Source organism: Pseudomonas sp. 05N36 (genome assembly GCF_056397385.1).
In genome coordinates this window covers 1-56,148 of sequence record NZ_JBFTNH010000007.1, presented here as the reverse complement: position 1 = coordinate 56,148, position 56,148 = coordinate 1, and the positions used below count along the sequence as shown (strand labels likewise).

The window sequence follows — 56,148 nt, the reverse complement described above, 5'->3', positions numbered from 1 at the left end:
CCCTACTCCGTCAAAGAGGATGAATCATGAGTGACAAGGATAAACAGCCGTTGGCTGCGTCGGCTTCCGCCCTCCCTGTGGCTGAAAGCGCCGATGCAGCGCTGCAGCACATCGTTGATGGTTTCTTACACTTCCACCACGAGGTCTTCCCGCAACAGGAAGAACTCTTCAAGAAACTCGCCACGGCTCAACGGCCCCGAGCGATGTTCATTGCGTGCGCGGATTCTCGCATTGTTCCCGAGTTGATTACCCAAAGCGCCCCAGGCGATCTGTTTGTCACCCGCAACGTTGGCAACGTTGTGCCACCCTATGGCCAGATGAACGGCGGCGTTTCCACGGCCATCGAATATGCGGTGCTGGCCCTTGGTGTGCAGCACATCATCATTTGCGGGCACTCCGATTGCGGCGCCATGCGAGCTGTACTCAATCCGCAAAGCCTGGAAAAAATGCCCACGGTCAAAGCCTGGCTGCGTCACGCCGAAGTGGCAAAAACCATGGTCCAGGAAAACTGCCATTGCGCTGACGAAAACGAAAGCATGCAGGTGCTTACCGAAGAAAACGTCATCGCCCAGTTGCAGCATTTGCGCACTCACCCTTCAGTGGCCTCGCGCATGGCCAACGGTCAGCTGTTTATCCATGGCTGGGTCTACAGCATCGAAACCAGCGAAATCAAAGCCTACGATGCGGACAAGGGCTGCTTCCTGCCTCTGGATGGCAGTCATCCGATTCCCGTGGCGACGCCCAAAGCGCGTTTCTAAATCCTCCTAAACACCTTGTCTGGTCTGGCCAAGGCTGCTGAAAAAGYGGTCGGGCTTCGCCACGCCTGAAGAATCTCAGGAGAACGCTCATGCGTGCTGCGCAATTGAAAGCTGTTTTGCCACGGGAGCTGCTGGCTTCGGTGGTGGTGTTTCTGGTCGCCCTGCCCTTGTGCATGGGCATTGCAATCGCTTCCGGCATGCCGCCGGCCAAGGGCCTGATCACCGGGATTATCGGTGGCCTGGTGGTCGGTTGGCTGGCAGGTTCGCCGCTGCAAGTCAGCGGTCCGGCTGCGGGGCTGGCGGTACTGGTCTTTGAACTGGTACGCCAGCATGGTGTGGCGATGCTCGGACCAATTCTGTTGCTGGCCGGGTTTCTGCAACTGGTGGCCGGGCGTTTGCGGCTGGGCTGCTGGTTCCGCGTGACGGCGCCAGCGGTGGTCTACGGCATGCTGGCAGGCATCGGGGTGCTGATCGTGCTGTCGCAGATACATGTGATGCTCGACGGTGTTCCCAAGCCTTCAGGCCTGGACAACCTCAGCGGGTTTCCGGCGGCCGTTGCCCAAGCCTTGCCGACGCTGGGTGGCGGGCTGGGTTGGCAAGCCGGTCTGCTTGGGCTGTCGACGATTCTGGTCATGGGACTGTGGGAGAAGTTTCGCCCGCAAGCGCTGCGTTTCATTCCTGGCGCGTTGCTCGGCGTTGGTTTGGCGACCCTTGCCAGTCTGGCGCTGGCGTTGAACGTCAAACGGGTCGAAGTCCCGGCTAATCTCGCCGAGGCAATTGACTGGCTGAAGCCGGCCGACCTGTTGAATCTGGCCGACCCCAACCTGCTGATCGCCGCCTTCGCCGTGGCTTTCATTGCCAGCGCCGAAACCCTGCTCTCGGCCGCCGCGGTGGATCGCATGCACAGCGGCGAGCGTTCGGACTTCGACCGCGAACTGTCTGCCCAAGGTGTCGGTAACATGCTCTGCGGTCTGGTCGGCGCGTTGCCGATGACGGGCGTGATCGTGCGCAGTTCAGCCAACGTACAGGCCGGCGCCAAAACGCGGTTGTCGGCGATTTTCCACGGTGTCTGGCTGCTGGCGTTTGTATTGCTGTTGTCCAGCGTGCTGCAAAGCATCCCGATCGCCAGCCTGGCGGGCGTGCTGGTGTATACCGGGGTGAAACTGGTGGATTTGAAGGCGTTTCGCAGACTGGGACGCTATGGCCGGATGCCAATGTTTACCTATGCGGTGACTGCGCTGGCGATCATCTTCAGCGACTTGCTGACCGGTGTGCTGATCGGTTTTGGCTTGACCCTGGCGAAGCTGGCCTGGAAGGCCTCGCGCCTTAAAATCAGCCTCATCGACCTTCCGGCAGAGGGCGAAATGGAGTTGCGACTGATGGGGGCTGCGACTTTTCTCAAGGTGCCGGCGTTGACCCGGGTGCTGGGGGCTATTCCGGCGGGTGCGACAGTGCATGTGCCGCTCAATAACCTGAGTTACATCGACCACTCATGTCTGGAGTTGCTTGAGGAATGGGGGCGGGCCAATGCCAGCAAAGGCTCGAGACTGCTGATCGAGGCGCGCGGACTGAAGCGCCGGCTGGAGGGGCGATTGCGGACGACCGTGGGGGTGGGTTCCGCCGGATAGATAACAGTGTGGGAGCGAGCAAGCTCGCTCCCACAGGTGTTCGGTTTTTACAGTTGGATCAAGCCGCCGGCTGATCCAGTTCCAGCTCTACTCCCAGCTGGCGCGACAGGCATGGCCAGCGCTTCCAGGCGGCGCCGGTGTCCGGGCTGTTGAGTTTTTCCCGGTAGGCTTCGACGGACTCCAGCGCGAAGCTTTCTTCGTTCAGCATCTCATCAACGGCGTGATGTACAGCCTCATCCAGTTGATTGGCGAAGTCCTCGCCGATCAGTTGGTGGGCAATCAGGTTGGCGACAGTCATGTCCAATGGGATCAGTGGCTGGCCGAAGTGTTTGATGTAGAGGTCGTTAACCTCTTCTACCAGGCGATGTGCCAGGTAGGCTTCGTCCAGCAGGCTATCCAGGCCTTCGTGACCGGCCATGATCGCCGGAGGCTGGAGGAAGAACTGCTCGGCGATTGTCAGCACCGGTTTGATCTGCGACTCGATCCCCGCTTCGCGAGCTACGTCGTTGGCAGCGTCGAGCAGGTCCGGCACTTGTTCTATATAAGCGGTGACAAAACGGGTCATCACGCCTTTCGCGTCAACGTCAGGCAGTTGGATAGCGGAATGCAGGTGCGGCAATTGGACTTCCAGCTGACGGGTCAGCTGACCGGTTTCGGCTTCATGTTGTTGGGCACGTTGAATCTGCTCGCGCAATGCGGCGGTGTTCATGAAAACTCCAGGAAACGAATGCAAGGAAATAGGGGAAGACATAAGTTAGCCTGCTTATACAAGTGGCTAAGACGTATTTGTCATAATTATTTCACCTTTCATGCCACTGCGTTATATCGATTTGCCATCACCGATCCCACATCCTTCTCCATCCGTGGCCTGTGGCGCAAGTGCCAGGTGTTTCAGCTCATTTACGCCATCGCGTTGCGGGGTCGCACTCGCTGTCTATACTCGGTTCTGAATGGAGTTAGCTGATGACGCCCGACTGCGTAGGCAGCAAGGCCCGGCGATTCAAGTTCGTAGTCTGAAAAAGCCGCTCCCTTGCCGTCGGTGTTAGCCGGCGGGATAACAAGAACGATAAGGGGAACCCGCAATGATGCGACATCCACATGTCTGGATGGGCCTCCTGTTGTGGTCGATTTTCGGTCAGGCGCAAGCGGCCTGGACTGTGAATATGGCGCCTGGAGCGACTGAAGTCAGTCACGCAGTATTTGACCTGCACATGACCATTTTCTGGATCTGTGTGGTGATCGGCATCATCGTTTTCGGCGCCATGTTCTGGTCGATGATGGTGCATCGGCGCTCCACCGGGCAGGTGGCCGCCAAGTTCCATGAAAGTACGACGGTGGAGATCCTCTGGACCGTGGTGCCTTTCATCATTCTGGTGGCCATGGCCGTTCCGGCGACCGCTACCCTGATCAAGATGTATGACACCAGTGAGCCGGATATCGATATCCAGATCACCGGTTATCAGTGGAAGTGGCACTACAAATACCTGGGTCAGGACGTCGAGTTCTTCAGCAACCTGGCCACCCCGCAAGAGCAAATCCACAACAAGAGCGCCAAAGGCGAAAACTACCTGCTGGAAGTCGATCAGCCGCTGGTGCTGCCGACCGGTGCCAAGGTGCGCTTTCTGGTGACCTCTGCCGACGTCATCCACTCGTGGTGGGTGCCGGCGTTTGCGGTCAAGCGCGATGCGATTCCCGGGTTCGTCAACGAAGCCTGGACCCGCGTCGACAAGCCCGGCATCTACCGTGGCCAGTGCGCCGAACTGTGCGGCAAGGATCATGGCTTCATGCCGATTGTGGTCGACGTCAAAACCCAGGCCGACTACGACACCTGGCTGACCGAGCGCAAAGCCGACGCCGCCAAGCTCAAGGAACTGACCAGCAAAGAGTGGACCCTCGACGAGCTGAAGGAACGCGGCGACAAGATTTATCACACCACCTGTGCTGCCTGTCACCAGCCTGAAGGCCAGGGTATGCCACCGCTGTTCCCGGCACTCAAAGGTTCGCCCATCGCGACCGGGCCAATAGAAGACCATCTGCATCGTGTGTTCTTCGGCAAACCCGGCACCGCCATGGCGGCGTTCGGCAAACAGCTGTCGGAAGTCGATATCGCCGCCGTCGTGACCTACGAACGAAATGCCTGGGGCAACAACAAAGGCGACATGGTCACCCCTAAAGACGTACTGGCCCTCAAACAGGCGGCAAGCAAATGACCCGGTCTATTGCGTGTTCCCTTGAACGCTTGGGGCTAAGCACCCCGAGCCGCCCAGCCCACCCGTTTGCAGGAGACAGGCCATGAATGCTGTGAACGATGACCACGGTCATGCAATCGTCGACAACCACGTCCATGGTCCGGCCAAGGGCCTGATGCGCTGGGTGCTGACCACCAACCACAAAGACATCGGCACGCTGTACCTGTGGTTCAGCTTCATGATGTTCCTGCTCGGCGGTTCGTTCGCCATGGTGATCCGCGCCGAGTTGTTCCAGCCCGGCCTGCAGATCGTCGAACCGGCGTTCTTCAATCAGATGACCACCATGCACGGTCTGGTGATGGTCTTCGGTGCGGTGATGCCGGCGTTTGTCGGCCTCGCCAACTGGATGATCCCGCTGATGATCGGCGCGCCGGACATGGCTCTGCCGCGGATGAACAACTTCAGCTTCTGGCTGTTGCCGGCAGCGTTCCTGCTGCTGGTGTCGACGCTGTTCATGCCGGGTGGCGGACCGAACTTCGGCTGGACCTTCTACGCCCCGCTATCGACGACCTACGCCCCGGAAAGCGTGACCTTCTTCATCTTTGCCATCCACCTGATGGGTATCAGCTCGATCATGGGCGCGATCAACGTGATCGCCACCATTCTCAACCTGCGTGCGCCGGGCATGACCCTGATGAAAATGCCGCTGTTCGTCTGGACCTGGCTGATCACCGCGTTCCTGCTGATCGCGGTAATGCCGGTGCTGGCGGGTTGCGTGACCATGATGCTGATGGACATCCACTTCGGCACCAGCTTTTTCAGCGCTGCCGGTGGTGGTGATCCGGTGCTGTTCCAGCACGTGTTCTGGTTCTTCGGTCACCCCGAGGTGTACATCATGATCCTGCCGGCGTTCGGTGCCGTCAGCTCGATCATCCCGACCTTCGCTCGCAAGCCACTGTTCGGCTACACCTCGATGGTCTACGCCACGGCGAGTATTGCCTTCCTGTCGTTCATCGTCTGGGCGCACCACATGTTCGTGGTCGGCATCCCGCTGGTGGGCGAGCTGTTCTTCATGTACGCGACGCTGCTGATCGCGGTGCCCACCGGGGTCAAGGTGTTCAACTGGGTCAGCACCATGTGGCAAGGCTCGCTGACTTTCGAGACGCCGATGCTGTTTGCCGTGGCGTTCGTGATCCTGTTCTCGATTGGCGGGTTCTCCGGGTTGATGCTGGCCATCGCCCCGGCGGACTTCCAGTACCAGGACACCTACTTCGTGGTCGCGCACTTCCACTACGTGCTGGTGCCGGGGGCGATCTTCGGGATCTTTGCTTCGGCCTACTACTGGATGCCGAAATGGACCGGCCACATGTACGACGAAACCCTCGGCAAGCTGCACTTCTGGCTGTCGTTCATCGGCATGAACATGGCCTTCTTCCCAATGCACTTCGTGGGCCTGGCAGGTATGCCGCGACGGATTCCGGACTACAACCTGCAATTCGCCGACTTCAACATGGTGTCGTCGATTGGCGCGTTCACCTTCGGGGCGACGCAGATTTTCTTCCTGTTCATCGTGATCAAGACCATTCGCGGCGGCCCGGCGGCCCCGGCGAAACCTTGGGACGGCGCGGAAGGCCTGGAGTGGAGCGTGCCGTCGCCGGCGCCGTATCACACCTTCGTCACGCCACCGGAAGTGAAATGAACGTTATAGCCGCTGAGGCCCGCCGCCATGGCTGACTCTATTTCCTTGAAGAAGCTGGTCATCCGGCTGCTGTTGGTGGTGGCCAGCATGTTTGTCTTCGGGTTTGCGCTGGTGCCGATCTACGACGTGATGTGCAAGGCATTCGGCATCAATGGCAAAACCGCCGGGCAGTACGAAGGCGAGCAGGTGGTCGATAAATCGCGGCAAATCCGCGTGCAGTTTCTGTCGACCAACGCCGTGGACATGGTCTGGGAGTTTTATCCCAAGGCCGACGACATGGTGATCAATCCGGGGGCGGTGAACGAGATGATCTTCGTCGCCCGCAACCCGACCGATCACCCGATGAGTGCGCAGGCGATACCGAGCATTTCTCCGGGCGACTCAGCGGTGTATTTCCACAAGACCGAGTGCTTTTGCTTCACCCAGCAGGTACTGCAACCCGGTGAACGGATCGAAATGCCCGTACGTTTCATCGTTGACCGTGAGATTTCCAAGGATGTGAAGCACCTGACGCTGGCTTACACGCTGTTCGATATCACCGCACGTCATCCACCGGTCGCGGCCAACACCAATGCCGGTCCTTGAGACGTACAAGCGTGCCCGATAAGGAGAACAATAAATGGCAAGTCATGAACACTATTACGTTCCCGCCCAGAGCAAATGGCCGATCATTGCCACGATCGGCATGTTCGTCACGGTGTTTGGCCTGGCCACCTGGTTCAACGACCTCAAGGCAGCGCGCCCGGAATCCCACGGCCCGCTGATCTTCTTCGTTGGCGGTCTGTTGCTGGCCTACATGCTGTTCGGCTGGTTCGGCACGGTGATCAAGGAAAGCCGGGCAGGGCTGTATAGCTCGCAGCTCGATCGCTCGTTCCGTTGGGGCATGAGCTGGTTCATTTTCTCCGAGGTGATGTTCTTCATCGCCTTCTTCGGTGCGCTGTTCTACGTGCGCAACCTGTCCGGGCCGTGGCTCGGTGGTGAGGGCGGCAAGGGTATCGCGCACATGCTCTGGCCAAATTTCCAGTTCGCCTGGCCGCTGCTGCACACCCCTGACCCGACACTCTTCCCGCCGCCCAAGGAAGTCATCAGTCCCTGGGGCTTGCCGCTGCTGAACACGGTGTTGCTGGTGAGTTCCAGCGTCACGGTGACCATCGCCCACCATGCCTTGAAAAAGGGCCATCGCGGCGCACTGAAGCTCTGGCTGGCGCTGACGGTACTGCTGGGCTGTGCGTTCCTCAGCTTCCAGGCCAAGGAATACATCCACGCCTATCACGAACTGGGGCTGACCCTGGGCTCAGGCGTGTATGGCGCGACCTTCTTCATGCTGACCGGTTTCCACGGCGCTCACGTGACCATCGGCACGATCATCCTGTTCGTGATGCTGATGCGGATCATGCGTGGGCATTTCGATGGCGATCACCAGTTCGGCTTCGAGGCGGCCAGTTGGTATTGGCACTTCGTCGATGTGGTGTGGATTGGCCTGTTTGTCTTCGTTTACGTGCTTTGAGGCGGCACTTACCAGGGGGCGCTGGACACCAGCTGGCCGCTGAAGAATCCCCAGGCAATCAAGCCGACGGTGATGGCAGCCAGGCCGACACGAACACTCAGGGCGGTGACCAGGCGTTTTGAGCTGCTGTCGTCCTTGACCAGAAAAAACAGGCCGCTGAACAGGCTGACAACCGTGGCAATCAGCATCAGGACGATGGCTGCTTTGAGCATGGTGAGACTCCGGGGGAATGCGATGTACTTGAGTATAGCTACCCTGTTTATCAACTTTTTGGCGACGCCATGAAGCGCTTTCGGCCAGGTATCGCGCCGACCCTGGTGGTGCTCGCACTGCTGCCGTTGCTGGTCTTTCTGGGCTTTTGGCAATTGAGCCGGGGCGAGCAGAAGCGCGTGTTGCTGGCGAGCTACGCCGAACGCCGCGTGGCTGAACCGATGGCCAGCGAACTACTGTCGAGCACTCAAGATCCGGCCTTCCGACGCGTTCGCCTGCATGGCCAGTTCGATGCGGCCCACAGTTACCTGCTGGACAACCGCACCCGCAACGGCCGGCCAGGGGTCGAGCTGCTGCAACCCTTTCACGACCAGGCGAGTGGTCTCTGGTTATTGCTCAATCGCGGCTGGCTGCCGTGGCCGAACCGGCGCACACCGCCCGTGTTCACCACCCCCGAGCAATCGCTGAGTCTCGACGCCTGGGTGTATGTCCCCCCGGGTGCGACCTTTCAACTGCACGCCGATCCGGCGAACGCCAACTGGCCACGGCTGGTGACGGCGATCGATCCGGCCAAGCTCTGGAGCGAGCTGGGCCGAACCGGGTTTGCTTACGAATTACGTGAAGAAGCCGGGCCGGCATCTTATGTGGTTGATTGGCCGGTGGTGGTCATGGGGCCGGAAAAACACCTCGGTTATGCCGTGCAGTGGTTCGCCATGGCGCTCGCGCTGTTCGGTCTTTATCTCTATTTCGGATGGCACAACGCAAAGGAGAAACAGCATGGGAGCGGCCATGAATCCACCCAACATGTCTGAAGCGCAGGCGCCACAGCGTCGTCGTGGGCGCTGGCAGCTGGTGCTGATCCTGCTGATGGTGATTGGTCCGATGATCCTCGCCACCGGCATGTACAAGTTGCAGTTCTGGGTGCCGGAAGGTCGCAGCTATCACGGTGAACTGATCGGCAACGGTCAGAGCCGTGCCGACCTGGGGGTACAGGCGGACGAAGACCGCTGGCAGATGCTGGTGACCACACCGCAGGACTGCTCGGTCGATTGTCAGCAGTTGGTGTATCTGGCCCGGCAGATTCAGGTCGCTCTGGGTCGCGATGCCTCGCGTGCCAGCCATGCATTGGCCGTCGCCCAACCCTTGAGCGCGGACTATGAGGCCAAGCTCAAGCGCGAATACCCGCAGTTGCAGCGGTATCCACTGGACCTTTCGACCTACACTAAAAATGTTCAGGGCAAAGGCTCGGCGCAGCTCTGGATCATCGATCCGCACGGCAATCTGGTGCTGCGCTTCGATCCCACCGTCAAAGGCAAGGACCTGCTCAACGACCTGCGCCACCTGCTGAAACTGTCGAACATCGGATAAGGGCATCGTCATGGCCAAACCTGGATTTCGCCTCGCGCTGTTTGCCACCTTGCTGGCACTGATTGTCGTCTTGCTGGGCGCCTATACCCGGCTGACCCACGCTGGCCTTGGTTGCCCGGACTGGCCGGGTTGCTACGGGTTTATCAGCGTGCCGAAGAGCGAAGCCCAACTGGCCCATGCCGAGTTGCATTTTCCAGACACGCCGGTGGTTGCCCACAAGGGCTGGAACGAGATGATTCACCGCTATTTCGCCGGCACCCTTGGTTTGCTGATTGTGTTGCTGGCGGCACGCGCCTGGACCCATCGCCATCATCTGGACCAACCCCTGAAGCTGCCGTTGTTCTTGCTGGCGGTGGTGTTTGCCCAAGCGGCCTTTGGCATGTGGACGGTCACCCTCAAGCTCTGGCCGCAGGTGGTGACGGGGCATTTGCTGGGTGGCTTTGCGACCTTGAGCCTGCTGTTTCTGCTGACCTTGCGCTTGTCCGGTGTATTGCCGGCGCTGATCGTACCGCGACGTTTGCAGTACTGGGCGACGGCCGGGTTGTTGCTGGTGATCGGGCAGATCGCTCTCGGCGGCTGGGTTAGTGCCAACTACGCGGCGGTGGCCTGTATCGACTTCCCCACTTGTCACGGTCAATGGTTGCCACCGGCTGATTTCGCCAACGGCTTTCACCTGACCCAACACATCGGCCCCAATTACCTCGGCGGGCAGCTCGACAGCGATGCGCGCACGGCGATTCACCTGACTCACCGCATTGGCGCTTTGCTGGTCACAGTGGTGCTGCTGGGGCTGGCCTGGCAGCTCAAGGTCGTCGGCATGACCCGACTCGCCGGGTTGGTGCTGGGGGCGTTGGCGGTGCAGATCACCCTGGGCATCAGCAATGTGCTGTTTCACCTGCCGTTGCCGGTGGCCGTTGCCCATAACGCGGGCGGCGCGGCGCTGCTGCTGACGATGGTGCTGGTCAACTATCACGCACGAACCAGTCTGGTTCGAGTCAGGCAGCAGGTGCCCGGGCGCTGGCGTTTCAGTCCGCGTAAACACGCGGCCGGGCCGATAACAATAAAAGGAGAAATGCCATGGCGACTCTGATCGGCGAACGTCACCGCCAAGCGATCTGGCGTGACTATCTGGAGCTGACCAAGCCGAAAGTCGTGGTGTTGATGCTGATCACGTCGCTGGTCGGTATGTTCCTTGCCACGCGTGCCGGGGTGCCGTGGACGGTGCTGGTGTTTGGCAACCTGGGGATCGGACTGTGCGCGGGCGGCGCGGCGGCGGTCAACCATGTGGTGGACCGGCGGATTGACGCGGTGATGGCGCGCACGCACAAGCGGCCATTGGCCGAAGGCCGGGTTTCACCGATTGCCGCACTGACCTTCGCGCTGCTGCTGGCGGTGGCCGGGCAAGCCTTGTTACTGGCCTTTACCAACCCGCTGACGGCGTGGCTGACCCTCGCCTCGCTGCTGGGCTATGCGGTGGTCTACACCGGTTTTCTCAAGCGGGCGACGCCGCAGAACATCGTTATCGGCGGACTGGCCGGCGCTGCCCCGCCACTGTTGGGTTGGGTCGCCGCCACCGGGCATGTCAGCGCCGAACCACTGCTGCTGGTGCTGATTATCTTTGCCTGGACCCCGCCACACTTCTGGGCGCTGGCGATTCATCGCAAGGAGGAGTACGCCAAGGCCGATATTCCCATGCTGCCGGTGACCCACGGCGAGCATTACACCAAGATCCACATCCTGCTTTACACCTTTGCCCTGCTGGCCGTGAGCTTGATGCCCTATGTCATTCACATGAGCGGCGTGCTGTACCTGGTTTGCGCCCTGGGACTGGGCGCGAGGTTTCTGCAATGGGCCGTGGTGCTGTACCGTGGCACTCAGCCGCACGCGGCGATCAGCACCTTCAAGTACTCTATTTACTACTTGTTCCTGCTGTTTATCGCCCTGCTCGTAGACCACTACTTATTGTTGAACCTATGACCCGAACCCAGAAAACCGTCTTCATTCTTGTTGCCCTGATCGCGCTGGTCCTGGGGCTTACCGTCAACAAAGTACTGTCTGGCAAAGGCCAGGGCGATCCGACTGCGCTGATCGATGCCGGGATCATCCTGTTGCCGCAAAGCCGCAACCTGCCGGACGTGCAGATGACCAATCAGGACGGCCAACCGGTGACGGTCAACGCCTTGAAAGGCAAGTGGAGCCTGTTGTTCTTTGGTTACACCTTCTGCCCGGACATCTGCCCGACCACCCTGGCGCAACTGCGGCAGATCAAGAGCGAGCTGCCAGCGGATGCGGTCGACAAGTTGCAGATCATTCTGGTCAGCGTCGACCCGAACCGCGACACCCCCAAGCAGCTCAAGCAGTACCTGGGCTACTTCGATCCGCAGTTTGTCGGCCTGACGCCGACGTCGGTCGAAGACCTGCAGAAAGTCGCCAATGCGGTGAGCATTCCGTTCATTCCGGCGGACACCAGCAAACCCAACTACACCGTCGACCACAGCGGCAACCTGGCAGTGATCGGGCCGGACGGCACACAGCGCGGGTTCATTCGTGCACCGTTGAACAACACGAAACTGGTGGCCCAGTTACCGGTGATGCTCAAGCGGCAGTGAACACCCCAAAACTAATGTGGGAGCGAGCCTGCTCGCGATAGCGGACTGACATTCAAGATCGATGTCGGCAGTGATGGCCCCATCGCGAGTAGGCTCGCTCCCACAAGGTCAGTGTTTCAGGCATAAAAAAACGGGGACGCAGTGATTGCGTCCCCGTTTTTTTTTACATCAGCAGATCAGAACGCCGGCAGTACCGCGCCTTTGTACTTCTCCAGAATGAAGGCCTTCACTTCCGGGCTGTGCAGTGCAGCAACCAGTTTCTTCATCGCGTCGCTGTCCTTGTCGTCCGCGCGGGCGACCAGGATGTTCACGTAAGGCGAGTCCTTGCCTTCGATGAACAGCGCGTCCTTGGACGGATCGAGCTTGGCTTCCAGCGCGTAGTTGGTGTTGATCAGCGCCAGGTCGACCTGGGTCAACACGCGCGGGATGGTCGCGGCTTCCAGTTCACGGAACTTCAGGTCTTTGGTGTTCTCGGTGATGTCCTTGATGGTCGACAGGATGTTTTTCGAATCCTTCAACTTGATCAGGCCGGCCTTCTCCAGCAGCAACAGCGCGCGGCCGCCGTTGGTGGCATCGTTCGGGATCACCACGTTGGCACCGCCTGGCAGTTCGGCAAGGGTCTTGTACTTGTTGGAGTACGCGCCCAGCGGTTCGAGGTGCACACCGGCAACGCTCACCAGGTGTGTGCCCTTGGCCTTGTTGAACTCATCGAGGTACGGCTGGTGCTGGAAGAAGTTGGCGTCCAGGCGTTTCTCGGCAACCTGTACGTTTGGCTGCACGTAGTCGGTGAACACCTTGACCTTGAGGTCGACGCCTTCTTTGGCCAGTGCCGGCTTCACGAACTCGAGGATTTCCGCGTGCGGAACCGGAGTGGCGGCGACGGTCAGGGTTTCAGCGGCCTGAGCGGAGAACGCTGCAACGGCAGCGAACGCGACGAGTAGTTTTTTCATCCAGCAAACTCCTTGTGAGGCGCCCTTTCGAGCGCCTGCCGGCCGTGGCCGGCGATTGCATTTATTTTCGGGAAAAGTGCACCACCAGCTTATCGCCGACGGTTTGCAGAACCTGGACCAACACCAGCAGCAACACCACAGTCACCACCATCACGTCAGTCTGGAAGCGTTGGTAACCGAAGCGAATCGCCAGGTCACCCAAACCACCGGCACCGACCACACCGGCCATCGCCGTGTAGGACACCAGTGTAATCGCGGTCACCGTGATCGCTGCGAAAATGCCCGGGCGGGCTTCCGGCAGCAGCGCGTTGACGATGATCTGACGGGTCGTCGCGCCCATGGCCTGGGTCGCTTCGATGATGCCGCGATCGACTTCACGCAGGGCGGTTTCCACCAGGCGGGCGAAGAACGGCGTAGCGCCGACTACCAGCGGCGGAATCGCACCGCCGACGCCCAGCGAGGTGCCGGTGATCAGTACGGTGAACGGGATCATCACGATCAGCAAAATGATGAACGGCAGCGAACGCAGGATATTCACGATCAGCGACAGCAGCGCGTAAACGCCTTTGGCTTCGAGCAACTGGCGCGGGCTGCAGAGGAACAGCAACACACCCAGCGGCAGGCCGAGCAGTACGGTGAACAACAGCGAACCGCCAAGCATCAGCAAGGTGTCGCCGGTGGCCTGCCAGATTTCGAGCCAGTCGATATTGGAGAAGAAACTCATCAGGACTTCCATTAGCGCAGCACCTCCATGTGGACGTCGGCTGCGGTGAAGCGGGCGAAGGCCGCTTCCATGTCACCGCCGGTGACCGCCAGGGTCAGTTGCCCGTAGGGAACGTCTTTGATGCGGTCGATACGACCGGCGAGGATGCTGTAGTCCACGCCCGTTTCACGGGCGACGGTGCCCAGCAACGGCGCGTAGGTCGCGTCGCCCTGGAAGGTCAGGCGCACGATACGGCCCGGCACGTGAGCGAAATCGTCGCGCTGTTCGCTTTCGTCGATCTGCTCGTCTTCCTGCACGAAACGCTTGGTGGTCGGGTGCTTGGGGTGCAAGAACACGTCGGCCACCGGACCTTGCTCGACGATCACGCCAGCGTCCATCACGGCGACCTGGTCGCAGACCCGGCGAATCACGTCCATTTCATGGGTGATCAGCACAATGGTCAGGTTCAGCTCACGGTTGATCTCGGCCAACAGTTGCAGGACCGACGCGGTGGTTTGCGGGTCGAGGGCGCTGGTGGCTTCGTCACACAGCAGGATTTTTGGCTTGGTCGCCAGGGCGCGGGCGATGCCGACGCGCTGCTTCTGGCCACCGGACAGCTGCGCCGGGTACTTCTTTGCGTGGTCGGCCAGGCCGACACGCGCCAGCAACTCGGCCACTCGCAGGTCGATCTCGCTGCGCGACAGTTCACCGGCCAGGGTCAACGGCAGCGCGACGTTGTCGGCAACCGTCTTGGAGGCCAGCAGGTTGAAGTGCTGGAAGATCATCCCGACTTGCTGACGGAAGCGGCGCAGCGCATTGGCGTCCAGCGCGGTGACTTCTTCGCCATCGACGATGATCTTGCCGCCGCTGGAGTTTTCCAGGCGGTTGATCAGGCGCAACAGGGTACTTTTTCCCGCACCGGAGTGACCGATCAGGCCAAACACCTGACCGTTCTCAATCGACAGATTGGTGGGGTGCAGTGCAGGAATATCCTTACCGGCGACGCGGTAAGTTTTATGGACGTTTTGAAACTCGATCACGTAGCGAACCTTGTGGGGCGCGTTAGAAAAGGATCAGCGGTTAGCCGGGCGGGCATTTTAGCGTGTCCGTATAGAGGTTCTTAGCATTTATTTCGCATTCATCCAGTCATTTGGAAATAACGCGATAAGCCAAGAAGAACAAAAGATCGTCCGAACGCGGCCCTAACCTGCGGCAGCTCCTACGGACCGATGTAGAAGCTGCCGGAGGCTGCGATCTTTGTTTTTTAAGGTTTACGCGGCGTCAGAACCATCTGTGCCGGAACATTGCGCAGAATCTGTCGCTCGATCTTCAGGTCGAAGTCGGCATCCAGCTTCTTCACCCGTTTGGTCAGCAGCGTGGCCAGCCACGGGTAATCTTCGGTGCGCGGCGCCTGAATGCTGACGTCGCACTCATAACTCACCACATCGCTGGCAATCGCATCGAGTTGTCGACGCAGTTGCTTGCTATCGGCGATGTTCAGCGCAACGGTGGTGCTCTCGGCCGTTGGGTCGATGACCTTGGCGACACGCTTGGCTTCGGCGGCCTTGAGGGCGGCCTCTGCCTGGTCCAGTTCGGCCTTACGCGCGTGGCTGATGGCGTTGTTGACGCCACCGGTCAGCGCCGGGGCTTTGGGCATCAACGCACGGGCCCGGCTCAGGGCCGTGGCGGCGGCATTCACGTCGCCTTTTTGCAAAACGATCTGGCTGCGTTGCAAGTAGGCTTCGGCGAGTTGCCGTTGGTATTGCTCCAGCGACTGATCGTTGGGTGATTCGGCCTGCAAGGCGGCCAATTGATCCTCGGCGGTGGCCAGTTCACTGCTGGCCAGGCTTTGTTGCAGCTGCGCGATCGCCGTAGCCCGTGCGTCCGGGACCTCGGGGGCTGGCGGCGTGCTTTGGCAGGCGCCAAGTAGCAGCGAAAAGGCAACAAGGAGCAGATAACGGGAGGCGAACGGCTTCATTCCTGCGACTCTCTGATTGCGCAAAAAACGAGCAAGTCTACACCCCTCGACGGGGCAGGACAAAACTCAGCAGAAACAGCGCGGCCGCGGCCACCACAATCGATGGGCCGGCCGGCGTGTCCTTGAACCACGACAGCGCCAGGCCACCGCAGACCGCGAGTATACCGAGCAAACTCGCGCCCAAGGCCATTTGCTCTGGAGAGCGTGCGTGACGTTGTGCCGCAGCCGCCGGGATGATCAGCAAGGACGTAATCAGCAGCACGCCGACGATTTTCATCGCCACCGCGATCACCACCGCAATCAGCAGCATCAAGGTCATGCGCAATGCGGCTACCGGCAGGCCTTCAACGGTGGCCAATTCTTCGTGCACGGTAATCGCCAGCAACGGCCGCCATAGCGCTACCAACAGCAGCATCACCGCCGCACTGCCGCCGAGGATCCACGCCAGATCGGTCGGGCTGATCGCCAACAAGTCGCCGAACAGGTAGGCCATCAGGTCGATCCGCACTTCATGCATGAAGCTTAGTACCACCAGGCCCAGAGAGAGCGTGCTCGGCGCAAGAATCCCCAACAAGGTGTCGGAGGCCAGCGGCTGGCGCTGTTGCAAGGTCACCAGCAGTACGGCCAGCAACAGGCAGCCGACGGTCACCGCGATGGTCGGACTGACATCCAGCAGAAAACCCAACGCCACGCCGAGCAACGCCGCGTGGGACAGGGTGTCGCCGAAATAGGCCATGCGCCGCCAGACCACGAACGATCCCAGCGGACCTGCGACGGCGGCCAGGGCCAGGCCTGCGAGCAGGGCGTACAACAGAAAATCAGCCATGCTTGCAGCCATCTCCATGAACGTGGGTGTGAGCGGTCGGTGCCGCGCTGACGACCGAGCCATGCAAGTCGTGGGCGTGGTCGTGATGGTGGTGATAGACCGCCAGGCTCTGCGCGTTCTTGCCGAACAGCTCGACGAACGCCGGGTCGCCGCTGACCTGCTCGGGATGCCCGGAGCAGCAGACGTGGCGATTGAGGCAGACCACCTGGTCGGTCGTGCTCATCACCAGGTGCAGATCGTGGGAAACCATCAACACCCCGCAACCGTGGCGGTCGCGCAGGCGGGTGATCAAGCTGTAGAGCTCGGCTTGTCCGGCCACATCGACGCCTTGCACCGGCTCGTCGAGCACCAGCAGTTCGGGCTCGCGCAACAGGGCGCGTGCCAGCAGTACGCGCTGCATTTCTCCGCCGGAAACGCTCTGCACCGGGCTGTCGATCACCTGTTCGGCGCCGACTTCCTTGAGCGCTGCCAAGGCACGCGCACGATCCACGCCCGGCACCAGGCGCAAGAAGCGCAGCACCGAGAGCGGCAAGGTCGGGTCAACGTGCAGTTTCTGCGGCATATAGCCGACCCGCAGTTTCGGCTTGCGCCAGACGCTGCCGCTGTCGGGCTTGAGCAGGCCAAGCACGGCGCGGACCAGCGTGGTCTTGCCGGCGCCGTTGGGGCCGATCAGGGTAACGATCTGCCTCGGCTCGACGCTCAGTTCGATGTTGTCCAGCACGTTTTGCCCGGCGAAGGTCACCGCAACCTGATTGAGGCGGATTAACGCAGTGCTCATCAAGCCCCCTGGCAACCCGAGCAAAGACCGACCACTTCGACTGTCTGGCCTTCGACCACAAACCCGACTTCGCCGGCGCTGTGGATGATGGTGTCGCTGATGGATTTTTGCTCGAGTTCGATGGCCGCATGGCATTCGCGGCAAATCAGGAACTGGCCCTGGTGGGCGTGCCCCGGATGATTGCAGCCAACGAAGGCGTTGAGCGAGGAAATGCGGTGGACCAGGCCGTTATCCAGCAGGAAATCCAGCGCGCGATACACCGTCGGCGGCGCGGCACGGCGGCCATCCTGCTCGCTGAGTACTGCCAGAATGTCGTAGGCACCCAGCGGCTTGTGGCTTTGCCAGACCAGTTCCAGCACCCGCCGCCGCAGCGCAGTCAGGCGCAAGCCCTGACGTGTGCAAATGACATCGGCCTCGGACAATGCGCTGTGCACGCAGTGAGAGTGGTCGTGGGGACGGCTGGCTAGCGGTGTTTTAGGCATGAGCGGCGACGAGTTTTGTGAGAGACGTTATTATGTTACCCGTTCTCGCCTACTTGAGTGGTCATCGTGCCCAGACTTTTTGCCATTTTTGTCACATTTACTGCCGGTTTTTTTGCGATCAGCACCGCTCATGCCGAAGTGAACGTACTGACCAGCATCAAGCCGCTGCAACTGATTGCTGCTGCGGTGCAGGATGGCGTCGGGGTTCCCGAGGTATTGCTGCCGCCGGGGGCATCGCCGCATAACTATGCCTTGCGTCCATCCGACGTACGGAAGGTGCAGTCGGTGGAACTGCTCTACTGGATCGGCCCGGACATGGAGGGTTTCCTTCCGCGTGTGCTCAAAGGTCGTAGCCTGCCGTCGGTTGCCGTGCAGGAGCTGCCGGGTTTGAAGCTGCGGCGCTTCGCCGAAGACAGCCACTCCCATGCGGAAGAGGCCGATGAGCACGATCATGACCATCGCCCTGGCAGTCTTGATGCTCACCTCTGGTTGTCGCCGGTCAATGCGCGAGTGATCGCGGCAAAAATCGCCACCGACCTCAGCGCTGCGGACCCTGCCAATGCATCGCGCTATCAGAGCAACCTCAAGGCGTTCGATGAGCGCCTGGACGCGCTGGATCTGCGTTTGAAAGCACGCTTGGCCGGTATCGCGGGCAAGCCTTACTTCGTGTTCCATGAAGCGTTCGATTACTTCGAAGACGCCTACGGCCTCAAGCACACCGGCGTATTCAGTGTGGCCGCTGAAGTGCAGCCAGGTGCCCAGCACGTTGCAGCGATGCGCTCGCGCTTGCAGGAAGTCGGCAAGACCTGCGTGTTCAGCGAACCGCCGTTGCGCCCACGCTTGGCCGAGACGCTGGTGGCCGGTTTGCCGGTGAAACTGGCGGAGCTGGATGCGTTGGGCGGCTACACACCGGCGACGGCTCGCGGCTATGAGCAGGTGCTGGAAAAGTTGGGGAATGATTTGGCGGGGTGTCTGGAGTCGCTTTAAAGCTTTATTCGGCTGCGCCTCAATCGCGAGCAGGCTCGCTCCCACAGGTTCTCGGTGATCCATGTGGGAGCGAGCTTGCTCACGATGCTTTTAAAGGGCGAACGGCAACGGCGTGCTGACGTGCTGACGCTGGGCCAGGCGCTGCTGGAACTCCATCGGATCGTGAATCAGCACGTCCTGCCCGGCAAAGGATTCGGCGGCGATCAAGCGCGACAGCCAGAACCGCACGCAAGCTACCCTCAGCATGGTCGGCCACAACTCGGCCTCGGCGGCAGTGAACGGACGCAATGCGGCATAAGCCCCGAGCAATGCCCTCGCCCGCGGTCCGTCAATCAAGCCGTCTTCGTCCGAGCACCAGTCATTCAGGGCAATCGCCACGTCGTAGAGCATCGGGCCTGAGCAGGCGTTGTAGAAGTCGATCAGCCCGGTCAGGTGCGTGCCTTCGAACATCGCGTTATCGCGGAACAGGTCGGCGTGGATATTGGCCCGAGGCAACGCCAGAATTTTGGTTTTTTGCTCAGTGATTTCGTTCAAGGCGCGTTGCAGCATATTGCTTTGCGCTGCATTCAGGTGCGACAGCAGTTGCGTGCCTTCTTCAAGCATCCAGTCAAGACCGCGATCGGTCTTGCGCTTGATCATGTGGTCTTTGGTGGCCAGGTGCAGGTGCCCCAGCAATTCGCCGACTTGCGCGCAATGCTGTGCGTTGGCTTCCTTGATGTGCTTGCCGGCCAGCCGTGGCTGCAACAGCGCGGGCTTGCCGGCCAATTCGCGCAGGGCGATGCCGTCGGTGGTCCGCAACGCATAGGGCACCGGCAAGTTGGCGTCGTGCAGCACGTCGAGCAGCTCGATGAAGAACGGCATCTCCTGCACAGGGCCGCGCTCAACCAGGGTCAGGACAAACTCGCCCTGCTCCAGGCTGATGAAGAAATTGGTGTTTTCGCTACCCGCGGCAATCCCCTGGAAATCAAGCAGGCGGCCGAGCCCATAAGGGGCGAGAAAGGTTTCCAGCTCGGGCCGAGCCAGGGGGGTGAACACAGACATGGTTAAAAACTGCTCAGTTCGGGCGCCGCGGTTGAGCCGGCGCCGATTAAAGTTAAGAAACTACTTCCACGTAAAAATTTCCCACGCCGGAATCAGCATATTCGGCTGATCCGAGCGGATATAGTTTGCCTCCGTTCCGTCCGCACGTATCAGAAAGTACGGTTTTCCGCCCTTCGGTGTGACCTTGATCGCGTACACGAAGCCGTTCTGACGGTACTCCTGAATGACTTTGTCGCCCTCAGTGTGGATGGTGACTTCCGGTTCCGGCGTCGGTGCATCATTGGCTGCCATGACGGCCAGGGGAGTGAGTGCAAAGAAGCCCGCCAGTAACAAGCGATTGAGTGAGCGCATGATAACCTTGTCCCTTTGTCGTCAACGGTCCCGCTATTCTAGCGCCGGACCCGCCGAAAAGGTTGATCCTGCTCATGAGCCAAGCCCCCCTCGTCCTGGTGGACGGTTCTTCTTATCTGTACCGCGCCTTTCATGCGCTGCCACCGTTGACCACGTCCAAAGGCCTGCCGACCGGCGCGGTCAAGGGCGTGCTGAACATGCTCAAGAGTCTGCGCAAGCAGTACCCGGACAGCCCGTTCGCCGTGGTATTCGACGCCAAGGGTGGGACGTTTCGCGATGACCTGTACGCCGAGTACAAAGCCAATCGCCCCAGCATGCCCGACGACATGCGTGTGCAGATCGAGCCATTGCATGCAAGCGTGATCGCCCTGGGCTTTCCGTTGCTGTGCGTCGACGGCGTTGAGGCCGATGACGTGATCGGTACGCTGGCCCGCAGCAGTGCGGCCGCTGACCGCCCGGTGGTGATTTCTACCGGCGACAAAGACATGGCGCAGCTGGTCGACGGGCACATTACCTTGGTCAATACCATGACCGGTAGCGCGATGGACGTGGCTGGCGTGAAGGAGAAATTCGGCGTCGCTCCCGAGCAGATCATCGATTACCTGGCGCTGATGGGCGACTCTTCCGACAACATTCCAGGCGTGCCGGGCATTGGCCCGAAGACGGCGTCTGGTCTGCTGGTGGGTGTGAACGGCGGCCTGACCGAGCTCTATGCGCAGCTCGATATCGTCCCGACGTTGCCGATTCGTGGCGCCAAAACGCTGCCGGCCAAGCTTGAAGAGCACAAGGAGATGGCGTTTCTCTCCTATCAACTGGCGACCATCAAGGTCGACGTGCCGCTGGAGATTGGTCTTGATGACTTGCACCTGCGCGAGCCGGACCGTGAAAAGCTCGCCGAGCTCTATACCCTGCTCGAGTTCAAGAGCTGGTTCGAGGAAGTTCAGCGTGATGCCAAGCGAGCGGGCCAGGAAGTGGTCGCGGCGGTTGAAGAAGCCGTAGCCGATAGCGATGGTCCCCACTACACCACGGTCCTCACCCAGGCAGATTTCGACGTCTGGCTGAAGAAGCTGCAAAACGCCACGCTGTTCGCCTTCGACACCGAAACCACGGGCGTCGATGCGCAGCAAGCGCAACTTGTCGGGTTGTCGTTCGCTGTGCAGGCCAACGAAGCGGCCTACATCCCATTGACCCATTCCTACATGGGCGTGCCGGATCAACTGGATCGCGACACGGTGTTGCGCGCGCTGAAACCGATTCTGGAAGACCCGAGCAAACTCAAGGTCGGCCAGCACGCCAAGTTCGACATGAACATTCTGGCCAACTGCGCCATCGGTGGTGATCAGAGCTGCGGCATCATGGTGCAAGGCATCGCCTTCGACACCATGCTCGAGTCCTACGTGCTGGATTCGACCGCGACCCGTCACGACATGGACAGCCTGGCGCTCAAGTATTTGGGCTACACCACCACCAGCTTCCAGGACATCGCGGGCAAGGGCGTCAAGCAACTGACCTTCGACCAGATTTCGCTGGAGCTGGCCGGGCCATACGCCGCCGAAGACGCCGATGTGACGCTGCGCCTGCACCAGACCCTGCATGAAAAACTCGACGCCATTCCAAGTCTGAGCAAAGTCCTCAGCGAAATCGAGATGCCGCTGGTGCCGGTGTTGGCGCGTATCGAGCGCCAGGGCGCGTTGGTCGATGCCAACCTGCTGGGCATCCAGAGCGTTGAACTGGGCGATAAGCTGGTCGCGCTGGAGCGTGAGGCGTTCGCCATTGCCGGTGAGGAGTTCAACCTCGGTTCGCCGAAGCAATTGGGCGTGATCCTCTATGAAAAACTCGGGCTGCCGATTCTCAGCAAAACCGCCAAGGGCCAGGCTTCGACCGCCGAAGCGGTGCTGGCGGAACTGGCCGAGCAGGATTACCCACTGCCCAAGGTGCTGATGCAGTACCGTTCCTTGAGCAAGCTGAAAAGCACCTACACCGACCGTCTGCCCGAGCAGATCAACCCGCGTACCGGGCGGATTCATACGTCCTACCATCAAGCGGTGGCAGCGACCGGTCGCTTGTCTTCCAGCGATCCAAACCTGCAGAACATTCCGATTCGTACCGCCGAAGGTCGACGGATACGTCAGGCGTTTATCGCGCCCAAAGGCTACAAGCTGTTGGCGGCGGACTATTCGCAGATCGAACTGCGGATCATGGCCCACCTGGCCAAGGACGAAGGGCTGTTGCATGCCTTCCGCAATGATCTGGACGTGCACAAGGCCACCGCTGCCGAAGTGTTCGGGGTTGAACTGGCGGACGTCACCACCGATCAGCGGCGCAGTGCCAAGGCGATCAACTTCGGCCTGATCTACGGCATGAGCGCGTTTGGCCTGGCCAAGCAGATCGGTGTCGACCGTAAACAGTCCCAAGCCTATATCGACCGTTATTTCGCCCGCTATCCAGGTGTGCTCGAGTACATGGAGCGCACCCGCGCCCAGGCGGCCGAGCAGGGTTTCGTCGAAACCATATTCGGTCGTCGCCTCTACCTGCCGGACATCAACGCGAAAAATCCGGCCCTGCGCAAAGGCGCCGAGCGCACGGCGATCAACGCGCCGATGCAAGGCACTGCGGCGGATATCATCAAGAAGGCCATGGTGGCGGTGGATAACTGGCTGACGACCTCGGGTCTGGACGCCAAAGTGATTCTGCAGGTGCACGATGAATTGGTGCTTGAGGTTCGCGAAGACCTGGTCGACCAGGTTCGTGAGGAAGTTCGCGTTCACATGAGCGGCGCAGCGACCCTGGATGTGCCGCTTTTGGTGGAAGTCGGCGTTGGAAACAACTGGGATGAGGCGCACTAAGCCGGTGTGAGGCGCTTTCTTGGTGGATGGCGCCGCGACGTAGTGTCGCGGCACGTCACTGGCGAAGGGCTCTTAGTTCGGAAAATTCTTGGGGTTATTCCCAATAGGTTTTGAAATTAACCGGAACTAAATCCGTGAACCGCCACTCACAGTAACTGAATGGGTGGTGAAGCCCTTCGATGCTCCTATGTTGTGTTAAGTGTTGGCAGATATCTGGACCCCGCCCTAGCGGTCCGGAAACTTAGACCCCGAATTTCTCTCTCCCCATACGAAATTCGGGTTTTTTTTTGCCCAAAAACTGGCTGTGGAACGGCCATGCTGCGTTAAAAACACGGCTCGAAATGCTCATTTAGGTCCCTAAAGTCGAGCGCGACCCCGGCCGTTTCGAGCCGTGTTTTTGCCTTGCCTGACCGTCCCACAGACAGTTTTCCGTATCTCGGATATCCCCAAAAGCTTATTGAGCTTCTGTCTCGGTGCCTTTGTCGGCCAGTTCCATCCAGTTCGCCAATACGGTGTAGGCGTCTTCGAGGCCGAGGCGTTTTGGTGCGGAGAACAGCTGGATGGTCACGGTTTCGCCCCAGCCTTTACGGATTTCTGCCTGAACTTTGAGCAAGGTGTTCTTCGCCGCGCCGTAGGTCAGTTTGTCGGCCTTGGTCAGCAGAATGTGCATCGGCATGCCGCTGGCCACGGCCCAGTCGAGCATCAGCAGGTCGAAGTCGGTCATTGGATGACGGATGTCCATCATCAGAATCAGGCCCTTCAGGCTTTCGCGGCTGCCCAGATAGGCTTCCAGGTGGCGCTGCCAGTGCTGCTTCAGCGGGATGGGTACTTTTGCGTAACCGTAACCCGGCAGGTCGACCAGACGGCGTTCATCGTCTAGCTTGAAGAAGTTCAAGAGTTGCGTGCGACCTGGTGTTTTCGAGGTGCGCGCCAGGCTGGCGTGAGTCAAGGTGTTCAGGGCGCTGGATTTACCAGCGTTGGAACGCCCGGCAAAGGCCACTTCAAAGCCTTCGTCGTCAGGACATTGGTCGACTTTGGCGGCGCTGAGCATGAAGGTGGACTGTTGGCACAGGCCGAGGATGGGGTTCTTGAGTTGCATGGGATTTCCGATGTGGGCGGTGCCGAGATTGGTCGCAAAGAGCAGCGTCGTTTCCGTTTCAGTGACGCCAGTATATAATGCCGCAGATTTTGTGTGCGCTTTGTCCCGGCGTAGGATGAAGTTCACGAGAGCGATTAACCTTGATTGCGCACTAGAACGCAGCACGCTCTCAACCCTGAAAAGGTCGTTTTATGACGAAATGGCTGCTAGCTGCCGGTGTCTTGATGCCGCTTTACAGCGCTCAGGCTACACAGGATCCGGAAGCCGTGTACAACCGTGTTTGTGGAGCCTGTCATTCCGGCCAACTCCCAACGGCGCCTCAAAAGGGCGATAAGGAAGCTTGGGCGCCAAGACTGGCGCAAGGTATGGAGACGCTGGTGCAACACGTGACCCAGGGTTTCAAGGCGATGCCGCCGCGTGGTTTGTGCATGGACTGCAGTGCCGAGGATTACCGAGCAATCATCCAGTGGATGAACGAGTGATCCCGGTCCATAACTCTTTAACCCTTAGCCGTAGTTGGATTAGCTGATGAACAAATTGATCGTGAGTCTGCTGTTGACCCTGGGGATCTCCGGCATAGCCCATGCTGCAGGCGATGCGACTGCTGGTCAGGCGAAAGCCGCAGTATGTGGCGCCTGTCATGGCCCGGATGGCAATAGCATGGCGCCAAACTTTCCAAAACTGGCGGGTCAGGGTGAGCGTTACCTGAACAAGCAACTGCACGACATCAAGTCGGGCAAGCGCACCGTTCTGGAGATGACCGGCCTGCTGACCAACCTGAGCGATCAGGACCTGGCTGACCTTGCTGCCTACTTCTCCAGCCAGAAGGGCAGCGTCGGCGCAGCAGATCCTAAAGTCGTGGCTCACGGTGAAGAGTTGTTCCGTGGCGGCAAACTGGACCAGGGCATGCCGTCTTGCACCGGTTGCCACTCGCCTAATGGTGCGGGTAACGCCGCTGCTGCCTTCCCGCATCTGGGCGGCCAGCACGCTCAATACATCGCCAAGCAGCTGACCGATTTCCGTGAAGGTAACCGTACCAACGACGGCGACACGAAAATCATGCAGAGCATTGCTGCAAAATTGAGCAACAAGGATATCGAAGCGGTGTCCAGCTACATTCAGGGCCTGCACTAAGGCTGGTTGAGCGGGCGCTGCGCAAGGTGTTGATCTCGCGCAATGTTAACGCTCGATTAATCCTTCGATGCAAACATAAAAAGGGTGGCTTCGGCCGCCCTTTTTTGTGGCCGCTGCCGTTACACTAGAGCACTAATGCCCGCCATGATCTGCCAGAAAGCAGGTTGCGCGAGGCGACCCAATTTGTTCAGGAGTAAAGCATGCGTAATCTGATTCTCAGCGCCGCACTCGTCACTGCCAGCCTGTTCGGCATGACCGCCCAAGCTGCCGAACCGCTTGAAGCCGGTAAACAATATGTTGAATTGGGCAGCGCCGTTCCGGTGGCTGTGCCTGGCAAGATCGAAGTCGTGGAACTGTTCTGGTATGGCTGCCCGCACTGCTATGCATTCGAGCCGACCATCAATCCCTGGGTTGAAAAACTGCCTGCCGACGTGAACTTCGTGCGTATTCCGGCCATGTTCGGCGGTATCTGGAACGTTCACGGCCAGTTGTACATCACCCTGGAAGCGATGGGCGTGGAACACAAGGTCCACAAAGCCGTCTTCGAAGCGATCCACGGTGGCAAGAAGCTCGCTACCCCGGAAGAAATGGCTGAGTTCCTGGCCGGCGAAGGCGTCGACAAGGAGAAGTTCCTGAGCACCTACAACTCGTTCGCCGTCAAAGGCAAAGTTGAAGAGGCCAAGAAAAAGGCTCAGGCCTATCAGATCTCTGGCGTACCGACCATGGTCGTGAACGGCAAATACCGCTTCGATCTGGGCACTGCCGGTGGTCCTGAAGGCACCTTGAGCGTGGCCGATCAACTGATCGCCAAGGAGCGCGCCGCTAAGTAAGCGGCGCACGCCATGCGCCGCTGGGGTACTGAACGTCTCGTTGGTCTGCATGATCCGCAGGTCAACGAGCATCATCTGGAGTCCTCGGGCTTGCCCGCAGACAGCCGTCTGCGTTTGCTCAGTTTCAACATCCAGGTCGGTATCAGTACCGAGCGTTATCGGCATTACCTGACCCGTAGCTGGCAGCATTTGCTGCCGCATACCGGGCGAGCGGATAACCTGCAGAAAATCGGCAATCTGCTGGGCGACTACGATCTGGTCGCTTTGCAGGAGGCCGATGGCGGCAGCCTGCGGTCGGGCTACGTCAATCAAGTCGAACACCTGGCCCAGCTCGGCGCCTTCCCCTACTGGTATCAACAACTCAATCGCAACCTGGGCCGCCTCGCCCAGCACAGCAATGGCGTGCTCAGTCGATTGCGCCCATGGGCGATTGAAGATCACCCGCTGCCCGGGCCCAAGGGCCGTGGTGCGATACTTGTGCGGTTCGGTGAGGGGGCTGATGCGCTGGTGGTCGTGATGATGCACCTCGCGCTGGGCGCGCGCGTGAGGACGATGCAGTTGGCCTACATTCGTGAATTGATCGGCGACTACAAGCATCAGGTACTGATGGGCGACATGAACACCCACGCCAGTGACCTGCTGCAAACTTCTCCTCTGCGAGATCTGGGGCTGCTCGCGCCGCAAGTCGAAGCGACTTTTCCCAGCTGGCGCCCGCAACGCTGTCTTGACCATATTCTGCTCAGCCCTACGCTGACCCTCGAGCGGGTCGAAGTGCTGGCGCAACCGATTTCCGATCACCTGCCGGTCGCGGTAGAGATTCGTCTGCCGAGTTCGCTCACGGTCGATGCATTGCCCGCGTTGAGTCCTGCCCTTCGCGGAACCCCTGAATGAGCGACGAAGCACAGCGCTGGAAAGAGAAATACCTCAAAAGTATCGAACAGCAGGAAAAGCTCGAGCGTCGCTGGGATGCCCGCCTCGACTTGCTGCGTCGCGGCTTGGTGCGCAGTACGCTGGCGGCTGAGGGCACCGACCGTGCGGTTGACCAGTGCATGAAGGAAATGCGTGAAGTCATCCGCACCGATGACATGGATGCAGGGTTGGCAGCATTGCTGCCACGCCTGGAGAAAGCGGTGCTCGACTCCGAGCAGCGGCGCGAGACCCGGGTCAATCAAGTCAGCGCTGCGTTGACCGCGCTGGTCAGTCAGCTCCAGGCCTTGCCGTTGCCGCGCGAGGTCAGTCGTCCGCTCAAGACGTTTGCCAAGAAGCTCGACGGACGGGTCGGCCAGGCACGTGAAATTCCCCTGCTGCTCGGAGAGCTCAGTGGTCTGCAAGGTCAGGCGCTGAGCCTGCTGGACAACCCTGCCGAGCCAAGCCGCCCAGGTTTACTGCAACGTTTGTTTGGTGGCAGAGACGCGGATGCTCAGGCTTCAGAGGCCGGAGTGCTGCAACACGAAGCGCCTGCTCCGGGTCCTGTTGAGCACGTGTCGGCACCTGTCGCGGAGGCGACGCCTGAGCGGGCGCATGAATCTAGCGCGCCGTTGCCGATCCGGGTTATTACACCCGCAGTGCAGGAGGACCCGGCACCCGCCGTGCCAGTGCCGCACGCGGTGATTGCAGACTCGGTGCCGGTGGCAGCTCAACCGCCGGAAGAAGCAAAGCCATCATCAGACGTGCTGGCTTTTGTTCCTCCTGTGCTGGCCGTCGAAGCTGCGCGTACCAAAGCGCTGGTGGCAGAACAGGATCTACCGGATGTGGATACGCCGGAAGAACCGCAGATATTCCCGGCACCCGACCAGGCGCCAACTACTGATTCAATGGCGATCAATCCCGACGAGCTGACGTCCAACGTCCCTCGAGATGGGAATGACACTTCGCCGTTAATCGATGGCGTTCCTCACCCGATGGCAGAAGCCTTGGCTGCTCTGGACCCGGAGCAACCTGAGCAGGATGTTCTTTACGCGCTGCCCGACTCGCCGGAACCGTCCTACAGCTCGGTGGCCAGGCATATCGAAAGTACCTTGCTGGGGCTGCTGGACGATTTGTCGCTGCCCGAGCGTCACCGTCCGCAAGCCGAGGCGATGCGCGATCGGCTGCAAAATGGCTTGAATTGGTACGAATTGCTGCCGATCCTCGATGATCTGGCGGTTTTGATGCTGGCGATCACTGACAGTGGTCAGCATGAGTTCGAGGTTTATCTCAAGCAACTCAATGAGCGATTGGAGTCCTTCCAAAGCAACCTGCAAGCGGCCAGCGAAGGCCATGCCGACAACCGCTCTGCTGCGCGGGAGATGGACACACAGATCCGTGAGCAGGTCGATGGCTTGCAAAGCAGTATGCAGGACGCCGCCGATCTGGAGGGCCTCAAGCATGTGCTGGAGAACCATCTGGAAGGGTTGCTCGGCACCATGGATCAGCACCAGAAACAGCGCGACGAGCGTGAGCAGGAAGTTGCGGCACGTCTGCAAGGCTTGGCCGAGCGAGTCGCGAGCATGGAGCAGGAGGCTCAGGGTTACCGCGAGCACCTTGAAGAACAACGTCAGAAAGCCCTGGTCGATCCGCTGACCGGCTTACCGAACCGGGCGGCCTGGAGCGAGCGTCTGGAGCATGAGATTGCGCAGTGGCAGCAACACGGAAACTCGCTGTTGCTGGCGATGCTCGATCTCGACCACTTCAAACGCATCAACGATAACTACGGTCACCTGGCCGGCGACAAAGTGCTGAAGATCATTGCCAGCGTGCTGCGCAAGCGCCTGCGTGGTACGGACTTCATTGCCCGTTTCGGTGGCGAGGAGTTCGTCTTGCTGGTGCCCAATACCCCTTTGGCGGTCGGCGCCAGGTTGGCAGAAACCCTGCGCGCGGCTATCGAAGCCTGCCCGTTTCATTTCAAGGGTGAGCGCGTGACGATCACGGTTTCCATGGGAATGACGGCGTTCAAAGCGGGAGAACACAGCGATCTTGTGTTGAAAAGAGCTGATCAGGCGCTTTACCGGGCGAAAAATGCCGGCCGAAACCGAGTGGAGCTGGGCTGACGATCAATGATCCGATGGGTTAAATGCCAGGCTATGTCGGTCCAGAAGAAGGCAGTACGTTACACTGTTGCATTGCCATCTCAGCGTATTGCCCAGACCATGAAATCGATTCCTCTGCTTTTGGTACTTCTGGTCCTGGCGGGTTGCGCCAGCGGCCCTCGAATCGACACCCGCCATCCTTCGGCGAATTTCGACAATCGCGTGCAGTTTATTGTGGTGCATTACACCACCGCCTCGCAGGAACGTTCGTTGGCGCTGTTGACCCACGGCGACGTCAGCAGCCATTACCTGGTGGGGGATGACAAGAACGCCACTATTTTCAAACTGGTGGATGAAAGCCGTCGGGCCTGGCATGCCGGGGAAAGCGAGTGGCAGGGCCGGACCTGGCTGAACTCGAGCTCGATTGGCATCGAGATCGTCAATCCGGGGTTTCACGATACGCCTGCCGGGCGCGTCTGGTATCCCTACAGCGAGGCGCAGGTTCAGTCTTTGATCTTCCTGATCAGGGACATCAGCAAGCGCAACAACATCAACCCGCGAAACATCATTGGTCACAGCGACATCGCGCCGCTGCGCAAGCTTGACCCGGGTCCGTTGTTCCCATGGAAGCGTCTGGCCGACGAAGGGCTGGTGGTCTGGCCCGATGCCCAGGCCGTAGCGCGTCAGCAAGCGTTATTCGAAGCCCAACTGCCGAGCATCACCTGGTTTCAGGAAGAGCTCGCACGTTTGGGCTATGCAACGCCGCAGACCGGTGAGCTGGATGTGGCCACCCGGCATGTGCTGTCCGCCTTCCAGATGCACTATCGACCTTCACGGTTTGACGGTACGCCAGACGCGCAAAGTGCCGCGATTCTGCAAGTGCTCAACCAGACAGAATAATGACGCCCGCCCGACGGTCAGGGCTATTTTCTGATCAGTAGCTATAACTCATTGGTAATCCTTCGGATATTCAATGATGGCAGCCGCAAGCGAGACCCTGCGCAGTTGGTTCTATCGCCCTTGGTCTTTGGCGATACTAGCGGCTGCCCTGAGTGCGGCTTTGCTGTTGGCCGGTAGCCTGGGCGTGGCGCTGCGGCAGGTCCAGCAACGCGAAAGCGAACAGATGAATGCTCAGGGCGAACGCTTCCTGGAGCGCCTGGAGCAACTGTTCGGCCAATTGCGTGAAGGCCTCGATGACCTCGAAGCGCAGCCGTTGCGTAGCTGCGACGCAGACATGATCGCGACCTTGCAGCAGGTCAGTTTCAATTACCGCTTCGTATATGAAGCGGCCTATATCGATAGCACGCAATTTTGTTCGAGCCGACCGCGGCAGGATGGGCTTTCGGCAATCCGACCACCGGACATCAAAGGGCCGACCTACAGTTATTGGCTCAACACCTCGACCGAGCCCGACGAAGACCGTGCGGCGCTGATGTTGGGGCGCGGTAATTTTCGCGTCGCCACCTCCCGAGGGCATTTGACCGACATGGTTGATCTGACACCCGGCAGCAGCCTGTTGGTGGTGGTCGATCATGGCGCTCGGGCGATTCCGGTTCTCGGCGTGCCACAAGCCTGGCCACTCAGCGATCCTTGGTTGCCCTTCAGCACTGAACCGTTGCAGGTCACTAAAACCCGACTGATCTATCGCATGCCGACCAACAATCCCGAATATCAGCTGGTGTTGATCAGTCCACGAACCATATCGCACCTGCCCGCGTTGTGGTGGTGGCTGGTGCCGGCCAGTCTGGGGCTGGGCTTGAGCATTGGCGGTTTGGTGTTTCTGCTGGCCCGCCAGCGGCAATCGTTGGGCGGTGAGTTGCAGGGAGCCCTCAAGCGTGGTGAGTTACAGGTCCTGTATCAGCCGATCTTCGATCTCAAGAGCCGTCACTGTGTCGGTGCCGAAGCCTTATTGCGCTGGCGTCGGCCGGACGGCACGCTGACCAGTCCGGATCTGTTTATTCCGATGGCGGAAGACTCCGGGCAGATCCGTCAGATCACTGACTTCGTGTTGCAGCGATTGCTTGAACAGCTCGGTAAGTTACTTCGCGCCAACCCGCAGTTGTATATTTCGGTCAACCTGGCCGCCTGCGACGTCATGGTGCCGCGGATCGGCCAGGTCATGGCGCACTTACTGGCCATTCACCAGGTTGCTGCGCGGCAGATCGCGTTTGAGGTGACCGAGCGCGGGTTGATCGATGTGGTGGTCGCGCGGGAGAACCTGCAAGCCTTGCGCGATGCCGGGCATCAAGTGTTGATCGACGACTTTGGCACCGGTTATTGCAGCCTGGCTTACCTGCAAACCCTGCCGGTGGACTACCTGAAAATCGACAAGGCCTTCATTGATGCGCTGGGTCATGACGCCGCCAGCAGCGGCGTGGCGCCGCACATCATTCGCATGGCGCATGCCTTGCAGCTCAAGGTGATTGCCGAAGGTATCGAACATGAAGCCCAGGCCACGTTGCTGAGCAGTGAAGGGGTGAATTACGGCCAAGGCTGGTTGTTCGCCCATGCCTTGACCGCGAGGCAGTTCATTGAACTGATCACCCGAGGTCGCCGGTTGGCATCACGGCGGCTGGATGACGAGGCGTGATCGCCCTTTAGAGTGGCAATGCCATGTAGAACTGAGTGCCCTGCCCCGGCCGGGAATATACGCCCATGCGACCGCCGTGCAGTTGCACGATCTCCTTGCACAGTGCCAGGCCGAGCCCGGCACCACCCTTCTTGCGCCCGACCTGAACGAAGGGTTCGAAAATCCGCCCCTGCTGGCCGTAAGCGATGCCTTCGCCATTGTCCTCGACGCTGACGATCACCCTTTCGCCGTGCCGGCGAGCCTGCAAGCGTATCTGCCCATGGTGGCTGGTATGGCGCAGCGCGTTGTCGATCAGGTTGTCCAGCACCCGGTCGAGTTGCGCCTGATCGGCCTGCAGTCGCGGGAGTGGTGTGTGCACTTCCACCAGCAACTCGATGCTTTGCTCATTGGCCCGCTCGGCGAAACGCTCCTGTGCTTGCTCCAGCAGGTCATCGATGTTGCACGGCGCCAAGGTGAGTTTTTGTAGACCATTCTGATAACGCGAGAAGTTCAGCAGGTCGTTGATCAACTGCATCAAACGCTGCATTTCCTCATTCACCGTGTTCAACAGGTCGGCTTCGCGAGAGTCCTCGGTAAAGTGCACGCGCTCGCGGAACAGGCCGAAGGCCATGTGCATGCCGGTGACCGGTGTACGCAGCTCATGGGAGGCACGCAGTACGAACTCGCTGCGCACCCGTTCAAAGGCCCGTTGCTCGGTGACATCGTGTAGCACCATGACGGCGCCGAGGATATGCCCCTGGGGATGAATGACCGGCGTCAGGCTGTAGGTCAACAGTCGCGACTCGCCATCGACTGCGATGCTCAGGTCTTCAGGCGCACGCTCCAGTGTTCCGCCGCGCAGTACCGTTTGTAGTTGTTCATCGAGCTCCGGCCGTTGGAGCGCGGTGCCCAGGCCTTGGCCGAGGCGGTCTTCGTCCCAGCCCAACTGACGCTGTGCGACCGGATTCAGGTGTTCCAGTTGGCCCTGACGATCAATCATCAGCAAACCGTCATCGATGCTGTCGAGCACGGCTTGCAAACGTTGCTGACCGGCGAGCAGTTCATCGACATTGGTTGCCTGATGCTCGCGCAAGGCTTCGGCCATGATCCCGAAGCGCCGGGTGAGCTGGGTCAGCTCCACCGCCGGGGAAATCGGCAGGGTGACATCGAAGTTACCCTGGCCGATGTTATCCGCGGCCTTGGCCAGTGCTTCGATCGGCTCACCGAAGCGCCGGGCGATGCCGTGGGCGGTGATGAAACCGATGAGCAGTACCGCCAACCCGACCAATCCGAGCAAACCGGCAATCAGCAGTGCATGTTCGCGGGCATTGCGCTGGGTCTCGTCGATGTTGTCCAGAGCCTGTTTGTGTTCGGCAATAAGGCCGTTGCGCAGCACGTTGAACTTTTCGGTGAGGTCCCGATTGCCGGCGAGCTTGCCGGACGGTTCCTGCGTGAGGCTGAAGGCCTTGAGAAAGGACAGGTAGTCCGTGCGGGCCTGCTCGAAGCCGCGATGCTCGCCATTGAAACTGTTTTCGTGCTCGATGCCTTGATCCAGCAGCTCGAAGTAGCGCCGTTCCGAGGTTTCCAGTGCCTCAAGGTCGGGCTTTATGCTGAGCATGTTGATCAACTGATCGTCCAGGGTCTGGCGCAGCTTGAGTTCAAGATCCAGGGTGATGAAGTTGTCGCGGATCAGCGCTTCCTGGTGACTGGCTATCTGCATCACGCTGACCAGCCCGAGTATCAGGCCGAGCAACGCCACGGTGATCAGTGCCGAGATACTCAGAAACAGCCGTGTGCGCAACTTCATCGCCAGCTTCATAAGGTGTTGCTCACAGGTTGTACTGTTTGCGTTTGCGGTACAGCGTCGAGGCGTCGATACCCAGGGTCTTGGCTGCTTGATCGAGAGTGCCGGCGCTGGCCAGTACCGCGCCGATGTGGGCTTTCTCCAATTCATCCAGGCTCAGCGCCGCACCGATTCTGGGGGTGTTGCTGGTGGTTTGCTCGGCCATGCCCAAATGGCTGATCTCGACTCGCTCCTGTGGGCAAATGATGCTTGCTCGTTCAACCACATTACGCAGTTCGCGGATGTTGCCTGGCCAGCGATAGCCGAGCAGCGCCTCGCCAGCTTCGTCGCTGAAGACACGAGCCGGCCGCGCGTATTCCTTGACGAAACGTGCCAGGAAGCGGTCGGCCAGGGCCAGGATGTCCTCGGCGCGTTCGCGTAGTGGCGGCAGGTGCAAGGTGATGACGTTCAGCCGGTAGAGCAAGTCTTCGCGAAAACGGCCATCGCGGACCATGTCTTCGAGATTGAGATTGGTGGCGGCGAGGATTCGCACATCGGCGTGACGGGTCACCGGGTCGCCGACCCTTTCGTATTCCTTGTCCTGAATGAAGCGCAGCAGTTTGGGCTGCAAGGCCAGCGGGAAATCGCCGATTTCATCAAGAAACAATGTACCTGCGTCCGCCTGACTGACTCGGCCGAGGGTACTTTCGCTAGCACCGGTAAACGCCCCGCGGCTGTGGCCAAAGAGTTCGCTTTCCATCAACTCGGTTGTCAATGATGGGCAGTTGATGGTGACGAAGGATTTCTTCGCGCGTTTGCTCCAGCTGTGAATGGCCCGGGCCAGTTCGCCTTTACCGGTACCGGATTCGCCGAGTATCAGAATGTTGGCATCGGTGCTGGCGACCTGGCGGGCGGTTTCCAGTACGACTTTCATCGCCGGGCTGTGGGAATCCAGACCTTCGTTGGGCTTGCGGACTTCGCCTTCGAGGGCTTCAAGGCGTGCCGAGAGCTGGCGCACTTCCAGTTGTTTGGCGGTGGCCAGACGCAATTGGTCAGGGCTGCAAGGTTTGACCAGATAGTCGGCGGCACCGGCCTGGATCGCATCGACGGCGGTGTCTACGGCCGAGTGTGCGGTGACGATCACTACGCGCATCCAGGGCGCCTGCACACGCATTTGCGCCAGGACGTCGAGACCGTTGTCTTCGCCCAGACGCAGGTCAAGGAAGCACAGGTCGAAGACCTGTCGTTGCAATAAGGCGTCGGCCTGGGCTGCGCTGTTGGCGGTGGCGACGGTATAGCCTTCGTCTTCCAGGCAGTAGCGAAAAGTGCGCAGGATGGCGGATTCGTCATCCACCAGCAAAATGCGGCCTTGATGCTCGTTGGCTGATTCCATTTTTCCTACGCTCCTTAAATGAATACTCTTAATTTAGTCTCGGAAAAATCGGGCAAGTTGCATGGTTGATTCTGAGCGCTTCTCATCAGAATGGGGTAGCTGTCTGTTCGAAGTTATACTAACTATATGATTTAAATCGTTTTTTCTTCTGCTGCGACGGCTCCGGCGTTTTCCCGCCTCTTTTTCTGACATCTATATCCCTTCATACATTCCAAAAAATTTTGATTTCCTGCAAATCGATCGTGCATTACGCACGATCCTTTGCGGGCCATCGTGCAGGATGCGTCCGAATGCACTTTGCTAATCAAAATAACTATTTGATTTTATTGAGCTTATTTCGGTGTTGGAGCTGGCATGCAGGCTGCAATGGTCTGGTTAAGCGGGGCATTCAAGAACGAGCGCCCCCAGACCAATGACCACCAGTGTGGGAGGAGTTTCGGATGAATCGCCAACGTGCCGCCCAATTGCGTATCTCGCCACTGTCTATCCAGCAAGGGATGTTTGCCGTGTTTGCCTTGTTGATCACCTTGATCGGCGGCCAGCAGTTCTTGCGCTGGGAACAAAGCCAGCAGCCAGAGGCAGCGATTGCGCCGACTCATCACTCGACCCAAACCCATTTCAGCGCAGTGGGCAGTCGGCCTGCTGATGCAGCCTCAATGCGAATGATGAGTGTGGACCAGGCAGAACCTGGTGCCGTGGCGCCGCGTCAGGACCGTTGGGTGTTCTAGGTAACTGGCTTGACGCGATGTTCATTTGCCGGAAATAGCAGCACCTCTAAATAGAAGCGTAAGGAGAATCACCATGTTGAGCTGGGCAGTTACATTTTTGATTATTGCCATTGTCGCTGCCGTACTGGGCTTCGGTGGTATCGCGGGCACCGCCACGGGTATCGCCAAGATTCTCTTTGTCGTGTTCCTGGTGATGTTTATTGCTTCGTTCATCTTTGGCCGTCGTGGTCGAGGATGATCGTGGGCATTGGCTTGAAGGCAGACCCGAACGGGTATCGGGTTTGATAAACAGAAGGAGGTCAGCCATACCTCTTTCCTCTGCACCCACCCGAGGAGGGTGGGCGCATGGCCAAGGGGCCGGGACGTTCTGATTGCTTCAGGATTGGAGTGACCTACGGGTACAGGGAGTACCCGCGCAAGGGCCGGGTCAGGACAAGCAGCGCCGCGTATTTGACCGTCATTCATGACGTGACAAATCTGCGGCGCGCTTATATGTGCAAAGCGTCGCCCTAGAGCTTCCCAGCGATTTTTTATCGCTGCGCCAGCTGGCAAAAAACCATCAGCGTTCTTCACAAAGCATTTCGCAGTGTTACCGGACGACCGTATATCGAGAAATTTGGCGATGATTCCTGCTCCCTTTTCACTACGGCACGTAGGATTTTTCCCTGGTTTTTATCCATATTCAGCTGCTCAAAAAACGATCAATCTCCTCTGCGATGGCCGGTTCACGGCACTTATGCCTGCCGAAATGTCGTATTCGAACCGGTTGGGACGGCGATTTGGTTTGAAATGTCTCATGCCGATTCGGCATAGGGTAGTCGTTTACGGCATTAGACGTCGCTCCTGTGCATCGGAATAGTTGCGCCTTTTTTATCTGCCAGAGAGCCGTAATTACGCGCTCCCGGCGACCTTATCCGGGGGCAGATGCACAGACTTTTCCGCTATTGGGCGTTCCAGTTTGTGCATCTTCCCGAGTCCATTTATAAGAAAAGGGTAATGATATGAAGAAGGCAAAGCTGAGCCTCGCCTGGCAGATCCTCATCGGTCTGGTGCTGGGCATTGCAATTGGTGCGTTGCTCAACCACTTCAGTGCGGAAAAAGCCTGGTGGATCAGTAACGTCCTGCAACCGGCGGGCGATATCTTTATCCGTCTGATCAAGATGATCGTGATCCCGATCGTGATCTCTTCGCTGGTCGTCGGCATTGCCGGTGTGGGCGATGCGAAGAAGCTCGGGCGCATTGGTCTCAAGACCATCATTTACTTTGAAATCGTCACCACCATCGCCATTCTGGTCGGTCTGGTGCTGGCCAACGTGTTCCACCCGGGTTCCGGCATCGACATGAGCACCCTGGGTACTGTGGATATCTCCAAGTACCAGGCGACTGCGGCCGAGGTTCAGCATGAACACGCGTTCATCGAAACCATCCTCAACCTGATTCCATCGAACATCTTTGCCGCCATGGCGCGTGGCGAGATGCTGCCGATCATCTTCTTCTCGGTGTTGTTCGGTCTTGGTCTGTCGAGCCTGCAATCGGACCTGCGCGAGCCGCTGGTGAAGATGTTCCAGGGCGTCTCGGAAAGCATGTTCAAGGTCACTCACATGATCATGAACTACGCCCCGATCGGCGTGTTCGCACTGATCGCAGTGACCGTGGCCAACTTCGGTTTCGCTTCCCTGCTGCCGCTGGCCAAACTGGTGATCCTGGTTTACGTCGCCATCGCCTTCTTTGCCTTCGTGGTGTTGGGGCTGGTTGCTCGCCTGTTCGGTTTCTCGGTCATCAAGCTGATGCGCATCTTCAAGGATGAGCTGGTGCTGGCCTACTCCACCGCGAGCTCCGAAACCGTGTTGCCGCGCGTGATCGAGAAGATGGAAGCCTACGGTGCACCGAAAGCCATTTGCAGCTTCGTGGTGCCAACCGGTTACTCGTTCAACCTCGACGGTTCGACTCTGTACCAGAGCATTGCGGCGATCTTCATTGCCCAGCTGTACGGTATCGACCTGTCGATCAGCCAGCAGTTGCTGCTGGTACTGACCCTGATGGTCACCTCCAAAGGTATCGCCGGCGTGCCGGGCGTGTCGTTTGTGGTCCTGTTGGCAACGCTGGGCAGTGTCGGTATTCCATTGGAAGGCCTGGCGTTCATCGCCGGTGTCGACCGCATCATGGACATGGCCCGTACCGCACTGAACGTGATCGGCAACGCCCTGGCCGTACTGGTCATTTCCCGTTGGGAAGGCATGTACGACGACGCCAAGGGCCAGCGCTACTGGAACTCCCTGCCGCACTGGCGCAGCAAAGAGAAGCTGCCGGCTGGCGAGGCTTCCAATAACTGAGTGAAGTCTGACCTTTTTGTGGGAGCGAGCCTGCTCGCGATAGCGGTTGATCAGTTGATATAAATGTTGTCTAGCAGTCAGTCATCGCGAGCAGACTCGCTCCCACAGTGAACTGCATCAGTCCTCACACACAAACCCCGGAGAAATCCGGGGTTTGTCGTTTCTGCCCACCCCGCTATCATTCGCGGCATCTTCTGGGGGATTTGACTGATGCTCAATGGCCTGTGGCTTGGCTTTTTCGTCGTGGCGGCCGTTTCGGCACTCGCGCAGTGGCTGATCGGCGGTAATGCCGGGATCTTTGCGACGATGGTGGAAAGCATCTTCGCCATGGCCAAGCTGTCGGTCGACGTCATGGTATTGCTGTTCGGCACCCTGACCCTCTGGCTGGGCTTTCTGCGGATCGCTGAAAAAGCCGGGATCGTCGACTGGCTGGCCAAGGCGCTGGGCCCGCTGTTCCTGCGCCTGATGCCCGAAGTGCCGGCGGGTCATCCGGCCATCGGCCTGATCACTCTGAACTTTGCTGCCAACACCCTGGGGCTTGACAATGCCGCTACGCCGATTGGTCTCAAGGCGATGCGTGCGTTGCAGGAGCTCAATCCCAGCACCACGGTCGCAAGCAATGCACAAATCCTGTTCCTGGTGCTTAACGCCTCGTCCCTGACCCTGCTGCCCGTGACTATCTTCATGTACCGCGCCCAGCAAGGTGCGGCCGACCCTACGCTGGTGTTCCTGCCGATTTTGCTGGCGACCAGTTGTTCAACCATCGTCGGTTTGCTGTCGGTATCGTTCATGCAGCGCCTGCGACTGTGGGACCCGGTGGTGCTGGCCTATCTGATTCCGGGTGCGCTGCTGCTGGGCGGSTTCATGGCCCTGTTGACGGCGCTCTCAGCCACTGCCCTGGCGAGCCTGTCATCGATCCTCGGCAACCTGACGATGTTCGGGATGATCATGCTGTTTCTGGTGATTGGCGCGCTGCGCAAGGTCAAGGTCTACGAAGCGTTCGTCGAAGGTGCCAAGGAAGGCTTTGATGTCGCCAAGAACCTGCTGCCGTATCTGGTCGCGATGCTGTGCGCAGTGGGCGTATTGCGCGCGTCCGGGGCACTGGACTTCGGTCTGGACGGGATTCGCCATCTGGTGCAGTGGGCCGGATGGGACACGCGTTTCGTCGATGCCCTGCCGACCGCGATGGTCAAGCCGTTCTCCGGCAGCGCTGCACGGGCGATGCTGATCGAAACCATGAAGACTCAAGGCGTCGACAGCTTCCCGGCGCTGGTGGCTGCGACTATTCAGGGCAGTACCGAAACCACGTTCTATGTACTGGCGGTGTACTTTGGAGCGGTGAGCATTCAGCGTGCGCGCCATGCCGTGGGTTGCGCACTGCTGGCGGAACTCGCCGGGGTGCTGGGGGCGATCGGGGTTTGCTACTGGTTCTTCGGCTGAGCCAGAAAAACCTGTGGGAGCGAGCCTGCTCGCGATAGCGGTGGGTCAGTCAGTATTGTTTTTACTGTCATGCCCTCATCGCGAGCAGGCTCGCTCCCACATGGACCTCAGGGTTTCATGGTCGCGGTCTTTTGCCCCTGCTCTACCGTCCACGCAATCACCTGCGCCGTGAGCGTGTCACTGGCCTGACCAAACCCGGTCACCACTGCAGGTACTTTTACATCGCTCAATGGCTGGCGCACTTCGAAGCGGCGGCTGGCGAGGATCCGCTGGTCATTGCCACGCACCAGTAGCGCATCCAGGCTAATGACCACTTGCGCGGTGTTGCCTTGATACTCCGTCTGGAACGTTTGCAGGTTCCCGCTCAGTTCCAGATCCGTCTGCAAGTTGCTGTCGTCGGTGCTGAGCCGCTGTACGCGGCCGTCCTGTGCAAACCCGGCGAGCAGCCGATTGCGCAGCAGGGTCGGCGTCGGATCGCTCCAGCGCGAAGCCTTGTAGCTGCTGATCAGGTCGCCTTGAGGGATTACGGCGATTTTTGCACTGTTGAGCACGTCGCTGGCCTGGGGTTTAGACAGACGTAGCGACCACGGCACCGGGTTGGCGTGCATCGATGACGCGGCGTTCGGCGTGGCAGGCAGACGGTAGACATCCTGGGGGTCAGCCTTGGGTAAAATCGAGCAGGCACTGGTCAGCGCGAAACTTGCCAACAGCGCGCAGTGCGCAAAGGTGCGGGAGACGGGTGTCATGGCGTGAACTCCTTATCCTTGTCGCCGCCCAGCAAGTAACCACTGGGGTTGGAATCCAGGCGACGAGAGATGGCACGTAACGAACTCAGGGTGTCGCGTAACTCACGTATGGCCGGGGCCAGACTGTTGAGCCCCTGCATGCCGTTATTCAGCGCATCCTGATTGTCGGTCAGCAAGTTGTTGATGGTCGCTGAGCTCTGCTCCAGCGATTTCATGGCCTGCTCGGCACTGCCGACCATCTGTTTACCTTGATCGTTGAGCATACCGTTGGCGTTACGCATCAACGCAGAAGTCTGCTCAAGGGTGGCGCTGGCCTGTTTGCCTACCGAGGCCAGTTGCTGCATGGCCTGGCTAAGATCCCCGCGCTGCTCGGCGATGCTTCCGGTGGTTTGCTCCAGGTTCTCGAGGGTTTTGCCCAAGCGGTCGACGTTTTCCGGCGACATCATCTGGTTGGCGCTATGCAGCAACAGGTTGACGCTGCTGATCAGGTCATCACTGTTGTTCAGCAATCGTGAGATGGGCGAAGGCGAGGCAACGATCTCCGGCAGATTGCCGTCCTTGCCACGCAGCTCGGGGCTTTGCGGCGTACCCCCGCTGAGCTGGATGATCGAGGTGCCGGTAATCCCGGTCAGCGCCAGTTTCGCCTGGGTGTCTTCCTTGATCGGGGTTTCGCCACCCAGGCGAATCCGCGCCAATACCCGGCGCGGGTCTTTGGGGTCGAGGCGCAAACTCACTACATCGCCGACCTTGATCCCGCTGTACTGCACTGGACTGCCTTTGGACAGGCCGCTGACCGCCTCGTTGAAGACGACCTCATAATCCTTGAACTCGCTGTCGACGCTGGACTTGGCCAGCCACAGGCCGAACAGCAACGCACCGGCCACCACCAATACGGTGAACAGGCCGATCAATACATGGTGGGCTCGGGTTTCCATGTCATACCTCGTTAAGCTGTGAAGCGGCCGAAAGCGCCGCGCGGCCGCGTGGGCCGTGGAAGTATTCGTGAATCCACGCGTCGTCGGTTTCCGACACGGTGTCGATGGTGTCGGCCACCAGTACTTTTTTCTGCGCCAGCACCGCGACCCGGTCGGTGATGGTGTACAGCGTATCGAGGTCGTGGGTGACCAGGAAAACGCTCAATCCCAATGAATCGCGCAGCGTCAGGATCAGTTGATCGAACGCCGCAGCGCCGATCGGATCGAGGCCGGCGGTCGGCTCATCGAGGAACAGGATGTCCGGGTCCAGCGCCAGGGCGCGGGCCAGTGCTGCGCGTTTGATCATGCCGCCGGACAACGAGGCCGGGTACTTGTCGGCAGCCGACAGCGGCAGGCCAGCCAAGGCCAGTTTGACCGCCGCCAGATGCTCGGCGTCGTTGCGGGTCAGGCCGGCGTGCTCGATCAATGGCAAGGCGACGTTTTCGGTCACGGTCAGCGAAGAGAACAGCGCGCCCTTCTGAAACAACACGCCGAAGCGCCGCTCGACCAGTGAGCGTTCATGCTCCGTCAGGCTCGGCAGGTTTTTGCCAAACACCTTCACCATGCCTTCGCTGGGCTGGCGCAGGCCAACGATGCTGCGCAGCAACACCGATTTGCCGCTGCCTGAGCCGCCGACCACGGCGAGAATCTCGCCCTTGTACAAATCCAGGTCGAGGTTTTCATGCACGCTTTGGCGGCCGAAGCGATTGCACAGCCCACGGACTTCGATCACCGCCTCTGAGGGCGCACGGGGTAAACGACTCACCAGCCCATCTCCATAAAGAACAACGCGGCGACCGCATCGAGCACGATCACCACGAAAATCGACTGCACCACGCTGGACGTGGTGTGGGCGCCAACGGATTCAGCGCTGCCACTGACCTTGAAGCCTTCCAGACAGCCAATGGAGGCGATCAAAAAAGCGAAGATCGGTGCTTTGACCATGCCGACCAGAAAATGTTGAACGCCGATGTCCGATTGCAGCAAAGACAGGAACATCGCCGGCGAGATACCCAGTGAGATCGCACAGACCACCCCGCCACCGACAATCCCCGAGAGCATTGCCAGGAAGGTCAGCATCGGCAGCGCCACCAGCAACGCCAACACCCGTGGCACCACCAGCAGCTCCATCGGGTCGAGGCCCAAGGTGCGGATCGCGTCGATTTCTTCGTTGGCCTTCATCGAGCCGATTTGTGCGGTAAAGGCACTGGCAGTGCGCCCGGCCATCAGGATCGCGGTCAGCAGCACACCAAACTCACGCAGGAACGAGAATGCCACCAGGTCTACGGTAAAAATGCTCGCACCAAAACTGGCGAGTACCGTGGCACCGAGGAAGGCCACTACCGCGCCCACCATGAAGGTCAGCAAGGCGACGATGGGCGCGGCGTCGAGGCCGGTTTGTTCGATGTGCGCGACCATCGGCGTGATCCGCCAGCGTTTGGGGCGAAACAGGCTGCGAGCGATGGTTTCCAGAATCAGCCCGACAAACCCCAACAGTTGCAGCGTGTCCTGCCAGACCGCATCCACCGCGCGCCCGATGCGGGTCAGCAGTTGAATGCCGACACTGATTTCGGGCTCTTTGACGGGGACGCAGAAGTCGGACAGCGAGCAATAGACGGTTTGCAGCAGCGCACGGTCGGCTGCGGACAGGCTGCAATCGGGGTGTTCAGCAGACTTGCCGAGGCGCTCGGCACCGAGCAGCTCGACCAGCAGCGAGGCGCCGGCGGTGTCGAGCGCGCCGAGGCCGTTGAGGTCGATGGGGGTTCGGTCGTCGTACTGGCCTTTGAGTGTGTGACTCAGGCGTTTGAGGTCGGCGTAATGGACAAGCGTCCAGTCACCCGTGACCCGCAACCGCGCAGGGGTGTTCGAAGTATCGAGTTGGGCATTGCCGGCAATTGTGCTGCTCATAATCTCCGTGCTTGTTCTACCGATACGCAGTGCTACGTAATAGCATGATCCCGGTTATTTTGCCTCGCTCGGCGTCGTGCCGTTTTGACTGGCGTCGGTCACCTCAAAGCGCAGTACGCCGATCACCTGACCGTCTTCGGTCAGTACCCGCACTTGCCAGTCGCCTGCCGGGTTGCCGGGGAAGTTCTGTTTATGGCTCCAGGCCCGGTAGCCTTCCTTGCGCCCGCCGTGGATATCCAGTGCGATGCGGTCGACCTCTTTGCCGTTGAACTGCCAGACGTGATAAATCCGCTCGTCGAGCCCGCGCGGGGCGTTGATCGCGGTGTAGGCGTAAAGACCATCAGGGCGCAGTTGGGCAACGCTGACTTCATTGTGGCTGTCGCCGGGTGTACGGTCTTGTAGTTGTGTGCTGATTGCCACTTGTGTCATCCACAACGTGGCCGGCGGCACCCAGGAACGCAGCAACCAGCCGGCGCAGCCGATGGCCAGGGTGATGCTGAGCACGCTCAGGCCGCCGCGGATCGTACGAATCGGAAAGATCGACGCCAGGCTTGGGAAAGACAGCAGCATCGCGGTGCCAAGAGCCAGTTTGAAACTCTGGGCGGTGGTCAGGTTCAGGATGATCGGCAATGCGGTCAGCAGCGCGGCAAACAGCGTCAGCGTATGCATCGCCAGAAACAACCAGCGACGCGGTGCCAGCCATTTGTAATACAGCGGATCGGTGATCGAAACCAGCGCCGCAGCCCCGAGCAGTCCGGTGAACACCAGTTGCCCGCTGTTCCAGGTGGTGGTGATGAAAAAGAACGGCAAGACGAAGAACAGACTTTCCTGATGGATCATCTGCGTCGCATAGCGCAACAGCGGCTGCGGGATCTCACGCTTGAAGACCTTGGTGAACAGCTCGGTCAGGCTGTTTTCCAGCATCAGCCAGAGCCAGCTGACCAGCATGATCACCGCAATCCAGGTCGCCAGGCTTTGTTGACGGTCGACCAGAATGAAACTGCAGACCCCCGAGATGAAGCCACCGAGCGCAATGACCCCGGGGTAGCGCTTCATCAGTTCGAGGATGCGCGTTACGTAATGGGTCAGGATAGGCATTCGGCGGTTCGCAATTGTCGTGGGTAAAAACCCCGACAGGATAACGCTGGCACAGTGATGTTGCGAGGATCCAACGGTGTGACCGGGTACAGCAACTGTGGCGAGGGAGCTTGCTCCCGCTCGGGTGCGCAGCAGCCGCAAACGGTCGCTGGAGTTCAATGTTCACAACCGCGCTGGCAGTATTTAGGGCCGCTTCGCGACCCAGCGGGAGCGAGCTCCCTCGCCACAGTCATCATTTTTTGCGATGCAAGCGCCAACTTAGAACACCCAGCGCCATCAACCCCAACACCCCGCCCAGCAACCACAGCACCTCGTCATAACTGAGCAGCGGCTTCTCGATGCGAATGTAACCCTGCTGATCGAGCAGTTTGTGCAGGGTCTGGTTGGCCTGGTCCAGCGTGACGGTTTGCAGGCGCTGGGCCGGGTCGTCGAAATGTCCGTCCTCATAGTCGCCGATCGCACTCCAGTAGTAGTCGGCCAACCCGCTGTTGCCTTGCACGGCCCAGGCCTGTCGGGCGATGGCGACCTGTTTCAAGCGTTCAAAGCCTGCGGGGTCGAGGCCGTTCTTGAGCAGATCGGCTTTCAGATCCTCGAGTACCTGCTGCGCTTGTGGCAGATCATCGCGCTCCAGATCGGCGTTCAGGCTGAGGAAGCCGACACTGCCAAACACTTCGCGTTCGGCCCAGGGGCCGTAGGACAATCCGTGAGCCAGACGCAATTGACGATAAAGCGCCCAGTCGAGGTAGTCCTTGAGCAGGTCGTATGTTTCATCATATTGGTCTTCAAGTGCCGGTTCCGGGAACAACCAGTGCAGTTTGGCGCCACCCCCGACCCAGCCCTGGATCAGATTGCGTTCGTCGAGCGCCGGGTGCTGGATCTCCGGCAGCGGCAAATGCTCGGTGGGATCAATGGCTTTGAGCTCGCCATAGGTGCGCTCCAGGTAGGCCGGCAGCAGGCGATCGAGCTCGCCGACAATAATCAGCGTCATGTTGTTCGGTGCGTACCACTCCTTGCGGACCTTCTCCAATTGTTCGCGGGTCAGGTGCTCTACCTGGGCCCGCTCCGAGCACTTCAGGCCCAGCTCCACCGCCAGCTGATTGCTCGCCGTATGGCCCAGGTCCTGGCGGTCGAGCCAGCGCTGCAAGTGGGAGTAATGGCCGCCATCTTCGCGTTCGACCACCTGTTTGGCCGCGCTGATGGCGCTGTCGTCGAGTCGGGTCTGGGTCAGTAGCGCCAGCAACAGGTCGAGGACTTTGCGTTGATTTTTTGCCGGTGCTTCGATGACGAACGTGGTGTCGGCGTTACTGGTGTAGGCGTTCCATTCACCCCCCAGTGCCTGCATGCGCTCCTCGAGCCCGCCTTCGCCGCTCGCGTCGACGCCACTGAACAGCAAATGCTCAAGCAGGTGCGGCAGCTCTTTGTCGGCGCAGGCGAAGTCGTCCAGGCCAACGCCTACCACCAGGCGAATCGCCACATGCCCGCGTTCGCTGCCGGGCTTGAGCACTACTTGCAAGCCGTTGGGCAGCGAATAACCTTCGACCTGAAAGCGATCCAGGGCAAATGAGCAGGTGGAACTCAATAGCAGGCACGCAAACAACAGACAGCGCATAGCAACCTTCCTGGCGGGTAAAAGCGATCTTCTAAGTGACTGCTGTCAACGCTAGACGTTCAGGGTGAATGGGTGATGTCAGCCGTATCGTCGGCAGCCAATGTACCGGTTTCGGTGGTTTCGAGGACAACATAGGCGCTGCCACAGAACAGCGAGTTCAAGCGTCTCATGTCGGCGATCAGCTCCAGGTGCAGCGAGCTGGTTTCGAGGCTTTGCACGACCTTACGGTGCAAGCGGCTGACATGGGCGTGAGCCAAGCGTCTCTCCTGCGCGCGGAAGCGACGTTTCTCACGCAGCAGTTGCCGGGCGCTTTCCTTGTCGGCACTCAGAAACACCGACAGCCCCAGGCGCAGATTGGCAATCAACTGATGGTGCAACCCCGCCAGCTCTTCCAGGCCGACGTCGGAAAAGGAGCGGCGTTGCGAGGTCTTCTGCTGCTGGACCTTGCGCAGCATGCGTTCAATCAGGTCAGAGGCGAGTTTCAGATTGATCGCCAGTTCGATGATTTCTGCCCAGCGCCGACTGTCCTGGTCGCTGAGGTCTTCGCGGGGCATCTGCGCCAGATAGAGTTTGATCGCACTGCAGAGGACTTCGACATCATCGCTCAGGCGGCGCACTTCCTGAGTGACGGCCGTTTGCTTGCCACGCAGTACATCGAGCATGGCTTCGAGCATGTTGTCGATCAGGTCGCCGATGCGCAGGGTTTCCCGGGCGGCGTTGGCCAAGGCCAGGCTTGGCGTGGTGAGGGCTGTCGGGTCCAGGTGGCGAGGCTTGGCCTGTCCGTTGATTTCCGGGCGCTCTGGCAACAGCCAGGCACAGAGCCTGGCCATCGGACCGACGCTGGGCAACAGCACCACGCAACGTACCGTGTTGTAGAGCAGATGAAAGCCGATCACCAGGCCTTGCGGGCGGAAATTGAGGCTGTCCATCCAGTGCACCAGCGGGCCGAGCACCGGAATGATCAGCAGCAGGCCAATCATCTTGTAGAGCAGGCTGCCCAACGCCACCTGACGTCCGGCAGTGTTCTGCATGCTGGTGCTGAGAAATGCCAGGACACCGCTGCCGATGTTGGCGCCGATTACCAGGCCGATGGCCACCGGCAGGCTGATCACTCCGGCACCGGCAAGGGTTGCGGTGAGCAGGACGGCGGCCAGGCTGGAGTAGGAAATCATCGCGAACAGCGCCCCGACGAGGGCATCGAGCAGGATGTCGCCCGTCAGTGAGGCAAACAGCACTTTGACGCCGTGAGCATGGGTGATCGGATCGGCCGCTTCGACGATCAATTGCAGCGCGAGAATAATCAGCCCCAGGCCGATGCCGACCCGGCCGAGCTGGCCCGCACGCGTCTGCTTGCGTGAGAGAAAGAAAATCACCCCGAGGAAAATCAGCAGCGGCGACAGCCATGACAAATCCAGCGTCAGGACCCGCGCCATCAGCGCGGTACCGACGTCGGCACCGAGCATGGTCGCCAGGGCGGGCGTCAGCGCCATCAGGCCCTGGCCGACAAACGAGGTCACCAGCATCGCCGTGGCGTTGCTGCTCTGGACCATCGCGGTGACGAGAATCCCGGCGATAAAGGCCAGCCAGCGCTTGGACATGTTCTGGCCAATGACATGGCGCAGGTTCGAGCCGTAGACCCGCAGGATGCCGGTTCGGACGATGTGCGTGCCCCAAATAAGCAGGGCGACGGCGGACAGTAGATTGAGCAGGGTCAGCATACTGGGCCCCCTGAATGAACAGCGCCCCAATGGAGCAAGTTGACGATGCCGCGCGACGTTCTACGTTCTGTATTTAAGCTGTAGTTGGCTAACGGTCCGGGCGCCAGCATCGCATAGCTAAAGAGTCGATTGAAACAAAACTGTCATGAAAACAGCTTCAAGCAGGCGTGAAAAAGGGGCTCGAAAGCCCCTTGATTCATTGTGATGAGTTATTGACCCGGAATGTCCTTGCGCAGTTTCACCGGCTCCTGCTGTTTCTTCTTTTTCGCGATCGCGGTGCGCATCTTGATGTTGATCGCTTCCACGGCCAGCGAGAACGCCATGGCAAAGTAGACGTAGCCTTTGGGGACATGCACACCGAAAGCTTCGGCGATCAGCACGGTACCCACCACCAGCAGGAACGACAGCGCGAGCATTTTCAGCGACGGATGCTTGTCGATGAACGCGCTGATCATGCCCGAGGCCATCATCATCACCAGCACCGCAACGATGATTGCGGCAACCATGACCGGAACATGGGACACCATGCCGACCGCGGTGATCACCGAGTCCAGAGAGAACACGATGTCGATGATCGCGATCTGGATGATGGTGTAGAGGAAGTTACCGCCCTTGCCGCCTGGCTCGTCGGCGGTTTCGTCTTCACCTTCCAGTGCGTGAAACATCTCCTGGGAGCTTTTCCACAGCAGGAACAGACCACCGAAGAACAGGATCAGGTCTCGCCCGGAAATACCCTGACCGAAGACCACGAACAAGTCGGCGGTCAGGCGCATGACCCAGGTGATCGACAGCAACAACAGGATCCGCGTGACCATGGCCAGCGCCAGGCCGAAGATCCGGGTGCGCGCCTGCATGTGCTTGGGCATGCGGCTGACGAGGATCGAGATCATGATGATGTTGTCGATGCCCAGTACGATTTCCAGGGCCGTCAGCGTGAAGAAGGCAACCCAGATTTCAGGGTTGGTCAGCCATTCCATGTGTATTCCTTTGAGCGAGTGTTAAACCACGACGCCAGCATTTAGCTGGCGGCGCGGTGAGTTGATGCCGTTACAAGGTGCTGAACAGCGGGAAAATCCCCATCAGCAATGCAGCGACGAGTATGCACAGGCAAACCAGTACTGCCCACTTCAGGGTAAAGCGTTGGTGGTCACCGAATTCGATCCCGGCCAATGCCACCAGCAAGTAGGTGGAGGGTACCAGCGGACTCAGCAAGTGGACGGGTTGACCGACGATCGAGGCACGTGCCATCTCCACTGCGGTGATGCCGTAGTGGCTCGCGGCTTCGGCCAGAACCGGCAGTACACCGTAGTAAAACGCATCGTTGGACATGAAGAAGGTGAACGGCATGCTCGCCAGCGCGGTGATCACGGCCAGGTACGGACCGAGGAAATCCGGGATCACGGCCAGCAGGCTTTTCGACATGGCATCGACCATGCCGGTGCCGGACAGGATGCCGGTGAAGATACCGGCGGCAAAAATCAGCCCGACCACTGCCAGCACGCTGCCGGCGTGGGCCGCAACGCGATCTTTTTGCTGTTGCAGGCAAGGGTAGTTGACGATCATCGCGATACTGAACGCGACCATGAACAACACCGGCAGTGGCAGCAGGCCGGCGATCAGGGCACACATCAGGGCCAGGGTCAGGGCGCCGTTGAACCAGATCAGTTTCGGACGACGAGCATCCGGGAACTGCGAAACGCTGATTTCGCTGTGGTCGATTTCGTCGCCGATCAGGTGCAATTCGCCTAGGCGCGCACGTTCACGTTTACCGTACAGGTAGGCAATTGCCAGGATTGCCACCACGCCAGCGAGCATGGCCGGGATCATCGGCACGAAGATGTCCGACGGGTCGACATGCAGCGCACTGGCGGCACGCGCAGTCGGGCCGCCCCACGGGGTCATGTTCATTACGCCACCGGCGAGGATGATCAGGCCGGCCATGATCCGCGGGCTCATGCCGATGCGGCTGTACAGCGGCAGCATGGCGGCCACGCAGATCATGTAAGTCGTGGCGCCGTCACCGTCCATGGACACCACCAGGGCCAGCACTGCGGTGCCGATGGAAACCTTCAGCGGGTCGCCCTTGACCAGTTTGAGGATCTTGCGCACGGCCGGGTCAAACAGGCCGGAGTCGATCATCAGGGCGAAATAGAGGATGGCGAACATCAGCATCACCCCGGTCGGGGCCAGCTTGGTGATGCCTTCGAGCATCATCGGGCCGATCTTCGGGGCAAAACCACCGAACAGGGCGAACAGGATCGGAACGATGATCAGGGCGATCAGCGCCGACAGGCGCTTGGTCATGATCAGGTACATGAACGTGATGACCATGGCAAAGCCAAGGAAAGTCAGCATGGGAATACTCCAGGCGTAGCGCGGCTAGGGAATGGCGAACCGGTTGGGGTCAGCGCAGAACGGAAAGCACGAGGCGTACGGGGGGAGTCGGGGCAAACAGGCGGGTACGAGCGGACATCAGAATCACCATTGTTGTTGTTAATTGGGCCGCGCAAACGTTGCGACATTCGTTTGGCCAACCGGTCTGTTGCCGGCAGTGCGGGCGATCCTAATCGGCAAACCTTTCAGCCAGCTTTCGCTGGGCAAACACCGGACGAGATGTTCAAGGTGGGCTGACGCGGCCTGAAGCAGTGGCCAGTACCGCGGTTTGATGGCGTTAGATATGAAGAAGGGGGCATCGCAATGAGCGGGCTGCACTCAGGCGGATGCCATTGTGGATAACTGCGGTATCAATTCTCCGGGTCGACTTAAGGCAACTCCAGCCCACCGGCCGCCTTATGCAACGCTCGCAGGTGTTCGCCCAGCTGTTTGATGTTGGCCTCATTCGCCGCCATCTCAGCCGCTCGGCCAGGCTCAAGCAGCGCCCTGACCTCTTTGTCCAGATCACCGGTCAACACCTGTAATTTCTTCTGTCGCGTACTGCTCTCCGACTCCAGGCGTTTCCACTCATTGGGTTGTGGCAGGCCGTAACCGCCCCTGTCGAGCAGTTCTGCCGGACGGCTGAGGAAACCACTGTTGACGAGAATCTGCTTCAAGGTCTGATTGGCCTGGTCCATGCCGCCGTTTTTCAACTCGCGGGCGTCCAGGTAGCGTTGTTTCACCTCATTCTGGGCCAGCAACAATTGCTGGCGGAAACTCGCCTGCTCCAGCAACAGCAGTGCAGCGCTGGTGCGCAGATCGGCCTGCTGAAACCACGGGCGACGCTCCGCGGCCGTCAGCGCCATCCAGTCTTCAACCTTGTCCTGTTTGATCGGCAGGTGTTTTTTCAGCACCTCGAACATCGCTTGATAGCGTTCGCGGAACGAGTCGAAACGATAGCCCAGGCGCAAGGCCTCACGCGGATTGTCGAGCACGCTGGTATCCGCCAGTCCGCGGGCCTTGAGTATTTCCAGCAAGCCGTTGGGCATGATGCTGTCCATACCGACCAGTTGTGGATTGTTACTGCCACTGCGCAGCAGTTTCAGGCTCTCGACCGCGCAGTTGTTGGACAGGAAGTAATAGTTGCCGTCGTAGCTCCAATGCATCTCCGCGGCGTGTTCGACCAACTCTCCAATTTCACTGCGCGACAGCTTGAGTGGCACCGAGGCCAGGCTGCGCAGTTCGGTCTTGGTGTATTCGTCGATGACTTGCGACAGCGGCAACACGAAGAGTCGCGACGGATACTTGCCGACCAGACCATCCCAGCTCGACAGCTGTACGTCGCCGACAAAGGCGCGGTAGGACAGCACCAGGGAGTATTCCAGATCCAGTCGGCAATCCGGTCCGCGCGGGCGACCGGGCGCACAGATCACCAGCCGCAACATGCTGTGGCCCCAGCGGCTGACCAGATTCTGATTGGCCTCGGCCAGCAGGTAGTCGACGGAGTAGACCCTTTCCGGATCGACCTGGCCCAGCGGTTGTTTGGCGAAGTCGTTGCCCGCGTTCAGGAAGGCGAAGGATTGGGCGCAGCTGTCCTTGGCCGGTGGAGCCCAGCCGAAGTGTTCCTGGTAATAACGGTATAGCGCCGGGCGGCGGCAGGCGTAGCTCGGGTCGAGGAGGAAGTACTCCATGTTGACCGCGACAAATTCCTTGGGGCTGCTCGTCTCGTAGAGGTCCGGGCTGCGGACTATTTGCCGGTTGTGCTGTTCGCGCTCACCGCGTCGGCCGACGTATTGCGGCCAGCCGGCGAGGTCTAGCAGGCGCGGATCGTCGCTCAAGGTGAAACGACGGTCAGTCTGCCCGCGGCATTGATCGGGAAGGCCGACCAGGCCTGAACTGTTGCTCTGTCGCGTACAGCGTTGGATCTGCAAACGCTCGGCACTTGTCCACAAGCGCGCACGGTCATAAATGTGCGTGAGTTCATGCAGCACCGTGGCGAGCATTTCGCGGCGAACGGTGCCGTGGGGGCGATTGGTTTTTTTCGTCGCGGCGCTGCCGTCGGTGAGGCTGGCCAGCAGATTGCGATTGAGGTCCAGCTCTGACACCAGGGACGCCTCTCCGTAGGCGTTACCGGGCATTGCGTCGGCCCAGCCAACATCAATCCGGCGGTCCAGTTGCTCGATGAAACGCGGCGGCAAAGCCTGCATCGCTTCATCCAGCAGTGCCTGGCTGGCTTGCTGTTCTGCCGGGCTCAGACCGTCGGTCTTGAGGCGTAATTGCAGGCTGGCCTGAGCCGTGCTGCAAAGCAGCAACAGGGCCCCGGCCATCAGCCAGGTGGTTAGTGTCTTCACAGTGCGAGGATGGCTTCGGCGAGGACTTGATCACTAGCGTCGCGGGCTTCCGGCACGCGGGTGCGCAAGGTGTCGAAGGCGGCTTCCAGGTGTGCACCACGGATATCGCCATTGCTGGCGACGAAACTGGCCGCGTCATCATGGGCTTCACGAACGACTTTCAGGTCACGAATCGAGGTGGTGGTGTCGGAGGTGAAATCGAGTGTGCGCTGCGAGGCACGGATGATCATGTTACTGGTGGCCTCGAGGGTGTGTGCCTGGGCCACGTCGGCCAACAGTAACAGGCCAAGGGTGGCAGCAATCAGCGGGCTACGCATGGAACGACTCCGGGAGAACAGAATAACTATTGGACGAGAATTGCCTGTGCCAGTTCAAGGTCGCTGGCATGAAGTTTTGGCTGGGTCTGGTGCAGGTAAACCAGGGCGGACTCCAGTTGCGCTCCTCGCAGTTGACCGTCACTGGCAATGAACGCTGCCGCATCATCGTGGGCAGCGAGTAGCAGTTTATGGTCGAAGGGGGCGGAGGTCACCTTGCTTGTCGCATAAGTGGTGACGACGAGGTTCTGCGTTGTCAGGTCCAGGGCATGGGCCGGGCTGATCCAGCAGGCGGTGATAAACAGGGATGTGATGAATGATTTTGAAAGAAGATGCATGAGACTCGACAGTTGGAAACGAGCCCCAAGGCTAGCGCAATGCCCGGGCCAGAGCCAGCGCTGAGGAAACGGGGCACAGTGTGAGAGCCCCGTTTTCCGACGTTGATCAGATCGCCAGAATGGCTTGAGCCAGCTGTGCGTCAGTGGCTTTCAACTGTGGAGCCTGTGTGTGGATGTAGTCGAGAGCACTTTCCAGGCGCACGCCACGGATGGCGCCTTCGCTGGCTACGAAGCTGGCAGCGTCATCACGGGCAGCGCGAACGATCTTCTTGTCCCGCAGCGAAGAGGAGAGGTTTGTTGTGGCGTCGGAGCTGTCCTTGAGTGCGCCGACGACAGTGTCTGTGGTGATAATGAAGCTGGAGGCATGCGAATTGGCAGCCACGGCCAGCAGTGCTGCAGCGCTGAGCAGGCGAAGACGGGACATGGGGTAACTCCTGTGAATAAACCGTAAATAGTGACGCCAGAAATAACGTCGGGCAGCCACTGCGTGATGCGTAACGTCTGAGAGATCAGGCGTACTCTGCGCAGGGCTCGCCACGTTGTCTTCGGATATTAGGCCGTTGTTCAACCGTTCGAATAGCCCTGTCACCCCATCTAGACACGGTTAGCGCCAAAAAGGTTTGTCCAGTTCGACCAGTCGATCTGAATGGCTGATACCTAGGTCAGACAGCTGCTGTTCATTAAGTTGCGCGAGCAGGCGGCGGGTGCGCGCTTTTTCCATGCTTTGACCGATAGCGGCAATCAGCCGGGCCATACGCTTGAGTAAGAAAGGCTTGCGAGTAGGCGGGAGCGGTACATCAAGTAACCGATTCATGGTGTATTCCTCGCGAACTGGCTGATTGAGCAGCCTTGGGACACCATGTTGGTCGCTTCGCGATCACTGGAGCAGCTACACCGGTGTTAAATTGTACTGGTTCAGTTTTATGCTTGTTGAAACTGTATCTGTCATGTGACTGCCCTTCTGTACCAGCTGTTTTTTTGCCCTGAAACGACAAAACCCGTCGTGGTTTCCCACGACGGGTTTTGTGTGTGCAATTCGGGGTGCTGGCGGTGGACCCGGTGGGTCAGGGCCAGCGACGCTAACTTAGCGCCAGAACGGCTTGCTCAGCTCTTCGTAGCGTTGTGCTTCGCTAATCCCTGCGTCAGCCAGCAGACGCGAATCCAGGCGAGCCAGTTGGTGGCGGCTGGAGATGCGGCGCTGCCACAGCATCAGGTTGGCGAGAACGCGAAGAGGCATGGAAGCCTGGGTTTTTACAGCGTTGTCTTCGAAGAACATTTCGGAACTGAGTGTACGTTCCATGGTTGACATCCTTCCGCTTATGGCGGGATTAGGTAGTGGTTTAACTGATGCCAATGATCCTCTCGTTTGGCCAGTCTCTCTAGATACAGTTCACCTGTATTGTGAGGGACCAGTTAACTGTTAATAGGTGCTGTACTGCTCTAAAACGAGGCAACTGTACCTGTCTGCACTTAAGTGGTGCGTTTTTGGGTATTTGGCTCAGGTGTGTAGGCAATTACGGTAGGAAATGACCGGTACAGCAGTACAGTTTTTGAAGGATATTGGATTGGCAATGGCGAGCTGACGAAATTGTGTTTGCGTCAGCTGCCATCTGTATCAATCACACGGCGAGCATTCTCCCGGTTTCTTCCAGGTTAATGTGCCAGCTGAGGGCATCGCGCAGGATGTGCGGAGTGTGTCCGCCGACGGCGCAGGCCGCCTCGAAGTAGGCATTCAGCGCTTCGCGGTAGTCCGGGTGCACACAGTTGTCGATCACCACCCGCGCCCGTTCCCGTGGTGCCAGGCCACGTAAATCGGCAAGGCCGATCTCGGTCACGAGGATGTCGACGTCATGCTCGGTGTGGTCAACGTGGCTGACCATCGGCACCACACTGGAAATCGCCCCGCCCTTGGCAATCGACTTGGTGACAAAGATCGCCAGGTGCGCGTTACGGGCAAAGTCGCCGGAGCCACCAATGCCGTTCATCATCCGCGTGCCGCAGACGTGAGTGGAGTTGACGTTGCCGTACAGATCGAACTCCAGCGCCGTATTGATGCCGATGATGCCCAGGCGACGAACCACTTCAGGGTGGTTGGAGATCTCCTGCGGGCGCAGCACCAGCTTGTCCTTGTAACGTTCCAGGTTGCCAAACACATCGGTATTGCGTCGGCTCGACAGGGTGATCGAGCTGCCCGAGGCGAAGCTCAGTTTTCCGGCGTCGATCAGGTCGAAGGTCGAGTCCTGCAGGACTTCGGAGTACATGGTCAGGTCTTCGAACGGCGAGTCGATCAGGCCGCACATCACCGCATTGGCGATGCTGCCGATACCGGCTTGCAGCGGGCCGAGCTTGTTGGTCATGCGCCCTGCTTCCACTTCCTGCTTGAAGAAGTCGATCAGGTGATCGGCAATGGCCTGGGTGTCGTTGTCCGGCGGCAGCACCGTGGACGGCGAGTCGGACTGGTTGGTGATGACGATCGCGACGATCTTTTCCGGCGGTATCGGGATCGCGGTGCTGCCGATACGGTCGTCGACCTTGACCAGCGGAATAGGCGTGCGGGTCGGACGGTAGGTCGGGATATAGATGTCGTGCAGACCTTCCAGATTCGGGTTGTGCGCCAGATTGATCTCGACGATCACGTGCTTGGCGAAAATCGCGAAGCTGGCCGAGTTACCGACCGAGGTGGTTGGCACGATGTGGCCCTGTTCAGTGATTGCTACGGCTTCAATCACTGCGATGTCCGGCAGCTTGAGTTGCTGGTTGCGCAGTTGTTCCACGGTTTCCGACAGATGCTGGTCAATGAACATCACCTCGCCAGCGTTGATCGCCTTGCGCAGGGTGCTGTCGACCTGAAATGGCATACGACGGGCCAGCACACCGGCTTCGGTCAGCTGTTTGTCGAGGTCGTTGCCCAGGCTGGCGCCGGTCATCAGGCTGATTTTCAGCGGCGTGACCTTGGCACGTTCGGCCAGTGCATGAGGCACGGCCTTGGCTTCGCCGGCGCGGGTGAACCCGCTCATGCCGACGGTCATGCCGTCCTGAATCAGAGCGGCAGCGTCAGCGGCGCTCATTACCTTATCCAACAACGAAGGCAAGCGGATACGATCACGGTACATGGATGGTTATCTCGGGCAACGGAAGCAAGATGCGCAGTCTAGTGATTTCAAAAAAAATCGCCGCGCGACCATGGTCGAATGCGGGCCCCTGATTCAGAGCCTTTGGTCGGTTTTCTGCAGGCAATAAAAAACCCCAGCCTACTAAGGGCCGGGGTTTTCGGTATTGCTGTTTGCGCAGTCTTTATTCGACAGCTTTAACCATGTCTTCGATGACTTTCTTCGCGTCGCCAAAGACCATCATGGTCTTGTCGAGGTAGAACAGTTCGTTGTCCAGGCCGGCATAACCGCTGGCCATCGAGCGTTTGTTGACGATGATGGTCTTGGCTTTGAAGGCTTCGAGAATCGGCATGCCGGCAATCGGCGATTTCGGGTCGTTCTT

The 56,148-nt window shown here is 59.6% G+C and carries 55 protein-coding genes; 24 read left to right on the top strand and 31 right to left on the bottom strand.

Going from position 1 to position 56,148, the window contains the following annotated elements:
- The first annotated feature begins 26 nt into the window (after positions 1–26).
- Positions 27–758: a carbonic anhydrase gene (locus AC1DIH_RS11660; RefSeq protein WP_347928518.1), complete on the top strand. Its 732-nt coding sequence runs from the start codon at positions 27–29 to the stop codon at positions 756–758.
- 89 nt (positions 759–847) lie between these two features.
- On the top strand, positions 848–2,386 hold the full coding sequence (locus tag AC1DIH_RS11655) for a SulP family inorganic anion transporter (protein ID WP_477771779.1): 1,539 nt from the start codon (positions 848–850) through the stop codon (positions 2,384–2,386).
- Positions 2,387–2,444: 58 nt separating this feature from the next.
- On the opposite strand, the gene AC1DIH_RS11650 is transcribed toward AC1DIH_RS11655, so the two are convergent.
- The gene (locus AC1DIH_RS11650; RefSeq protein WP_477771778.1) at positions 2,445–3,095 is read right to left on the bottom strand and encodes a hypothetical protein; all 651 of its coding nucleotides are present in this window, start codon (positions 3,093–3,095) and stop codon (positions 2,445–2,447) included.
- 373 nt (positions 3,096–3,468) lie between these two features.
- Here AC1DIH_RS11650 and coxB point away from each other — a divergent pair, with 373 nt between their 5' ends.
- The 4 genes from coxB to AC1DIH_RS11630 all read left to right on the top strand — a co-directional run bounded on the left by coxB (position 3,469) and on the right by AC1DIH_RS11630 (position 7,781).
- A complete protein-coding gene (gene coxB / locus AC1DIH_RS11645) occupies positions 3,469–4,596 on the top strand; it encodes a cytochrome c oxidase subunit II (protein ID WP_477767157.1) in 1,128 nt (375 codons plus the stop codon).
- Positions 4,597–4,678: 82 nt separating this feature from the next.
- Positions 4,679–6,274 carry a cytochrome c oxidase subunit I gene (gene ctaD / locus AC1DIH_RS11640; protein ID WP_477771777.1) on the top strand — a complete coding sequence of 532 codons (1,596 nt, stop codon included), beginning with the start codon at positions 4,679–4,681 and terminating at the stop codon, positions 6,272–6,274.
- Between the two features lie 27 nt (positions 6,275–6,301).
- Positions 6,302–6,859: a cytochrome c oxidase assembly protein gene (locus tag AC1DIH_RS11635; protein ID WP_477771776.1), complete on the top strand. Its 558-nt coding sequence runs from the start codon at positions 6,302–6,304 to the stop codon at positions 6,857–6,859.
- Positions 6,860–6,893: 34 nt separating this feature from the next.
- On the top strand, positions 6,894–7,781 hold the full coding sequence (locus AC1DIH_RS11630) for a cytochrome c oxidase subunit 3 (RefSeq protein WP_054594932.1): 888 nt from the start codon (positions 6,894–6,896) through the stop codon (positions 7,779–7,781).
- An 8-nt stretch (positions 7,782–7,789) separates the two neighbouring features.
- Here AC1DIH_RS11630 and AC1DIH_RS11625 read toward each other — a convergent pair whose 3' ends face one another.
- Positions 7,790–7,993: a twin transmembrane helix small protein gene (locus AC1DIH_RS11625; RefSeq protein ID WP_019694466.1), complete on the bottom strand. Its 204-nt coding sequence runs from the start codon at positions 7,991–7,993 to the stop codon at positions 7,790–7,792.
- A gap of 69 nt (positions 7,994–8,062) precedes the next feature.
- Between AC1DIH_RS11625 and AC1DIH_RS11620 the strand changes: the two genes are divergently transcribed.
- From AC1DIH_RS11620 to AC1DIH_RS11600, 5 genes are read left to right on the top strand one after another with little or no spacing between them, the layout of a single operon-like run.
- The gene (locus AC1DIH_RS11620; RefSeq protein ID WP_477771775.1) at positions 8,063–8,803 is read left to right on the top strand and encodes an SURF1 family protein; all 741 of its coding nucleotides are present in this window, start codon (positions 8,063–8,065) and stop codon (positions 8,801–8,803) included.
- Positions 8,769–9,359 carry a hypothetical protein gene (locus tag AC1DIH_RS11615; RefSeq protein WP_477771774.1) on the top strand — a complete coding sequence of 197 codons (591 nt, stop codon included), beginning with the start codon at positions 8,769–8,771 and terminating at the stop codon, positions 9,357–9,359. Before AC1DIH_RS11620 ends, AC1DIH_RS11615 begins: the two co-directional genes overlap by 35 nt.
- Positions 9,360–9,369: 10 nt before the next feature.
- The gene (locus AC1DIH_RS11610; protein ID WP_477771773.1) at positions 9,370–10,449 is read left to right on the top strand and encodes a COX15/CtaA family protein; all 1,080 of its coding nucleotides are present in this window, start codon (positions 9,370–9,372) and stop codon (positions 10,447–10,449) included.
- On the top strand, positions 10,437–11,336 hold the full coding sequence (gene cyoE / locus AC1DIH_RS11605) for a heme o synthase (protein WP_477771772.1): 900 nt from the start codon (positions 10,437–10,439) through the stop codon (positions 11,334–11,336). The genes AC1DIH_RS11610 and cyoE overlap by 13 nt, the downstream gene beginning before the upstream one ends.
- Positions 11,333–11,968, top strand: coding sequence for an SCO family protein (locus AC1DIH_RS11600; RefSeq protein ID WP_477771771.1), 636 nt, complete (start codon positions 11,333–11,335; stop codon positions 11,966–11,968). Before cyoE ends, AC1DIH_RS11600 begins: the two co-directional genes overlap by 4 nt.
- Positions 11,969–12,144: 176 nt before the next feature.
- Here AC1DIH_RS11600 and AC1DIH_RS11595 read toward each other — a convergent pair whose 3' ends face one another.
- The 7 genes from AC1DIH_RS11595 to AC1DIH_RS11565 form a co-directional block, all read right to left on the bottom strand.
- Positions 12,145–12,918 carry a MetQ/NlpA family ABC transporter substrate-binding protein gene (locus AC1DIH_RS11595; protein WP_477771770.1) on the bottom strand — a complete coding sequence of 258 codons (774 nt, stop codon included), beginning with the start codon at positions 12,916–12,918 and terminating at the stop codon, positions 12,145–12,147.
- A 61-nt stretch (positions 12,919–12,979) separates the two neighbouring features.
- Positions 12,980–13,654, bottom strand: a complete 675-nt coding sequence (locus AC1DIH_RS11590) for a methionine ABC transporter permease (protein ID WP_427531130.1) — start codon at positions 13,652–13,654, stop codon at positions 12,980–12,982.
- Positions 13,654–14,661 (bottom strand): methionine ABC transporter ATP-binding protein, encoded by a 1,008-nt coding sequence (locus tag AC1DIH_RS11585; protein WP_427542109.1) that lies wholly within the window; start codon positions 14,659–14,661, stop codon positions 13,654–13,656. The genes AC1DIH_RS11590 and AC1DIH_RS11585 overlap by 1 nt, the downstream gene beginning before the upstream one ends.
- A gap of 224 nt (positions 14,662–14,885) precedes the next feature.
- Entirely contained in the window at positions 14,886–15,599 is a 714-nt protein-coding gene (locus tag AC1DIH_RS11580) for a PA5502 family lipoprotein (protein ID WP_477771769.1), read from the bottom strand.
- Positions 15,600–15,636: 37 nt separating this feature from the next.
- Positions 15,637–16,425, bottom strand: coding sequence for a zinc ABC transporter permease subunit ZnuB (gene znuB, locus AC1DIH_RS11575; protein WP_054594941.1), 789 nt, complete (start codon positions 16,423–16,425; stop codon positions 15,637–15,639).
- Positions 16,418–17,203 (bottom strand): zinc ABC transporter ATP-binding protein ZnuC, encoded by a 786-nt coding sequence (znuC, locus tag AC1DIH_RS11570; protein ID WP_477771768.1) that lies wholly within the window; start codon positions 17,201–17,203, stop codon positions 16,418–16,420. Before znuC ends, znuB begins: the two co-directional genes overlap by 8 nt.
- Positions 17,203–17,685, bottom strand: coding sequence for a Fur family transcriptional regulator (locus AC1DIH_RS11565; RefSeq protein ID WP_477771767.1), 483 nt, complete (start codon positions 17,683–17,685; stop codon positions 17,203–17,205). The genes znuC and AC1DIH_RS11565 overlap by 1 nt, the downstream gene beginning before the upstream one ends.
- Before the next feature lie 57 nt (positions 17,686–17,742).
- Between AC1DIH_RS11565 and AC1DIH_RS11560 the strand changes: the two genes are divergently transcribed.
- Positions 17,743–18,672, top strand: coding sequence for a zinc ABC transporter substrate-binding protein (locus tag AC1DIH_RS11560; protein ID WP_477771766.1), 930 nt, complete (start codon positions 17,743–17,745; stop codon positions 18,670–18,672).
- Positions 18,673–18,762: 90 nt separating this feature from the next.
- Here AC1DIH_RS11560 and AC1DIH_RS11555 read toward each other — a convergent pair whose 3' ends face one another.
- Positions 18,763–19,713 carry a homoserine kinase gene (locus tag AC1DIH_RS11555; protein WP_477771765.1) on the bottom strand — a complete coding sequence of 317 codons (951 nt, stop codon included), beginning with the start codon at positions 19,711–19,713 and terminating at the stop codon, positions 18,763–18,765.
- Between the two features lie 60 nt (positions 19,714–19,773).
- Entirely contained in the window at positions 19,774–20,064 is a 291-nt protein-coding gene (locus AC1DIH_RS11550; protein ID WP_019694480.1) for a DUF2782 domain-containing protein, read from the bottom strand.
- Between the two features lie 74 nt (positions 20,065–20,138).
- Between AC1DIH_RS11550 and polA the strand changes: the two genes are divergently transcribed.
- Positions 20,139–22,910 (top strand): DNA polymerase I, encoded by a 2,772-nt coding sequence (gene polA / locus AC1DIH_RS11545; protein WP_477771764.1) that lies wholly within the window; start codon positions 20,139–20,141, stop codon positions 22,908–22,910.
- 454 nt (positions 22,911–23,364) lie between these two features.
- On the opposite strand, the gene yihA is transcribed toward polA, so the two are convergent.
- A complete protein-coding gene (yihA, locus tag AC1DIH_RS11540; RefSeq protein WP_054594948.1) occupies positions 23,365–24,009 on the bottom strand; it encodes a ribosome biogenesis GTP-binding protein YihA/YsxC in 645 nt (214 codons plus the stop codon).
- A 191-nt stretch (positions 24,010–24,200) separates the two neighbouring features.
- Between yihA and AC1DIH_RS11535 the strand changes: the two genes are divergently transcribed.
- The 7 genes from AC1DIH_RS11535 to AC1DIH_RS11505 all read left to right on the top strand — a co-directional run bounded on the left by AC1DIH_RS11535 (position 24,201) and on the right by AC1DIH_RS11505 (position 31,571).
- On the top strand, positions 24,201–24,491 hold the full coding sequence (locus AC1DIH_RS11535; protein WP_103314907.1) for a c-type cytochrome: 291 nt from the start codon (positions 24,201–24,203) through the stop codon (positions 24,489–24,491).
- A 46-nt stretch (positions 24,492–24,537) separates the two neighbouring features.
- A complete protein-coding gene (locus AC1DIH_RS11530) occupies positions 24,538–25,143 on the top strand; it encodes a c-type cytochrome (protein ID WP_054594950.1) in 606 nt (201 codons plus the stop codon).
- Between the two features lie 200 nt (positions 25,144–25,343).
- On the top strand, positions 25,344–25,973 hold the full coding sequence (locus tag AC1DIH_RS11525; RefSeq protein ID WP_427531149.1) for a thiol:disulfide interchange protein DsbA/DsbL: 630 nt from the start codon (positions 25,344–25,346) through the stop codon (positions 25,971–25,973).
- A 12-nt stretch (positions 25,974–25,985) separates the two neighbouring features.
- Entirely contained in the window at positions 25,986–26,864 is an 879-nt protein-coding gene (locus AC1DIH_RS11520; protein ID WP_477771763.1) for an endonuclease/exonuclease/phosphatase family protein, read from the top strand.
- On the top strand, positions 26,861–29,002 hold the full coding sequence (locus tag AC1DIH_RS11515) for a GGDEF domain-containing protein (protein WP_477771762.1): 2,142 nt from the start codon (positions 26,861–26,863) through the stop codon (positions 29,000–29,002). Before AC1DIH_RS11520 ends, AC1DIH_RS11515 begins: the two co-directional genes overlap by 4 nt.
- A gap of 99 nt (positions 29,003–29,101) precedes the next feature.
- Complete coding sequence (locus tag AC1DIH_RS11510; RefSeq protein WP_477771761.1) at positions 29,102–29,881, top strand: N-acetylmuramoyl-L-alanine amidase; 780 nt, start codon at positions 29,102–29,104, stop codon at positions 29,879–29,881.
- A 76-nt stretch (positions 29,882–29,957) separates the two neighbouring features.
- Positions 29,958–31,571, top strand: a complete 1,614-nt coding sequence (locus AC1DIH_RS11505) for an EAL domain-containing protein (RefSeq protein ID WP_477771898.1) — start codon at positions 29,958–29,960, stop codon at positions 31,569–31,571.
- A gap of 7 nt (positions 31,572–31,578) precedes the next feature.
- Here AC1DIH_RS11505 and AC1DIH_RS11500 read toward each other — a convergent pair whose 3' ends face one another.
- The gene (locus tag AC1DIH_RS11500; protein WP_477771760.1) at positions 31,579–33,369 is read right to left on the bottom strand and encodes an ATP-binding protein; all 1,791 of its coding nucleotides are present in this window, start codon (positions 33,367–33,369) and stop codon (positions 31,579–31,581) included.
- A gap of 10 nt (positions 33,370–33,379) precedes the next feature.
- Positions 33,380–34,726 carry a sigma-54-dependent response regulator transcription factor AlgB gene (gene algB, locus AC1DIH_RS11495; protein ID WP_477771759.1) on the bottom strand — a complete coding sequence of 449 codons (1,347 nt, stop codon included), beginning with the start codon at positions 34,724–34,726 and terminating at the stop codon, positions 33,380–33,382.
- Between the two features lie 440 nt (positions 34,727–35,166).
- Here algB and AC1DIH_RS11490 point away from each other — a divergent pair, with 440 nt between their 5' ends.
- From AC1DIH_RS11490 to AC1DIH_RS11475, 4 genes are all read left to right on the top strand, one after another.
- Positions 35,167–35,454 carry a hypothetical protein gene (locus tag AC1DIH_RS11490; RefSeq protein WP_477771758.1) on the top strand — a complete coding sequence of 96 codons (288 nt, stop codon included), beginning with the start codon at positions 35,167–35,169 and terminating at the stop codon, positions 35,452–35,454.
- A 73-nt stretch (positions 35,455–35,527) separates the two neighbouring features.
- Positions 35,528–35,692: a DUF1328 domain-containing protein gene (locus AC1DIH_RS11485; RefSeq protein ID WP_477771757.1), complete on the top strand. Its 165-nt coding sequence runs from the start codon at positions 35,528–35,530 to the stop codon at positions 35,690–35,692.
- Positions 35,693–36,455: 763 nt separating this feature from the next.
- On the top strand, positions 36,456–37,787 hold the full coding sequence (gene gltP / locus AC1DIH_RS11480; protein ID WP_477767132.1) for a glutamate/aspartate:proton symporter GltP: 1,332 nt from the start codon (positions 36,456–36,458) through the stop codon (positions 37,785–37,787).
- 210 nt (positions 37,788–37,997) lie between these two features.
- Positions 37,998–39,227: a nucleoside recognition domain-containing protein gene (locus tag AC1DIH_RS11475; RefSeq protein WP_477771756.1), complete on the top strand. Its 1,230-nt coding sequence runs from the start codon at positions 37,998–38,000 to the stop codon at positions 39,225–39,227.
- A 107-nt stretch (positions 39,228–39,334) separates the two neighbouring features.
- Here the strand turns inward: AC1DIH_RS11475 and AC1DIH_RS11470 are convergent, their stop codons facing one another.
- The 17 genes from AC1DIH_RS11470 to AC1DIH_RS11390 form a co-directional block, all read right to left on the bottom strand.
- Entirely contained in the window at positions 39,335–39,973 is a 639-nt protein-coding gene (locus tag AC1DIH_RS11470; protein ID WP_477771755.1) for an ABC-type transport auxiliary lipoprotein family protein, read from the bottom strand.
- Complete coding sequence (locus AC1DIH_RS11465) at positions 39,970–40,908, bottom strand: MlaD family protein (RefSeq protein WP_477771754.1); 939 nt, start codon at positions 40,906–40,908, stop codon at positions 39,970–39,972. Before AC1DIH_RS11465 ends, AC1DIH_RS11470 begins: the two co-directional genes overlap by 4 nt.
- Position 40,909: 1 nt before the next feature.
- Positions 40,910–41,713: an ABC transporter ATP-binding protein gene (locus AC1DIH_RS11460; protein WP_477771753.1), complete on the bottom strand. Its 804-nt coding sequence runs from the start codon at positions 41,711–41,713 to the stop codon at positions 40,910–40,912.
- Positions 41,710–42,855, bottom strand: a complete 1,146-nt coding sequence (locus AC1DIH_RS11455; RefSeq protein WP_477771752.1) for an ABC transporter permease — start codon at positions 42,853–42,855, stop codon at positions 41,710–41,712. The genes AC1DIH_RS11460 and AC1DIH_RS11455 overlap by 4 nt, the downstream gene beginning before the upstream one ends.
- A 54-nt stretch (positions 42,856–42,909) precedes the next feature.
- Complete coding sequence (locus tag AC1DIH_RS11450; RefSeq protein WP_477771751.1) at positions 42,910–43,953, bottom strand: DUF5924 family protein; 1,044 nt, start codon at positions 43,951–43,953, stop codon at positions 42,910–42,912.
- A 232-nt stretch (positions 43,954–44,185) separates the two neighbouring features.
- Positions 44,186–45,562 (bottom strand): M16 family metallopeptidase, encoded by a 1,377-nt coding sequence (locus tag AC1DIH_RS11445; RefSeq protein ID WP_477771750.1) that lies wholly within the window; start codon positions 45,560–45,562, stop codon positions 44,186–44,188.
- Positions 45,563–45,621: 59 nt separating this feature from the next.
- Positions 45,622–47,280 (bottom strand): Na/Pi cotransporter family protein, encoded by a 1,659-nt coding sequence (locus AC1DIH_RS11440; protein WP_477771749.1) that lies wholly within the window; start codon positions 47,278–47,280, stop codon positions 45,622–45,624.
- A gap of 209 nt (positions 47,281–47,489) precedes the next feature.
- Entirely contained in the window at positions 47,490–48,257 is a 768-nt protein-coding gene (locus AC1DIH_RS11435; RefSeq protein ID WP_054594967.1) for a TerC family protein, read from the bottom strand.
- Positions 48,258–48,327: 70 nt separating this feature from the next.
- The gene (locus AC1DIH_RS11430) at positions 48,328–49,635 is read right to left on the bottom strand and encodes a CitMHS family transporter (RefSeq protein WP_019694504.1); all 1,308 of its coding nucleotides are present in this window, start codon (positions 49,633–49,635) and stop codon (positions 48,328–48,330) included.
- Positions 49,636–50,042: 407 nt separating this feature from the next.
- Positions 50,043–51,980 carry a DUF7844 domain-containing protein gene (locus AC1DIH_RS11425; protein ID WP_477771897.1) on the bottom strand — a complete coding sequence of 646 codons (1,938 nt, stop codon included), beginning with the start codon at positions 51,978–51,980 and terminating at the stop codon, positions 50,043–50,045.
- 20 nt (positions 51,981–52,000) lie between these two features.
- Entirely contained in the window at positions 52,001–52,321 is a 321-nt protein-coding gene (locus AC1DIH_RS11420; RefSeq protein ID WP_054594970.1) for a DUF2388 domain-containing protein, read from the bottom strand.
- Positions 52,322–52,347: 26 nt separating this feature from the next.
- Positions 52,348–52,656, bottom strand: coding sequence for a DUF2388 domain-containing protein (locus tag AC1DIH_RS11415; RefSeq protein WP_477771748.1), 309 nt, complete (start codon positions 52,654–52,656; stop codon positions 52,348–52,350).
- Between the two features lie 106 nt (positions 52,657–52,762).
- Positions 52,763–53,080, bottom strand: coding sequence for a DUF2388 domain-containing protein (locus AC1DIH_RS11410; protein ID WP_123427845.1), 318 nt, complete (start codon positions 53,078–53,080; stop codon positions 52,763–52,765).
- A 180-nt stretch (positions 53,081–53,260) separates the two neighbouring features.
- A complete protein-coding gene (locus AC1DIH_RS11405; RefSeq protein WP_477771747.1) occupies positions 53,261–53,470 on the bottom strand; it encodes a DUF1127 domain-containing protein in 210 nt (69 codons plus the stop codon).
- A gap of 270 nt (positions 53,471–53,740) precedes the next feature.
- Positions 53,741–53,956 (bottom strand): DUF1127 domain-containing protein, encoded by a 216-nt coding sequence (locus AC1DIH_RS11400; protein WP_427531189.1) that lies wholly within the window; start codon positions 53,954–53,956, stop codon positions 53,741–53,743.
- 319 nt (positions 53,957–54,275) lie between these two features.
- Positions 54,276–55,769, bottom strand: a complete 1,494-nt coding sequence (locus AC1DIH_RS11395) for an acetyl-CoA hydrolase/transferase family protein (protein WP_427542040.1) — start codon at positions 55,767–55,769, stop codon at positions 54,276–54,278.
- 181 nt (positions 55,770–55,950) lie between these two features.
- A partial coding sequence (locus AC1DIH_RS11390; RefSeq protein ID WP_477770818.1) for an NAD(P)(+) transhydrogenase (Re/Si-specific) subunit beta occupies positions 55,951–56,148 on the bottom strand: 198 nt, incomplete at its 5' end.

Coding starts and splice junctions, on each gene's coding strand:
- AC1DIH_RS11525 (WP_427531149.1), top strand. CDS start 25,344: ATGCGTAATCTGATTCTCAGCGCCGCACTCGTCACTGCCAGCCTGTTC.
- AC1DIH_RS11625 (WP_019694466.1), bottom strand. CDS start 7,993: ATGCTCAAAGCAGCCATCGTCCTGATGCTGATTGCCACGGTTGTCAGC.
- AC1DIH_RS11530 (WP_054594950.1), top strand. CDS start 24,538: ATGAACAAATTGATCGTGAGTCTGCTGTTGACCCTGGGGATCTCCGGC.
- AC1DIH_RS11410 (WP_123427845.1), bottom strand. CDS start 53,080: ATGTCCCGTCTTCGCCTGCTCAGCGCTGCAGCACTGCTGGCCGTGGCT.
- AC1DIH_RS11655 (WP_477771779.1), top strand. CDS start 848: ATGCGTGCTGCGCAATTGAAAGCTGTTTTGCCACGGGAGCTGCTGGCT.
- AC1DIH_RS11615 (WP_477771774.1), top strand. CDS start 8,769: ATGGGAGCGGCCATGAATCCACCCAACATGTCTGAAGCGCAGGCGCCA.
- AC1DIH_RS11595 (WP_477771770.1), bottom strand. CDS start 12,918: ATGAAAAAACTACTCGTCGCGTTCGCTGCCGTTGCAGCGTTCTCCGCT.
- ctaD (WP_477771777.1), top strand. CDS start 4,679: ATGAATGCTGTGAACGATGACCACGGTCATGCAATCGTCGACAACCAC.
- AC1DIH_RS11650 (WP_477771778.1), bottom strand. CDS start 3,095: ATGAACACCGCCGCATTGCGCGAGCAGATTCAACGTGCCCAACAACAT.
- AC1DIH_RS11515 (WP_477771762.1), top strand. CDS start 26,861: ATGAGCGACGAAGCACAGCGCTGGAAAGAGAAATACCTCAAAAGTATC.
- AC1DIH_RS11660 (WP_347928518.1), top strand. CDS start 27: ATGAGTGACAAGGATAAACAGCCGTTGGCTGCGTCGGCTTCCGCCCTC.
- algB (WP_477771759.1), bottom strand. CDS start 34,726: ATGGAATCAGCCAACGAGCATCAAGGCCGCATTTTGCTGGTGGATGAC.
- AC1DIH_RS11440 (WP_477771749.1), bottom strand. CDS start 47,280: ATGCTGACCCTGCTCAATCTACTGTCCGCCGTCGCCCTGCTTATTTGG.
- znuC (WP_477771768.1), bottom strand. CDS start 17,203: ATGAGCACTGCGTTAATCCGCCTCAATCAGGTTGCGGTGACCTTCGCC.
- yihA (WP_054594948.1), bottom strand. CDS start 24,009: ATGCAACTCAAGAACCCCATCCTCGGCCTGTGCCAACAGTCCACCTTC.
- AC1DIH_RS11430 (WP_019694504.1), bottom strand. CDS start 49,635: ATGCTGACTTTCCTTGGCTTTGCCATGGTCATCACGTTCATGTACCTG.
- AC1DIH_RS11455 (WP_477771752.1), bottom strand. CDS start 42,855: ATGAGCAGCACAATTGCCGGCAATGCCCAACTCGATACTTCGAACACC.
- AC1DIH_RS11520 (WP_477771763.1), top strand. CDS start 25,986: ATGCGCCGCTGGGGTACTGAACGTCTCGTTGGTCTGCATGATCCGCAG.
- AC1DIH_RS11415 (WP_477771748.1), bottom strand. CDS start 52,656: ATGCATCTTCTTTCAAAATCATTCATCACATCCCTGTTTATCACCGCC.
- AC1DIH_RS11400 (WP_427531189.1), bottom strand. CDS start 53,956: ATGGAACGTACACTCAGTTCCGAAATGTTCTTCGAAGACAACGCTGTA.
- AC1DIH_RS11425 (WP_477771897.1), bottom strand. CDS start 51,980: ATGGCCGGGGCCCTGTTGCTGCTTTGCAGCACGGCTCAGGCCAGCCTG.
- AC1DIH_RS11485 (WP_477771757.1), top strand. CDS start 35,528: ATGTTGAGCTGGGCAGTTACATTTTTGATTATTGCCATTGTCGCTGCC.
- AC1DIH_RS11555 (WP_477771765.1), bottom strand. CDS start 19,713: ATGTCTGTGTTCACCCCCCTGGCTCGGCCCGAGCTGGAAACCTTTCTC.
- AC1DIH_RS11620 (WP_477771775.1), top strand. CDS start 8,063: ATGAAGCGCTTTCGGCCAGGTATCGCGCCGACCCTGGTGGTGCTCGCA.
- AC1DIH_RS11435 (WP_054594967.1), bottom strand. CDS start 48,257: ATGGAATGGCTGACCAACCCTGAAATCTGGGTTGCCTTCTTCACGCTG.
- AC1DIH_RS11450 (WP_477771751.1), bottom strand. CDS start 43,953: ATGCCTATCCTGACCCATTACGTAACGCGCATCCTCGAACTGATGAAG.
- AC1DIH_RS11445 (WP_477771750.1), bottom strand. CDS start 45,562: ATGCGCTGTCTGTTGTTTGCGTGCCTGCTATTGAGTTCCACCTGCTCA.
- AC1DIH_RS11490 (WP_477771758.1), top strand. CDS start 35,167: ATGAATCGCCAACGTGCCGCCCAATTGCGTATCTCGCCACTGTCTATC.
- AC1DIH_RS11580 (WP_477771769.1), bottom strand. CDS start 15,599: ATGAAGCCGTTCGCCTCCCGTTATCTGCTCCTTGTTGCCTTTTCGCTG.
- AC1DIH_RS11590 (WP_427531130.1), bottom strand. CDS start 13,654: ATGGAAGTCCTGATGAGTTTCTTCTCCAATATCGACTGGCTCGAAATC.
- AC1DIH_RS11465 (WP_477771754.1), bottom strand. CDS start 40,908: ATGGAAACCCGAGCCCACCATGTATTGATCGGCCTGTTCACCGTATTG.
- AC1DIH_RS11535 (WP_103314907.1), top strand. CDS start 24,201: ATGACGAAATGGCTGCTAGCTGCCGGTGTCTTGATGCCGCTTTACAGC.
- AC1DIH_RS11420 (WP_054594970.1), bottom strand. CDS start 52,321: ATGCGTAGCCCGCTGATTGCTGCCACCCTTGGCCTGTTACTGTTGGCC.
- AC1DIH_RS11600 (WP_477771771.1), top strand. CDS start 11,333: ATGACCCGAACCCAGAAAACCGTCTTCATTCTTGTTGCCCTGATCGCG.
- AC1DIH_RS11610 (WP_477771773.1), top strand. CDS start 9,370: ATGGCCAAACCTGGATTTCGCCTCGCGCTGTTTGCCACCTTGCTGGCA.
- AC1DIH_RS11635 (WP_477771776.1), top strand. CDS start 6,302: ATGGCTGACTCTATTTCCTTGAAGAAGCTGGTCATCCGGCTGCTGTTG.
- AC1DIH_RS11500 (WP_477771760.1), bottom strand. CDS start 33,369: ATGAAGCTGGCGATGAAGTTGCGCACACGGCTGTTTCTGAGTATCTCG.
- AC1DIH_RS11470 (WP_477771755.1), bottom strand. CDS start 39,973: ATGACACCCGTCTCCCGCACCTTTGCGCACTGCGCGCTGTTGGCAAGT.
- AC1DIH_RS11550 (WP_019694480.1), bottom strand. CDS start 20,064: ATGCGCTCACTCAATCGCTTGTTACTGGCGGGCTTCTTTGCACTCACT.
- coxB (WP_477767157.1), top strand. CDS start 3,469: ATGATGCGACATCCACATGTCTGGATGGGCCTCCTGTTGTGGTCGATT.
- AC1DIH_RS11565 (WP_477771767.1), bottom strand. CDS start 17,685: ATGCCTAAAACACCGCTAGCCAGCCGTCCCCACGACCACTCTCACTGC.
- polA (WP_477771764.1), top strand. CDS start 20,139: ATGAGCCAAGCCCCCCTCGTCCTGGTGGACGGTTCTTCTTATCTGTAC.
- AC1DIH_RS11405 (WP_477771747.1), bottom strand. CDS start 53,470: ATGAATCGGTTACTTGATGTACCGCTCCCGCCTACTCGCAAGCCTTTC.
- gltP (WP_477767132.1), top strand. CDS start 36,456: ATGAAGAAGGCAAAGCTGAGCCTCGCCTGGCAGATCCTCATCGGTCTG.
- znuB (WP_054594941.1), bottom strand. CDS start 16,425: ATGGCTGATTTTCTGTTGTACGCCCTGCTCGCAGGCCTGGCCCTGGCC.
- AC1DIH_RS11630 (WP_054594932.1), top strand. CDS start 6,894: ATGGCAAGTCATGAACACTATTACGTTCCCGCCCAGAGCAAATGGCCG.
- AC1DIH_RS11505 (WP_477771898.1), top strand. CDS start 29,958: ATGGCAGCCGCAAGCGAGACCCTGCGCAGTTGGTTCTATCGCCCTTGG.
- AC1DIH_RS11510 (WP_477771761.1), top strand. CDS start 29,102: ATGAAATCGATTCCTCTGCTTTTGGTACTTCTGGTCCTGGCGGGTTGC.
- cyoE (WP_477771772.1), top strand. CDS start 10,437: ATGGCGACTCTGATCGGCGAACGTCACCGCCAAGCGATCTGGCGTGAC.
- AC1DIH_RS11395 (WP_427542040.1), bottom strand. CDS start 55,769: ATGTACCGTGATCGTATCCGCTTGCCTTCGTTGTTGGATAAGGTAATG.